Below are 56336 nucleotides of genomic sequence, written 5' to 3'. Positions count from 1 at the left end.
GGCGCGCGAAGCGGTCGAGCGCGGAGCCGGCGAACTGCTGGTCAACTCGATCGACGCCGACGGCACGAAGCACGGCTTCGACCTCGAGCTCGTGCGCCTCATGCGCCAGGTCGCCGCGGTCCCCGTGATCGCCTCGGGCGGGGCGGGCGCTCTCGAACACTTCGCCCCGGCCGTGCAGGCCGGCGCCGACGCCGTGCTCGCGGCATCCGTGTTCCACTCCGGCCAGCTCACCGTGGGACAGGTCAAAGACGCCATGGCCGCCGAAGGGATCGAGGTGCGCCGATGAGCGTCGACCGTGTGAAGTACGACGCCGACGGTCTCGTGGCCGCGGTCATCCAGCAGTTCGACTCGCGCGAGGTGCTGATGGTCGGGTGGATGGATGCCGAGGCCCTCAACCGCACGCTCACCACGGGCCGCGTGACGTTCTGGTCACGTTCGCGTCAGGAGTACTGGCGCAAGGGCGACACCTCGGGCCACATCCAGCTGGTCAAGGGCGCGCGCCTGGACTGCGACGGCGACACCCTGCTGATCGAGGTCGACCAGATCGGCGCCGCGTGCCACACGGGCGATCACACCTGCTTCGACGCCGACGACCTGCACCCGGTCGTGGGGGAGCGCTGATGCGTCGCGCGCGTTCCTCGGCGGTCCTCGCAATGCTCCTCGCCGGAGCGATCGGGGTCATCGCCTCGACGCAGACGTGGATCGACGTCACCCTCGACGACGGCGCGCAGCAGACGCTGGCCGTCCCGGGCGCCGAGGCGCTTCCGGTGCTCACTCCGCTGAGCCTTGCGGCCCTGGCCCTGGGCGCCGCCCTCTCGATCGTCGGTCCGGTGCTGCGCTACGTCTTCGGCGCGCTGGGGGTGCTCATCGCGGCGTTCGTGGGCTTTGGGACCGTTCAGATCCTGTTCTCGACTCCCGTCTCGGCGACGGCGGCGACCGTCACCGACGCGACGGGCATCTCGGGAACGGATGCCGTGGCCTCGCTCGTCTCGGGCCTGTCCCTGACCCCGTGGCCGACGGTGACGCTCATCGCTCAGGTCGTGCTGTTCGCGGCAGCCCTCTTCACTCTCGTCACCGCTCGCCGTTGGGCCTCCGGGGCGAGCCGCAAGTACCGCACGGCCGAAGAGGCGCGCACCGCCACGGGGCGCCCGCACGACGCGATCGACTCGTGGGACGACCTCTCGCGCGGCGACGACCCCACCGCCTGAGCGAACCTCGCGACATCGAGACGTCGGCGCCGGGAGCGCACCCCCGCTTCGGTAGACTGAACGGACGCTTTCCCCCGCGCTCGCGCGCGACTGTAAGGAGCCCCATGAGCAACCCCATCGGCGACCCCGGCCACGGACACTCGCCCGCCGCCTGGACGGCCGTGATCATCATGCTCGTCGCGTTCACGCTCGGCACGCTGTTCTTCTGGCTCGACATGCCCGTCATGGTGTGGGCCTCGGTGGGTCTGCTCGTCGTCGGCGCCATCGTCGGCTGGGCCATGACCAAGGCCGGCTACGGCGCGAACGGCGCGAAGTCCAACCCGAAGGCCCACTGATGGCGCTGGCCGATCTCACGGCCGGAGCGGTTGAGGACGCCGAGGAGCGCGCGCAGTCGCGACCCCTCGCCGAGGTCGAACGCGATGCTCTCGCGCAGACGCCGGCGCGCGACGCGCTGGCGATGCTCGCCCCCGGCGACCGCGTGAAGATCATCGCCGAGGTGAAGCGCGCGAGCCCGTCTCGCGGAGACCTCGCGGCGATCCCCGACCCCGCCCGTCAGGCGCGCCTGTACGAAGAGGGCGGTGCGTCCGCGATCTCCGTGCTCACCGAGCGCCGCAAGTTCAAGGGCAGCCTCGCCGATCTCGAAGCCGTTCGTTCGGCCGTGAGCGTCCCGGTGCTGCGCAAGGACTTCATCGCGACGCCCTACCAGGTGCTCGAGGCCCGCGCCTCGGGGGCAGACCTCGTGCTGCTGATCGTCGCGGCCCTCGACCAGAAGACGCTCACCGAGCTCTACGGTCTCGTCACCGACCTGGGCATGACCGCCCTCGTCGAGACGCACTCGGCCGACGAGCTCGAGCGTGCGTCGCAGCTGGGCGCGAAGCTCATCGGCGTGAACGCCCGCAACCTCTCGACCTTCGAGCTCGACCGCGACCTGTTCGGTTCGCTGGTCGAGCGTTTCCCCGCGGATGCCGTGAAGATCGCCGAATCGGCCGTCCTCGCCCCCGCCGATGTGGCGCACTACCGCGCGGCGGGTGCCGACGTCGTGCTCGTGGGCGAGGCCCTCGTCACCGGCGACCCCGTCGCCACGCTCCGCGCGTTCCTCCAGGAGACGTCATGACCACCGCTCCCACCCAGAACCTGCGCGATCAGAAGGGGCCGTTCTTCGGCGACTTCGGCGGGCGTTTCATGCCCGAATCGCTCATCGCCGCGATCGACGAGCTCACCGCGGTCTACGAGTCGGCAATGGCCGACCCCGCGTTCCACACCGAGCTGCGCGCGCTGCTGCACGACTACGCGGGCCGCCCCTCGGTGCTCACCGAGGTGCCGCGCTTCGCCGAGCACGCCGGAGGCGCGCGCGTCTTCCTCAAGCGCGAAGACCTCAACCACACCGGCTCGCACAAGATCAACAACGTGCTGGGCCAGGCGCTGCTGACCAAGCGCCTCGGCAAGACGCGCGTGATCGCCGAGACCGGTGCCGGTCAGCACGGCGTCGCCACCGCGACCGCCGCGGCCCTGTTCGGCCTCGAGTGCGTCGTCTACATGGGCGAGGTCGACACCGAGCGTCAGGCCCTCAACGTGGCCCGCATGCGCCTCCTCGGCGCCGAGGTGATCGCCGTCACGACCGGCTCGCGCACTCTGAAGGACGCGATCAACGAGGCCTACCGCGACTGGGTCGCCTCGGTCGAGACGACCAACTACATCTTCGGCACCGCCGCGGGCCCGCACCCGTTCCCGGCGATGGTGCGCGACTTCCAGAAGATCATCGGCGAAGAGACGCGCGCCGAGTTCCTCGAGCGCCTCGGCCGCCTCCCCGACGCCGTGTTCGCGTGCGTCGGCGGCGGCTCCAACGCGATCGGCATGTTCGACGCGTTCCTCGACGACGAGGGCGTGGCCCTCTACGGCGTCGAGGCGGCCGGCGACGGCGTCGACACCCCCAAGCACGCGGCCTCGATCGAGCGGGGTCGCCCCGGCGTCCTGCACGGCGCGCGCACCTACGTGCTGCAGGACGAAGACGGCCAGACCACCGAGTCGCACTCGATCTCGGCCGGCCTCGATTACCCCGGCGTCGGTCCCGAGCACGCGTGGCTCGCCGACATCGGCCGCGCGCAGTACATCCCGGCCACCGACGACGAGGCGATGCAGGCCCTGCGTCTGCTCTCGCGCACCGAGGGCATCATCCCGGCGATCGAGTCGGCCCACGCCCTCGCCGGAGCCCTGCGCATCGGTCGCGAGTTGGGTCCGGATGCCGTGATCGCCATCAACCTCTCCGGTCGCGGCGACAAGGACATGGACACCGCAGCGCGCTACTTCGACCTCTACGACGCCGAACACGCGCCGGAGGGCCCCGAGGGCGCCCCGCAGACGCGAGCGGCCGAGACCGTGGCATCCGCCCCCGGCTCGCCCGTCGACGTGACCCCGGCTCCGGACGCGGCCAGCGGCGCGGGAGTCGAGCTGTGACCTCTCGCGTCTCGGCGGCCATCGAGGCTGCCCACGCCGAGGGCCGCGGCGCCTTCGTCGGCTACCTCCCCGCCGGTTTCCCCGACGTCGCCACGAGCATCGAGGCGGCCGTCGCGCTGGCCGAGGCCGGAGCCGACGTCATCGAGCTCGGCCCGCCCTACAGCGACCCGGTGATGGACGGCCTGGTCATCCAAGAGGCGACGCAGACGGCGCTCGCGAACGGGTTCCGCATGCGCGACCTGTTCACGATCATCCGCGAGGTCACCGCGCGCACCGACGTGCCGATCCTCGTCATGACGTACTGGAACCTCGTCGAGCAGTACGGCGTCGACCGATACGCCGACGAGCTCGTCGCCGCGGGCGGTGCGGGCCTCATCACGCCCGATGTGACCCCGGATGCCGCGGCCCAGTGGATCGAGACGAGCACGCGCACCGGCCTCGACCGGGTGTTCCTCGCCGCCCCCACCTCGTCGGACGAGCGGTTGAAGATGATCGTCGAGGCCTCCACAGGCTTCGTGTACACCGTCTCGACCATGGGCATCACGGGGGAGCGCGCCTCTCTCGACGCCGCCGCGCGAAGCCTGGTCGAGCGCCTGCGCTCGTTCGGCGCCGAACACGCGTGCGTGGGCATCGGCATCTCGAACGCCGAGCAGGTGGCCGGAGTCGCGGAGTACGCCGACGGAGCGATCGTGGGGACGGCACTGGTCAAGGCGCTCCGCGACGGTGGCGTCGACGGCCTGTCGACCCTCGCGCGGGAGCTGTCTGCGGGCACCGCGCAGCGCGCCTAGACTCGAACCCATGACGTTCGCCCTCTCGAGCGCCGCCTCCGGCGTGCTCGCCAGCATCCCGAGCCCGACCATCTCGTACGTCGACCTCGGTCCGCTCCGCATCCACTTCTATGCCCTGTGCATCGTCGCGGGCATCATCGTCGCGATCTTCCTGACGAACGCCCGCCTGACACGTCGCGGCGCCGAGAAGTGGGTCGTCATCGACATCTGCCTGCTGGCCGTGCCGCTCGCGATCATCGTGGCGCGCATCTACCACGTCGCCACGCACGCGGGCTTCTATTTCGGCCCCGGCTCGAACCCCTGGAACATCACCCAGCCCGGCTCGGTCTGGGCGATCTGGGAGGGCGGCATCGCCATCTACGGTGCCCTCATCGGCGGCGCGATCGGCGCCGTCCTCGGGTGCAAGTGGACCGGCATCCGCTTCTGGACCTTCGCCGACGCGCTGGCGCCCGGCCTCATCATCGCCCAGGCCATGGGGCGCTTCGGCAACTGGTTCAACCAGGAGCTCTTCGGTCAGCCCACCGACCTGCCGTGGGGCCTCGAGATCGCTGCGGGAAACCCCGCCATTCCGGTCGGCCTGCCCGCCGGCACGCTCTTCCACCCCACCTTCGCGTACGAGGTCATCTGGAACCTCCTTGGTGCCGCTGTCATCCTGTACGTCGGCACGCGCTTCACCCTGCAGTGGGGCAAGCAGTTCGCGATCTACCTCGTCTGGTACTCCGCCGGTCGCATCGTGTGGGAGTCGATCCGCGTCGACCCGAGCGACATCATCCTGGGGCTGCGCACGAACGTGTGGGCCGCCATCTTCGGCGTGATCCTCGGCATCGTGATCTTCATCGTGCAGTCGCGCCGTCACCACGGCTACGAGCCCTCGCCGTACGTGCCGGGGCGCGAGTCGAAGGCTTCGGGGGCTGTAGACTCAGGCGACCCCTCTGACTTCGTCGACGTGAGCGAGCCGCCCGCGACGAGCGACACCGTCGGCACCAGCGCCACAAGCAGCCCCGCCACGAACTAACACTCTGGGCCGACGTCGTCCCATTCGAAGCATCAACGTGAGGACGGTTGATATGGCTTCCAGCCTGCGTTCCGACACCGTCGGAGGCGCATTCCCCGCCCGCCAGGGAATGTACGACCCGTCGTTCGAGAAAGACGCCTGTGGCCTCGCCATGGTCGCCACTCTCCGCGGCGAAGCCGGACACGACATCATCGATCTGGCGCTGACAGCGCTGCGCAACCTCGAGCACCGCGGTGCCATCGGGTCCGACGCGGGCACCGGTGACGGCGCCGGCATCCTGACCCAGATGCCCGACGCCTTCCTGCGTGCCGTCGTCGACTTCGACCTGCCGCCGGTCGGGGAGTACGCCGCGGGAATGATCTTCCTGCCGCTCGGTCACGACGAGCGTGCCGCGATGAAGGCGGGGATCGAAGAGATCGCGCGTCACGAGAACCTCGAGGTCCTCGGCTGGCGCGAGGTGCCGGTCGAGCCCGAGAACCTGGGCAAGCTGGCCTTCGAGGCGCGTCCCGCCTTCGAGCAGCTCTTCGTGTCGCGCCCGGCCACCGGCGACGAGCCGGCGCTGTCCGGCATCGCTCTCGACCGCCGCGTGTACCGCCTGCGCAAGCGTGCCCGTCACGAACTCGAGGCGTACTTCGTGTCGCTGTCGAGCCGGACGCTCGGCTACAAGGGCATGGTCACGACGCTGCAGCTCGAGCCGTTCTACCCCGACCTGCAGGACGAGCGCTTCGCCTCGGAGCTCGCGGTCGTGCACTCGCGCTACTCGACCAACACCTTCCCGTCGTGGCCGCTCGCGCAGCCGCTGCGCATGCTGGCGCACAACGGCGAGATCAACACGGTCAAGGGCAACCGCAACTGGATGCGCGCGCGACAGTCGCAGCTCGAATCCGAGCTGATCGGCGACGTCCGCCCGCTGCTTCCGATCTGCACCGAGGGCGCCAGCGACTCGGCATCCTTCGACGAGGTCCTCGAACTGCTGACCCTCACGGGCCGCAGCCTGCCTCACGCGATCATGATGATGGTCCCCGAGGCGTACGAGAAGCAGGCGACGATCGACCCCGCCCTGCGCGCCTTCTACGACTTCCACTCCATGCAGATGGAGCCGTGGGACGGCCCCGCCGCCCTGATCTTCACTGACGGCACGCTGGTCGGCGCGACCCTCGACCGCAACGGGCTCCGCCCGGGCCGCTGGACCGAAACCACCGACGGCCTCGTCGTCATCGGCTCCGAGACGGGCGTCCTCGACTTCGCGCCCGAGCGCATCAAGCGCCGCGGCCGCCTGCAGCCCGGTCGCATGTTCCTCGTCGACACGGCCCAGCGCCGCATCGTCGAGGACGAGGAGATCAAGTCCGACCTCGCCGCGCTCCACCCCTGGGGCGAGTGGGTCGACAAGGGCCGCGTCAAGCTCAGCGAGCTCCCCGAGCGCGAGCACATCGTGCACCCGATCGCCTCGATCACCCGGCGCCAGCGCACCTTCGGCTACACCGAAGAAGAGGTGCGCATGCTGCTCACGCCCATGGGCCAGGGCGGCACCGAACCGCTCGGCGCCATGGGCAGCGACGCACCCGTCGCCGTGCTCAGCGACCGTCCGCGCCTGCTCTTCGACTACTTCTCGCAGCAGTTCGCGCAGGTCACCAACCCGCCGCTCGACTCGATCCGCGAAGAGGTCGTCACCTCGCTCTCGCTGGGCCTCGGCCCCGAGCGCAACCTCCTCGATTGGGGCCCCGAGCACACCCGCACGGTGACGCTCGACTTCCCCGTCATCGACAACGACGAGCTCGCGAAGATCCAGCACATCGACACCGCCCTGCCCGGGCGCTCGTCGGTGACGATCCGCGGCCTGTACCGCGTCGAGGCCGGGCACAAGGGCCTGCAGAAGCGCCTCACGCAGATGTGCACCGAGGTCGACCAGGCCATCGAGGACGGCGCCGAGTTCATCGTGCTCAGCGACCGCGACTCGAACAAGGACCTGGCTCCCATCCCGTCGCTGCTCATGCTCGCGGCCGTGCACCACCACCTCATCCGCAAAGAGACCCGCATGAAGGTCGGTCTCGTGGTCGAGGCCGGCGATGTGCGCGAGGTGCACCACGTGGCGACCCTCATCGGTTACGGCGCCTCGGCGGTCAACCCGTACCTGGCGATGGAGACCGTCGAGTACCTCGTGCGCGCCGGCTTCATCACCAACATCACGCCCGAGAAGGCCGTCAAGAACCTGATCTACGCGCTCGGCAAGGGCGTGCTGAAGATCATGTCGAAGATGGGCATCTCGACCGTGTCGTCGTACGCCGGCGCCCAGGTGTTCGAGGCCGTGGGCCTGTCGCGCGACTTCATCGACGCGTACTTCACCGGCACCGAGACCAAGCTCGGCGGTGTGGGCCTCGACGTCATCGCGGCCGAGAACGCCGCGCGCCACGAGTACGCCTACCCGCAAGATGCAGCGGCCCGTGCGCACGAGCGCCTGTGGACCGGCGGCGAGTACCAGTGGCGCCGCGACGGTGCCCCGCACCTGTTCAACCCCGACACGGTGTTCCGCCTCCAGCACGCCACGCGCGAGCGTCGGTACGACATCTTCCGCGAGTACACGCAGCTGATCGACGACCAGGCGCATGAGCTGAAGACCCTCCGCGGTCTCTTCGGACTGCGCACGGGAACGCGACCCGCCGTCCCGATCGATGAGGTCGAGCCCGTCTCGGCGATCGTCAAGCGCTTCTCCACCGGTGCGATGAGCTACGGCTCGATCTCGAAAGAGGCGCACGAGGTGCTCGCCGTCGCGATGAACCGCATCGGCGGCAAGTCCAACACCGGTGAGGGCGGAGAAGACGTCGACCGTCTGCTCGACCCCGAGCGTCGCAGTGCCATCAAGCAGGTGGCATCCGGTCGCTTCGGGGTGACGAGCCTGTACCTGACCAAGGCCGACGACATCCAGATCAAGCTCGCGCAGGGCGCCAAGCCCGGCGAAGGCGGTCAGCTGCCGCCGACCAAGGTGTACCCGTGGGTGGCGCGCACGCGGCACGCGACCGCGGGTGTCGGGCTCATCTCGCCGCCGCCGCACCACGACATCTACTCGATCGAAGACCTCAAGCAGCTCATCTTCGACCTCAAGCGCGCCAACCCCTCGGCCCGCATCCACACCAAGCTGGTCAGCCAGTCGGGTATCGGTGCGGTCGCCGCGGGTGTCGCCAAGGCGCTCAGCGACGTCATCCTGGTCTCGGGCCAGGACGGCGGCACGGGTGCGAGCCCGATGAACTCGCTCAAGCACGCCGGCACCCCGTGGGAGCTGGGCCTGGCCGAGACGCAGCAGACGCTCATGCTCAACGGCATGCGCGACCGCGTGGTCGTGCAGGTCGACGGTCAGATGAAGACCGGTCGCGACGTCATCATCGGCGCACTCCTGGGTGCCGAGGAGTTCGGCTTCGCCACCGCTCCGCTCGTGGTCTCGGGCTGCATCATGATGCGCGTGTGCCACCTCGACACCTGCCCCGTGGGCGTCGCGACGCAGAACCCCGTGCTGCGTGAGCGCTTCACCGGCAAGGCCGAGTACGTCATCAACTTCATGGAGTTCATCGCGCAAGAGGTGCGCGAGTACCTCGCCGCCCTCGGCTACCGCTCGATCGACGAGATCGTCGGACGCGCGGAGCTGCTCGATGCCAACGAGGCGATCCAGCACTGGAAGGCCCGGGGCCTCAACCTCGCGCCCATCCTCGAAGGACCCCGCTTCGCCGAGGACGAGCCGCGCCGCCACGGGCGCAACCAGGATCACGAGCTCGAGGACCACTTCGACGTGCAGCTCATCGAGCGCGCGCAGGACGTCATCGCGCACGGGGGTCAGCTCACGATCGAGCTCCCGATCCGCAACACCGCGCGCGCCGTGGGGACCATGCTCGGCCACCACGTCACCAAGGCGCGGGGCGAGCACGGTCTGCCCGAGAACTCGATCGACGTGCGTCTGACCGGCTCGGCCGGGCAGTCGTTCGGCGCGTTCATGCCGGCCGGCATCACGCTGCGCCTCGAGGGCGACTCCAACGACTACGTCGGCAAGGGCCTATCGGGCGGCACGATCATCGTGCGTCCGCCGCGCGGCTCGAGCTTCGCGGCGTCCGAGAACGTCATCGCCGGAAACGTCATCGGCTACGGCGCCACGCAGGGGCAGATGTTCCTCAACGGCGTCGTGGGCGAGCGCTTCCTGGTGCGCAACTCCGGAGCGACGGCGGTCGTCGAGGGCGTGGGAGACCACGCGCTCGAGTACATGACCGGTGGTCTCGCCGTGATCCTCGGCGCCACGGGCCGCAACCTCGGCGCCGGCATGTCGGGCGGCCAGGCCTACGTCTACAAGCTCGACCGCGATCTCGTGAACCGCGAGGCCATGGCATCCGGTGAGCTCGAACTCGGTGCCCTCGGATCGGGGGATGCCGAGATCCTCCGCGACCTGCTCGAAAAGCACGTCGCAGAGACCGATTCCACCCTCGCCCGTCGTCTGCTGGACGACTTCGAGACCGAGGTGGACAACTTCGTCCGGGTGCTGCCGCGCGACTACGCCGCCGTGCTGCAGACCCGCCAGGAGGCGGTCACCGAGGGGCTCGACCCCGACGGCGACGTCGTCTGGAAGCGCATTCTGGAGGTGACGGGTGGCTGACCCGAAGGGCTTTCTCAAGGTCACGGAGCGCGAGCTCCCCAAGCGCCGGCCGGTGCCGGTGCGGATCATGGACTGGAAAGAGGTGTACGAGCCGGGTGATTCGGCCGTCATCAAGCGCCAGGCCGGTCGCTGCATGGACTGCGGCATCCCGTTCTGCCACAAGGGCTGCCCGCTCGGGAACCTGATCCCCGAGTGGAACGACCTCACGTGGCGCGGCGAGGGCCGCGCGGCCATCGAGCGCCTGCACGCGACGAACAACTTCCCGGAGTTCACCGGTCGTCTGTGCCCCGCGCCCTGCGAGAGCTCGTGCGTGCTCGGCATCAACCAGCCGGCCGTCACGATCAAGCAGGTCGAGGTCTCGATCATCGACGAGGCGTTCGGCAACGGTTGGGTCGAGCCCGAGCCGCCCGAGCGCCTGACCGGCAAGACCGTCGCCGTCGTGGGCTCCGGCCCCGCCGGCCTCGCCGCCGCCCAGCAGCTCACGCGCGCCGGCCACACGGTCGCGGTCTTCGAGCGCGACGACCGCATCGGCGGGCTGCTGCGCTACGGCATCCCCGACTTCAAGATGGAGAAGCGCCACCTCGAGCTGCGCCTGCGGCAGATGCAGGCCGAGGGCACGCGCTTCCGCGCCGGCGTCGAGATCGGCAAGGACGTCTCGTGGGGCGACCTCCGGGCGCGCTACGACGCCGTCGTGGTGGCCACCGGTTCGACGGTGCCGCGCGACCTCGCCATCCCCGGCCGCGACCTCGACGGCGTGCACTACGCCATGGAGTACCTCATCGAGGGCAACAAGGCCGTGGCCGGCGACCAGGTGCCGCACCAGATCACCGCCGAGGGCAAGCACGTCGTCGTCATCGGTGGTGGCGACACCGGAGCCGACTGCATCGGCACCGCCCACCGCCAGGGTGCGCTGAGCGTCACCAACCTCGCGATCGGCAAGCAGCCCCCGTCGGAGCGTCCGGCCGAGCAGCCGTGGCCGATGATGCCGAACCTGTTCGAGATGGCATCCGCTCACGAGGAGGGCGGGGAGCGCACGTTCCTCGCCTCGACCGTGGAGTTCCTCGGCAACGCCGCGGGAGAGGTGCGAGCGCTGCGCGTCGCCGAGACCGAGTACGTCGACGGCCGCCGCGTCCCCAAGAGCGGCACCGAGCGCGAGATCCCGGCCGACCTGGTCCTCATCGCGATGGGCTTCACCGGCCCTGAGCGCGAGCACCTCGAGAGCCAGCTCGGCACGCAGTTCACGAACCGCGGAAACGTGGAGCGCGACGCGACCTACGCCACCACCACCCCGGGGGTGTTCGTCGCCGGAGATGCCGGTCGCGGACAGTCCCTCATCGTGTGGGCCATCGCCGAAGGCCGCGCGGCCGCCGCCGAGGTCGACACGTTCCTCATGGGCGAGACGGTGCTGCCCGCGCCGGTGCGCCCGACCGATGTCGCCATCGGCCTCCTGCCCGCCTAAGCTGGCAAGGGCCGATCGGCCACTTCCCGAAAATTTCACGGAGCTTGAAACCGGATGAGACGCGCCAAGATCGTCGCAACACTCGGGCCCGCCACGTCGTCGTATGAGATGGTTCGCGCCATCATCGACGCCGGTGTGGATGTCGCCCGCCTCAACCTGAGCCACGGAGATTACTCCGTGCACGACGCCAACTTCGCCAACGTGCGCAAGGCGGCAGAAGACGCCGGACGCCCGGTCGCGGCCCTCGTCGACCTGCAGGGCCCGAAGATCCGCCTCGGCAAGTTCGAGAACGGTCCCCACGACCTGCTGCCCGGTGACATCTTCAAGATCACCATCGAGGACATCCTCGGCACCAAAGAGATCGTCGGCACGACCTTCAAGGGCCTGCCCCAGGACGTGCGCCCCGGCGACTTCCTGCTCATCGACGACGGCAAGGTCCGTGTCGAGGTCGTCGAGACCGACGGCACCGTCGTGACCACCAAGGTCATCGTCGGCGGCCCGGTCTCGAACAACAAGGGCATCAACCTGCCCGGCGTGGCCGTGAACGTCCCCGCACTGAGCGAGAAGGACGAGGCGGACCTCCGCTGGGGCCTGAACGCCGGCGCCGACCTCATCGCCCTGTCGTTCGTCCGCGATGCCAAGGACATCGAGCGCGTGCACGAGATCATGGCTGAAGAGGGGCGCTACGTGCCCGTCATCGCGAAGATCGAGAAGCCGCAGGCGGTCGACAATCTCGAGGAGATCATCGACGCCTTCGACGGCATCATGGTCGCCCGCGGTGACCTCGGTGTCGAGCTGCCCCTCGAGGCCGTCCCGATCGTGCAGAAGCGCGCGGTCGAGCTCGCCCGCCGCATGGCCAAGCCCGTCATCGTCGCGACGCAGATGCTCGAGTCGATGATCAACAGCCCGGTCCCCACGCGCGCCGAGACCAGCGACGTCGCCAACGCCGTCCTCGACGGTGCGGACGCGGTTATGCTCTCGGGCGAGACCAGCGTCGGCGACTACCCGGTCGTGGTCGTCGAGACCATGGCGCGCATCGTCGCGTCCACCGAGGAGCACGGTCTCGAGCGCATCGCGCCGCTGACCAACAAGCCCCGCACGCAGGGTGGCGCCATCACGCTCGCCGCTGTCGAGGTGGCCGACTTCGTCGAGGCGAAGTTCCTCTGCGTGTTCACCGAGTCGGGTGACTCGGCGCGCCGCATGTCGCGTCTGCGTTCGACCATCCCGATGATCGCCTTCACGCCCGAGCCCGGCATCCGCCGTCGCCTCGCGCTGACGTGGGGCGTGCGCTCCACGCTGGTGGAGCACGTGTCGCACACCGACAAGATGTTCCTGCAGGTCGACGACTACCTGCTCTCGCACAAGCTGGCCGAGGTGGGGGACAAGGTCGTCGTGATCTCCGGTTCCCCTCCCGGAATCGCGGGCTCGACGAACGACCTGCGCGTCCACCGCGTGGGCGACGCCGTGCACGGCGCAGCGCCCGTCTACAAAGAGGTCTGAGCCTCGATGACGCGCGCCGGGTCCGCCCGGCGCGCGTCTTCGTGTTCCCACCCCGGTCTCGCCGCCGGTAAGTTGGGAGGGCAACACCTGCCGGTGTGGCGGAATGGCAGACGCGGGGCACTCAAAATGCTCTGTCGAAAGACGTGTGGGTTCGAGTCCCACCACCGGTACCCGTGACAGCACCCGAGTGATGGGGGCTGCGATCCGGGGCTTCTGGCCCCCGCAGACTTAGGATGGTTCCGTGACTGATCAAGAAGCCGTTCCGGCCAGCGCTCCGGCCGCTCCCCGACGCGTCGTCGTCGCGGAAGACGAGTCGCTCATCCGCCTCGACATCGTCGAGATCCTCCGCGACAACGGCTTCGACGTCGTCGGCGAGGCCGGCGACGGAGAGACCGCCGTCCAGCTCGCGACAGAGCTGCGCCCCGATCTGGTGATCATGGACGTCAAGATGCCGCAGCTCGACGGTATCAGCGCCGCCGAGAAGCTCAGCAAGAACCACATCGCCCCGGTCGTGCTGCTCACCGCCTTCAGCCAGAAGGAGCTCGTCGAGCGGGCCAGCGAGGCCGGCGCTCTGGCGTACGTGGTCAAGCCCTTCACCCCGAACGACCTGCTCCCCGCGATCGAGATCGCCCTCGCCCGCTACGAGCAGATCATCACGCTCGAGGCCGAGGTCGCCGACATGGTCGAGCGCTTCGAGACCCGCAAGCTCGTCGACCGGGCCAAGGGCCTTCTCAACGAGAAGATGGGTCTGAGCGAGCCCGAGGCCTTCCGCTGGATCCAGAAGGCGTCGATGGACCGCCGCCTCACCATGCAGGACGTCGCCAAGGCGATCATCGAGCAGCTGGCCCCCAAGAAGGGCTGAGCGAGACCTCTTCGAGAATGGATGCCACTGAGGTGGCATCCATTTCTCGTTTCCGCCGTGAGATTCGGGGCGGTCAGCGTCCGGGGACGTCCTTGATCATGTTCGTGATCCGGATGGTCGAGCACCGACGACCCTGTTCGTCGGACACCGCGATCTCGTGCACCGTGAGCGAACGGCCCAGGTGGATCGGGGTGCACACACCCGTAACGATGCCCGACGTGGCCGAGCGGGTGTGCGTGGCGTTGATGTCGATGCCGACCGCGAGCTTGCCCGACCCCGCGTAAAGGTTCGCCGCCATCGAGCCCAGCGACTCGCCGAGGACGACGTACGCACCGCCGTGAAGCAGGCCGACCGGCTGCGTGTTGCCCTCGACCGGCATGGTCGCGACGCTGCGCTCCACCGAGAACTCGACCCACTCGATGCCCATCTTCTCGGCGAGGGCGCCCATGCCGCGCTCCTTCGCCCAGTCGAGGCCGGGGGACGTGTCGGGAGTCGTGGAGGTCATCATCGCCTTCGTCGATCGGGCCGGGGCCGGGGGAGTGTCCGTGGTTCTCGTTACGCTGGAGGGGTGACGGATGCCGAAAAGCCTACTCTCCTCGTCGTCGACGGCCATTCGCTGGCGTATCGGGCGTTCTACGCCCTGCCGGTCGACAACTTCTCGACCAAGGACGGCCAGCACACCAACGGCATCTACGGGTTCCTGTCGATGTTCGTGAACCTCGTGAAGGCCGAGAAACCCACGCATCTCGCCGTGGCGTTCGACACCTCGCGGCAGTCGTTCCGGACCCGCGAGTACGCCGAGTACAAGGCCAACCGCAGCGAGTCGCCCGCCGAGTTCAAGGGGCAGATTCCGCTGCTGCAGGACTGCCTGCGCGCGATGGGCGTACCGGTGCTGGCGAAAGAGGACTTCGAGGCCGACGACATCCTCGCCACGCTCGCGACGCAGGGCGAGCAGCAGGGCTTCGAGGTGCTCGTCTGCTCGGGAGATCGCGACACCATCCAGCTCGTCACCGATGACGTCACGCTGCTCTACCCGAACGTCCAGGGCGTCTCGCAGCTCAAGCGCTACGACACCGCAGCCGTGATCGAGAAGTACGGCCTGCCGCCCGCGCAGTATCCCGAGATCGCCGCTCTCGTGGGCGAGACCAGCGACAACCTGCCCGGCGTGCCGAAGGTGGGAGAGAAGACCGCGGTCAAGTGGCTCACCCAGTGGGGCTCCCTCGATGCGCTGCTCGACAACGCCGACAAGATCACCGGCGTGGTGGGCGGCAACCTCCGCGAGCACATCGACGGCGTGCGCCGCAACCGCGCACTCAACCGCCTGCTGCGCGACGTCAAACTGCCCGTCGGCCCCGGCGACCTCAAGATGCACCCGCTCGATGCGCAAGCGGTTCGCGACATCTTCGCGCGCCTGGAGTTCCGCACCCTGCTGCCGCGCGTTTTCGACGCCCTCGGCGGTGACGCGGGCATCGTCGAAGAGCAGCGCCCCACCGCGACCGCTCCGACACCCTCGCGGCTCGACGCCACGGCCCTCGCCGCATGGACGGCCGCAGCAACCGGCGAGGTCGGGGTCACCGTCACACTGGCCGGCGGCGCGCCCACCGCGATCGGACTCGCCTCGGGCGACGCCGCGGTCGAGGCCGAGTGGTCGTCGGCGGTGCGCGACGCGCTGGCCGAGTGGCTGGCATCCGACGCTCCCAAGGTCTTCGCCGATGCGAAGCCGCAGATCAAGGCGCTCGCTCGCGAGGGTGTGGCCGTCGGCGGCGTGGCGTTCGACGTGATCCTCGCCGGGTGGCTCGTGCGCCCGAGCTTCCCCGACAAGACGCTCGGCGATCTCGTGGAGCGCATGCTCGACGAGAAGCTGCCGGTCGCCGATCCGACCCAGTTGGTTCCCGAGACCGAGGGCGCGACCCCGAGCCAGCTGTCGTGGTTCACGCGCCGCGTCGCCGAGGCGCAGCGCGCCGATATGCCCGAGTCGGTCGCGAGCGTGCTCGACGACATCGAGCTGCCGACCCTCACCGCCCTGGCCGACATGGAGCTCGCGGGTGTCGCGGTGTCGCACGAGAAGCTCTCGAGCTTCTCGGCCGAGCTCGGGGCCCGCGCCGACGCCCTCGCCCGCGACGCCTACGCCGCGATCGGACACGAGGTGAATCTCGGTTCGCCCAAGCAGCTGCAGGAGGTCCTGTTCGACGAGCTGCAGCTGCCGAAGACCCGCAAGACCAAGAGCGGATACACGACGGATGCCGCGGCCCTCGCCGACCTGCAAGAGAGTGCCGATCACCCGTTCCTCGACCTGCTGCTGCGCCACCGCGAGGCCACGAAGCTGAAGCAGATCATCGACGCGCTCGACACGGCCACGGGTGCCGACGGTCGCATCCACACCACCTACGTGCAGACCGGCAGCCAGACGGGGCGTCTGTCGAGCACCGACCCGAACCTGCAGAACATCCCCATCCGCACCGAAGAGAGCCGTCGCATCCGCGCGGCGTTCGTGGTGGGCGAGGGCTACGAGACGCTCCTGACCGCCGACTACTCGCAGATCGAGATGCGCATCATGGCGCACCTGTCGGGCGACCCCGGGCTCATCGAGGCCTTCAACTCGGGTGAAGACCTGCACCGCTTCGTCGGCGCACGCGTCTTCGGCGTCGAGCCCGCCGAGGTCACCCCGGCCATGCGCACAAAGGTCAAGGCGATGTCGTACGGCCTGGTCTACGGCCTGTCGGCGTTCGGCCTGTCGAAGCAGTTGCGCATCGAGCAGTCCGAGGCCAAGAAGCTCATGCTCGAGTACTTCGCCCGCTTCGGCGCGGTGCGCGACTACCTGCGCGGCTCGGTCGAGCAGGCCCGCCAGGACGGCTACACCGAGACGATCTTCGGTCGGCGCCGGCCGTTCCCCGACCTCACGAGCATGAACCGCGTGCTGCGCGAGAACGCCGAGCGCGCCGCCCTCAACGCGCCGATTCAGGGCAGCGCCGCCGACATCATGAAGGTCGCACTGTTCCACATCCAGCGCGATCTCGCCGACGCCGAGCTGCGCTCGCGCGTGCTGCTGCAGATCCACGATGAGCTCGTCGTCGAGGTCGCGGCAGGGGAGTGGGATGACGTCGAGAAGATCGTGCGCGCGCGCATGGCCGACGCCGCCGACCTCTCGGTTCCGCTCGACGTGCAGATCGGCCGCGGCGGCGACTGGGACGAGGCCGGGCACTAGCACCCGCGTCGCCGCGCCCCGACACGAAGCCCGGGGCGCGGCATCCCGAACCGCCGATGCCGCGGGTCATGGTTGCTCACAGTCGCGCCGGGGCACGGCATCCCGAACCACCCGAAGGGGGGCGTGCGCGGGCGCCGCGCCTTCCCTAGGCTCGGAGGATGACTGAGGCACAACGCACCCCCACGCCGATCGACACGATCGCGGACGCGTGGGTCGACACCCTGGCGGAGAAGGACCCGACGCTCGCGACCTACATCGGCCGTTTCGAGCACAACGGGCGCTTCGGCGACTACGGCCCCGAGGGCGCCGACGCCCTCGTGTCGGAGGCGCGCTCGACGAAGTCCGCACTCGAGGCGGCCGAAGCGACCGACGCGATCGACACCGTCACCAAGATGGACCTGGTGCGCGAGCTCGACCTCAAGATCGAGCAGCACGAGGCGAAGACGAACCTGCGCGACCTGAACGTCATCGCGTCTCCCGCGCAGGACATCCGCTCGACGTTCGACCTCATGCCCACCGCGACGGTCGACGACTGGTCCACGATCTCCGACCGCATGAAGGCCCTACCTGCTGCCATCGACGGGTACGTCGCGACGTTGCGCCAGGGCATCGCCGAGGGGGTGGTGCCCGCGCGCCGTCAGGTGAGCGAGGTCGTGACGCAGATCGCGCGCTACACCTCCGACACGGGCTTCTTCGCCGAGTTCGTCGGAGACGCCGCCCCCGAGGAGGGGCAGCTCCCCGCCTCGCTCGCCCGGGACCTCGCCGAGAACTCCAACGCGGCACGGGTCGCCTACGACGGTCTGGCGTCGTTCCTGTCGAAGGAGCTCGCACCGGCAGCGGGCGAGGTCGACGCGGTCGGCCGCGAGGTGTACGCCCTGCAGTCGCGGCACTTCCTCGGCGCCGAGGTCGACCTCGACGAGACGTACGAGTGGGGTGTCGAAGAACTCGCCCGCATGGTCGCCGAGCAGGAGGCCATCGCGAACGAGATCCTGCCGGGCTCCACGGTCGAAGAGGCCGTGGCGTTCCTCGAGAGGGACGAGTCGCGCAAGCTCCGCGGCACCAAGGCCCTGCAGGAGTGGATGCAGCGCACGAGCGACAAGGCCGTCGAAGAGCTCGGCCGCACGCACTTCGACATCGCCGAGCCGATCCGCCACCTCGAATGCATGATCGCCCCGACGAACGAGGGCGGCATCTATTACACCGGCCCCACCGACGACTTCTCGCGCCCCGGCCGCATGTGGTGGTCGGTGCCCGAGGGCGTCGACACCTTCGACACCTGGCGCGAGCTGACCACGGTCTACCACGAGGGCGTTCCGGGCCACCACCTGCAGATCGCCCAGGCCGTGCACAACCGCGCCGAGCTCAACTCGTGGCGCCGCCTGCTGGCCGGCACGAGCGGGCACGCCGAGGGCTGGGCACTGTACGCCGAGCGCCTGATGGAGCAGCTCGGCTACCTCGACGACCCGGCCGACCGCCTGGGTATGCTCGACGGTCAGCGCATGCGCGCCGCTCGCGTGGTGCTCGACATCGGCGTGCACCTGCAGAAGCCCCGCCTCGACGGCACCGGCACGTGGGACCACGACTACGCGCTCGCGTTCATGCTGAAGAACGTCAACATGAGCGAGGAGTTCGTGCGCTTCGAGGTCAACCGCTACCTCGGCTGGCCGGGACAGGCCCCGTCGTACAAGGTGGGCCAGCGCATCTGGGAGCAGGTGCGCGACGAGGAGCAGCAGCGCCGCGGCCCCGACTTCTCGATGAAGCAGTTCCACACGCGGGCGCTCGACATCGGCGGCGTGGGTCTCGACACGCTGCGCGCGGCTCTGGCCTCCGCCTGATCTCCCCGAGGGGCGTCGCTTCGGCGGCGCCCCTCGGCGATGCGGGGGAATACTCCGCCGTCGCGTAAAGTTCATTCATCCGAATGCAAGGAGATCCCATGGACGCCCGCCCCCTCGAGCTCGGACTCGACACCTTCGGAGACATCTCGCGCGGCCCCGACGGGTCGCTGCTGTCGGACGCGCAGACCATCCGCAACGTCGTCGACCAGGCGGTGCTCGCCGACCAGGTGGGCCTGTCGTTCTTCGGAGTGGGGGAGCACCACCGCAAGGACTTCGCCGTCACCAGCCCCGAGATCGTGCTGGCCGCCGCGGCCGCCCGCACGAACAACATCCACCTCGGAACCGCGGTGACCGTCCTGTCGAGCGACGACCCGGTGCGCGTGTACGAGCGTTTCGCGACGCTGGATGCCGTCTCGAACGGCCGCGCCGAGGTCATCCTCGGGCGCGGGTCGTTCATCGAGTCGTTCCCGCTGTTCGGCTACGACCTCGCCGACTACGAGCAGCTGTTCGAGGAGAAGCTCGAGCTGTTCTCGCACCTGCTCACCGAGAAGCCCGTCACCTGGTCGGGCCGCACGCGCGCCGCGCTGCAAAATGCCAATGTGTACCCCAAGACCGAGACAGGCCTGACCGCCTGGGTCGGGGTCGGCGGTTCTCCCGAGTCGGTGGTGCGCACGGCCCGCTACGGCTACGGTCTGGTCCTCGCGATCATCGGCGGGTCCGCCGCTCGGTTCCGCCCGCACGCCGACCTCTACCGTCGGTCGCTGCAGGAACTCGGCAAGCCGCAGATGCCCATCTCGGTGCACTCGCCCGGCCACGTCGCCGAGACCGACGAGCAGGCCTGGGACGAGGCGTTCGAGGGCGTCGCCGAGCTGAACAACACGATCGGACGCGAGCGCGGCTGGCCCGAGTACAACCGCATGCGGTTCCAGCACGATGTCGGACCCGAGGGCTCGATGTACGTCGGCTCGCCCGAGACGGTCGCCCGGAAGATCGCCGCGACCGTGCGGGCGCTGGGCAACTCCCGCTTCCAGATGAAGATCGCGAGCGGGTCGATCTCGCACGACCGCTTGATGTCGAGCATCGAGCTGTACGGCACGCGCGTGTGCCCCCTCGTCGAGGAGATGCTCGCCGAAACCTCCACGCCGGTCGACGCTCCCGGCATCCGGTGACCACGACCACCGACACCATCCGGGTGTCCGAACGCCTCGACGCTCTGCCGTTCACCCGCCGCCACGGGCGGATCCTCGGCGGATCGGGCCTGGGGTGGGCTCTGGATGCCATGGACGTCGGCCTCATCTCGTTCGTCATCGCCGCTCTCAGCGTGCAGTGGCAGCTGGCGCCGACCGAGGCGTCGTGGATCGCGTCGGCGGGCTTCGCCGGTATGGCGATCGGAGCGAGCGTGGGCGGGCTGCTGGCCGACCGGTTCGGGCGCCGTCACGTCTTCGCGCTGACGCTGCTGGTGTACGGCGTGGCCACCGGGGCGAGCGCGCTGGTGGGTGGTCTCGCAGCCCTGCTCGTCCTGCGCTTCGTCGTGGGTCTCGGGCTCGGGGCGGAGTTGCCGGTGGCATCGACCTACGTCAGCGAGTTCGCGCCCGCCCGCATGCGGGGTCGACTCATCGTGTTCCTCGAGGCGTTCTGGGCCGTCGGATGGACGGCCGCGGCGCTCATCGGCTACCTCGTGGTGCCGTCGTCCGCCGATGGCTGGCGATGGGCCTTCGCCCTCGGCGCCATTCCCGCCGTCTACGCGCTCATCGTGCGGTGGGGTCTTCCCGAGTCGCCGCGGTGGCTGGCGTCTCGCGGCCGCAACGCCGAGGCGATCGTCATCGTGCGCGATCTCGAGGCCGCAGCCGGTCGGATCGCGCTCGAAGCGTCGACGGAGGGAGTCTCGGCATCCGCTCCCGCCGACCGTCCCCGGGTCCGGGCCCTGTGGGCACCGGCACTGCGGGCGCGCACGGCGAGCCTGTGGGTGCTGTGGTTCTGCCTGAACTTCTCGTACTACGGGGCGTTCATCTGGATTCCGACCATCCTCGTCGCGCAGGGCTACGACCTCGTGCGCTCGTTCGGTTTCACGCTCATCATCACGCTCGCGCAACTGCCCGGGTACGCCGTCGCCGCGTGGCTCATCGAGGCCTGGGGCCGGCGCGCGACCCTCGCGACCTTCCTCGCCGGTTCCGCCGTCGCCGCGGTGCTGTTCGGTACGGCGACCGGAGAGGTGGCGGTCATCGCCGCCGGCATGGCCCTGTCGTTCTTCAATCTCGGCGCGTGGGGCGCCCTGTACGCCGCGACCCCCGAGACCTACCCGACCGCGCTGCGCGCGACGGGGTCGGGCTGGGCCGCGGGCGTCGGACGCATCGCCTCGATCCTGGCGCCCCTCGCCGTGCCGCCGCTGCTCGGCGTCGGGGGAGCGCCGCTGCTGTTCGTGGTGTTCGCGGCGTTCTTCGCCGTGGCCGTGGTCGCGGCACTGTTCCTGCGCGAGCAGCGCGGGAGATCCCTGACCTAGCCCCTCTGCGCGCCCGCGTAGGCTCGTGTCATGGCATCCGTCCGCTACGTCGCGATCGGCGACTCGTTCACCGAAGGCGTCGGCGATGAGTTGCCCGACGGCACCGTCCGAGGGTGGGCCGACCTGGCCGCACAGGGATGGGCGGATGCCGCGGGGGAGCCCATCGAATACGCGAACCTCGCGATCCGCGGCAAGCTCATCGAGCCCATCGTCGCTCAACAACTCGAGCCGGCGCTGGCGCTCAAGCCGACGCACCTGTCGTTCAACGGCGGCGGCAACGACATGCTGCGTCCGCGCACGGGCATCGACCGCATCGTCGACCTGTTCGACCACGTCGTGCGCCGGTGCGACGAAGAGGGGGTGCGTCTGATCGTGCTCTCGGGGGCGAACCCGTCGGCGGGGCTCCCGCTCGGCAAGCTCATCGAGGCGCGCGGCGACCGCCTGTCGCACGCCGTCGAGAAGCGTCTCGAAGCGCGCCCCGACGTGCTCACCGCCTACAACTGGTTCGACCGCGAGCTGGCGGGCGGGGAGTTCTGGTCCGTCGACCGGCTGCACATGAACGCGCGCGGCCACCACCGCGTCGCCGCCCGGGTGATCGAGTCGGTCGGGCTCACACCGCCCGCCGAGTGGTGGCATCTGCGCGAGATCCCCGAGACCGAGCGGCTGAAGGGCACCGCCTACTACCGCGAGCACGTGGCACCGTGGGTGCGTCGCCGGCTCACCGGCACCTCGTCGGGCGACAACCGTCAGGCGAAGTTCGGCGGCGGCTGGGTGGAACTCACGCCGGGAGGCTGAGGGCGGTCGGAGCGACGCGGGTCGGGGACGTACCCGGCCGCGTGGACCATGGCCGATCTCTCGGCTTTCCCTTCTGGTCTCGGATTCCCCCCGACGGACACAGCTCTGTGAGACTGCTCGTTCTGATCAGGGCGCGCGACAGTCCGCCGTCAGCGAGAAGTGCATCAGCCCGTCAATGCTCGAGCGATCGCGGGCCGACAGACGTATCACCCCGTTGTACCGCAGGTCTTCCTGCATGGCGCGGTCCTTCGAGTAGCCCTCGGCGCTCCACGCATCGAGAATCGCGGCGTAGGAGGCAGCGTTGTCCGCGGTGCGGACGGTCATATCGTGGCTGGTCGTTCCGTCACACGGCAGGTCGGATGCCGCGGGCGCGGTCACCGGTACTCCCTCGGCATCCGTCATCGGCGTCGCTGCCGCTTCGATGGTCAGCTTCGCCATGCGCGCAATCTCATCGCGGGAGTCGGACACCGGAGCCGGCGCGGGGCCCTCGTCGACCGTGGTGACCGGGGAAGGGGATGCGGAAGGGCGAGCGGCCACCACTCCGCCTGCAAGGCCGCACTCGGTCTCATCGACCAGCCGTGGGAGGACGAAGGCCGGTTCGGTCGAGGTGCTGAGGCGCTCCCACGCGTTGTCGAACGTGTTCCAGATTCGCAGCGTGTCGCCGCTGGTCACGGCGATGTAGGACTGCTGCTGGAACGGCTTATGCCCGTCGTCGACGGACGTGCTGCCGACGGAGGTGCCGATCACCCCCTCCACGCGGCGCACCTCGCCCGCGGCGAGGAAGAGGAAGCTGCGCTCGCTCACGACGTAACCGGTTTCGCATCCGTTCGCCACGATGGGGGTCACCGACTCGTCCGTGAGGGTGAAGCCGAAAGCGGCCACCACTGCCGCCGCCGCGACGATCGCCCGGAGCGGACCAAGCAGCACCCACCACCACCTGCGCGCGCGGACGGCGAAGACGATCACGCTCAGCGTCACCGTGGATGCCATGAGGCACGCAGCGACAAGCACGCCGCCCGTCCAAGGCCCGACGACCACCTCGCGCCCGCCCGCACTGTCCGCCGAAATGGGCATGACCACGAGGATCACCCCCGCGAACACCAGGTACGCGAGGCTCGCCACGACCGCTGTCCGGCGGCGCCCCGCGCTCACACCCCGCTCGGCGACCGGCGCCCCCACGTCCACTGTCACATCGCCACTCTGGCAGCGATCCCTGGACGACCCCCGCACACCGCGCCCATGGGTTCGAGGAGCAGACTGAGCACATGACTCTCGCACTCGTCACCGGAACCACCAGCGGCATCGGCCTGCATACCGCCATCCAGCTTGCGCAGCAGGGAGTGACGGTCATCGCCACGGTCCGCGACACCGCGCGCGCCGATGCCCTGCGCTCGGCGGCATCCGAGGCGGGTCTCGAGCTCGACATCCGGGCCTTGGACGTGACGGATGCCGCGGCCTCCCGTGCGCTGATCGAGGCGGCGGGTCCGATCGACATCCTCGTGAACAACGCCGGACGGGGCGCTGTGGGCACCCTCGAGCAGATGAGCGACGAGGACCTGCAGGAGCAGTTGGAGACCAACTACCTCTCGGTCGCGCGCCTGACCCGTCTCGTCCTGCCCGGCATGCGCGAGCGGGGGAGCGGACGCATCGTCACGGTCACCAGCGTCGGGGGAGCGGTGGGCCAACCGTTCTCGGACGCGTACTGCGCCGCCAAGTTCGCCGTCGAGGGGCTCATGCAGTCGCTCGCCCCGGTCGTCGCCCCCTTCGGCATCGACGTGTCGATCGTCGAGCCCGCCGCCGTCGCGTCGTCGTTCGTCGACTCCGTCCACCGCGCCGCCCCCGGGCCCTACGCCGAGCAGCAGCAGGCGTACCTCGACCGCGCGGCGACCTCGTTCGCGTCCGCGCAATCTGCGGAGGATGCCGCGAAGACGGTCGTCGAGGCCTCGACGACGTCCGCGCCGCGCTTCCGCTGGCAGACCTCCGATGCGGCGACCCAGTTCGCCGGCCTGTCTCTGGCGGACCTCGACGGATCGCGAGTGCTGGGCATGACCTCCGGCTGGGTGCGGCGCGACTGAACCACGCCCGCGCCCCGGTTACCGTGGGATCCATGACGCGCGTGTGGCTGGATGCGATGGAGTGGGCGTGTTGCGGTGATCCGTTCAGCGTCGGCGACGACGTGGACTTCGTGATCGAACACCGGACGCCCTTCGACGGTTTCGTCCGTCAGTTGGGTGCCGAGCTGGCCGCGACGGTGGACGCCTTCGAGGCACGGCATCCCGAGGGCTCCACCGACGATCGAGTGCTCGGACGGGTTACGCGCGTACAGATCGTCGTGCAGGAGTCGATCGAGAGCTTCGCCCTCCGTCGACCCGGACACGGTGCCCCTCCGGATGCCGAGATGCCCGCCGAAGGGGAACTTTGGCCGCTTCCGGGCCGGGACCTCGGGAACGGGTTCTTCATCGGCAACCGCCCCTCGCGGTGGATGCGGGTGTCCGCGCCCGTGCCGGAGGCGGTCGAGCTCGTGCCCAGCCACAGCGTCCCGGGGGAGCGGCCGGAATCGGACGATCGGGTCACGGAAGACGAGCTCAACGGACCCGAGCCCTCCGAACGCCGTCTGCGGATCCGCAGAGGGTGGCTCGTCGACGTCGAAGAGACGCACCTCTAGGACGGCGTCACCGCGGGCTCCCAGGAGCACACGGCATCGACCAGCTCCCTCACCGTCGACCGACTGTCGAGGCGCAGGACGGGCTTGCCGATCGTCGCCAACCACCCGTCGTGTTCGGCCCGACTGCGGCCGTCGAAGGCCGGGTCGTCGTACCCCTCGGCCCAGGTCTTGAACTCGTGCCAGGCGTCGTCGTCATGCGGCAGGCCCCCGCGTCGGACGACCTCGCGGGCTTCGAGGCGGCGGAGCCTCTCCGCGGGGTCGAGCGCGACGAAGACGATCGCGTCGCACTCCGCGACGACCGACTCTCCCCACCCGAGCATCGAGCCCGAGAGCACCCACGCGGGGCGGCCGACGAAGATCTCGCGCATCAACGCCACCCGTTCCGCGTCGCCTCTCTTCCGCGTGAACGGGGGAGTGGTCGGCATCCAGAAATAGTCGTCGGCGTCGGCATGCGGCACCGCCCAGTGCGCGGCCAACGCGTCGCCCAGCGTCGTCGTTCCGCTGCCGCTGCCACCGAGAATGTGGACGCGTGATGGACGCATCGTGCCCCTTTTCGTTCGAGCCGGCGTGACGATCATCCATCAGAATCGTGTGCCCACCGAGTCGTCTCGGTGCGGAGAGCCGAGCGCTTCTCCGCACAGGCGGGGGAGCGGATGCCAGGTGGTTTCGGCAGCGCGAACCAGCGACGTCGTTACTTCTCGGTGGGCGACGTTCCCGAATGCCCCGACCAAACGGCGCGCGCACCGCTGTCTCCAACCAGAAGAGGGTGGGCGGGAAGCCCGAACGCGGCCCCGCGGCTCTCACTCCAGTCAGGGCGTGGCGTACACCAGCGGAAGCCGGTCAACGACCCGCCGTCCGCGTTGGTGGGACGGAGAGGGGAGTGGCCCGACAGCCCGACCGGCGCGATGGATGCCGCGGCCGAATGGAACGCGGCCAAGCGCAACCAGCGGCCCGTTGCGCCGGGACGCGAGACGGCCGAGCCCGATCCCGAGCTGTGGGGTCGGTACACCGCCGAGCTGGGCGAGCTGCGGGAAACGCTGCGCTCGGTTCCGCTCGACGACCGCGACACGTGGGCGCGCGTCGCGCGGCAGACGTCGGGAGCGTTTGCGGCGTGGTCGAACGCCGTCGAGGAAGTACCCGGCGACCTCGCCGCGGCATCGGACGAGCTGGCGAAGTCGGCGCAGACCTACCGCGGCCACACGAAGCCCCAGAAGGCGGGGCGGGTGTCGGCCGGCGGCGCGGCGATGCTCCTTGCCAGCGCCGTCCGAGGTGGTCAGGGAACCGCAGCGCAAGCCGCGATGCTGCGCCAGCTCATGAACCTCACCCAGGCCGTCTATGACGCCGCCAAGGCCGCGCAGCAAGCACGGCACGCGGAAGCGATCGCCACCGACGTTCGGACACGGCTGGCCCGCGTTCGTGCCGCCCTGCCGGCGACGTCGGCCACCGCGGCCACGGTCGCGGCCACGAGGACCGAGCCGCGACGCATCGACATGTCTTCGGTGGTCGACGAGGTCACGCGCGAGGCGCTGGACAAGATGAACCGGGCCGAGGAGAACCGACGGAAGGGAACGACCTCGCCGCTCCCCTCGACGATCGAACCGACCCGACCCCGCACGACAACAACCCCGCGGCCCGACCGAGGCCCAGAACGATGAGAGGAGCACGCCATGGCCGATGAGAGCGACGGCATTTCCGAAGCGTTCGAGGGGCAGCTCCGCGTCGCGGTGACCGCCGCCGGCCGCGTGGGCGAAATCGTCGCCCGACAGCGCGAGGAAGCAGCTCGACGAGCCCAGGCCGAGAGCCAGCAACAAGCCCGCGAGCTGGCATCCCGGCTCGCCGCCGAACGGCAGTCGGCACGCGTTGAGCTCAGCGGCGTCTACCGGAACGACTGGTGGGAGCGAGCGACCCCCGAGCAGATCGGCACGACGCTCGCCACGGCGCGCGCGTGGGGCAACGAAGACCCCGAGGCCGTGCGCGCAGAGGCGCACATGCGCGATGAGCTGCGCACCCGCTACGGCGTCGACGTCGCCCAAGCCGGCGGCGACCCCCAGGCGGTGCAAGCAGCGGTCGACGCCGAGCTGCTGCGCCGGCAGTCCGAGACGGAGCGGCAGCGTGGCACCGGCGATGAGGCCGAGGCGGCGCTACTGATGCGCGAAGCCGACCGCGCCGACCGCCAGGCCGAGGCCGCGGACGAGCGCGCGGAGAACGCCCCTGAGGGCTCCGAGGAGCGCATCCAGGCACAGTTGCACGAGCGCGCGGCCGGGTCCGCACGAGCCGAGGCCGGCCCCAAGTACGACTCCGCACAGCGGCGCGAGAGTGACGCGAACCAGCTCAAAGCCAAGGGCATCGACAAGGAGGCCGTGGCCGCCAAGATGCACGCCGACGTCGGCAACGCCAAGCCGGCCACCGAGGCCGTAAAGGGCTCGCCCGCGACCGCGACGAAGGCGAAGCCGGCAAGGTCGGCCGCGGCGCGCGTGCAGCGTTCCGAGCTAGGGCGCTGAGCGCCCGTCTGTGCCTCTCCTGATAAGTCATGCTCGCGAAGACCCGTCGTCGCAAGCGGAGGAGTAAAGCTGATCAGCTGGTCGCGGCCGTATATGCGTCGATGATGGTGGCAGGAACACGGCCCCGGTCGCTGACCGTGTGCCCATTCGCGCGCGCCCATTCGCGGACCGCTCCCAAGTCGACACTGCCTTTCCGAGGAGGGTTACGCCGGGAGCCCCGTGCATCAGACGAGCCAACGGACCGGGCCGCGGCGACGTAGGGAGCGAACACCTCGAATAACTTGTCCGCATTAGCGTCTGAAAGGTCGATCTCGTACGCACGCCCTTCAACCGAGAAGGTGACCTGCTTACCCTCCCCGTTCTCGAGGACAGAACCATCTAGATCGTCGACAAGGTGGGTCACGTGCTTAGTTGCCATGTCGGCATCCTCCCACTTACCGGGCACACAGAATGGGAAGCTGGGCCAGTGACAGAGCTAGCTCCGAATGAGTACTCCACCACCCTCAATGAGCTGAAAGCCCAGGTGCACCGCGCACGACTGCAGGTCCAGCGCGCAGCCAACAACGAACTCCTGCAGCTCTGGTGGCGTATCGGCGACACCATCCTTCGTCGCCAAACGGAGCAGGGATGGGGCGCCCAGGTGCTCACCCGGCTCGCCGAAGACCTGCGCGCGGAATTTTCCACCATGAAGGGCTTTTCTCGCGCGAACCTGTTCTACATGCGGCGGTTCGCTTAAGCGTGGCCCGACCTCAACGCAGTTGTCCAACGGCCCGTTGGACGATTGCCCTGGGGGCACGTCATCCGCCTGACGAACGCGGCGGCGACGGGCGGTCGGTGGATGTCGGCCTCGGGCTGGATCAGGCGTCGCGGCGCAGCCCTTGCCGTCGCGACACGGCGTCCGCGACGGCGACGCACACCGTCGTCAGCACCAGAGCGACGGCCCCGGGAATGACGAGGTCCACAGCTCCGAGCCGCGATGCGTTCAGCAGGGCCGTCGGCACCCACCCGGTTGCGCCGACGCTGTTGAGCAGGGGCGCTGACAGCATCAGGATCGTCGCTATCGCCAACGCCGTCGCCGTGCGTCTCGCGAATGCCATCACCAGGTGGCCCACGCTCAACGCCATGACGAGGTAGAGCGCGGAGGCCGCTCCGACCCGCACGACGGCGCTCGGGGGAAGGGGCCCGATGGTCGCGGTCGTCATCACGGCCGCGAGCATCAGTCCGAGCAGATAGCTCCCGGCGACGCTCAGGCACACCACCACGAACCGGGGGAGTGTGATCGCTGCCAGCGCACGCACGCGCGTGCGGTAGAACGCCGACGAACCGGGCCGGGCGTCCCAGCCGAGGGCGGTGACAGCGGTGGCGACGGCGAGTACCAGCCCCAGCTGCATCGCACTCTGTCCGAACAGGGCGATGCCGTCCTCGGGTGTCGCCCGACTCGCCGACACCGTCAGCTGATCGGTGCCGGCCGCAGCGCGGAGGATCTCCGGCATGTGGGCGGCGAGCACCGGCGCGGAGAGGCCGAAGAACGCGAAGACGACGATCAGCCCGAGGAGCAGCCCCGACCGCGTCAGACGTCGCAGCTCGACGCGGGCGGATGCGAAGACGACGATCACGCGCTGACCTCCCCGACGAGACGGGCGAAGGTCGAATCGAGGTCGTCGTCGCGCAGTGTGATCTCGAGTACCGGCAGGCCGAGGGCCTGAACGCAGGGGAGCAGACGGTCGGCCGCCTCGGCGAAGCTCGGGAACGTGAGGGTCACCGTGTCGGCCGCCTCCCGCGCCAGACCCACGTGCGAATCCTCCAGGCGCGGGAGCGTGCGCCCCGCGGGAACCGGTGCGTTGAAACGGACGGTCCAGACGGGTCGTCGTCCGGCTCGCAAGAGCTCGGCCGGCGTTCCGTTCGCGACGACGGCGCCCTTGTCGAGGACGACCACGTGGTCCGCGAGAAGCTCGACTTCGCTGAGCAGGTGGCTGGAGAGCAAGACGCACCGGTTCTTCCCCTCGGCGAGGATGAGGGCGCGCATATCCGCACGTCCGACGGGATCGAGCGCACTCTGGGGCTCATCGAGGATGAGCACCTCCGGATCGCTAACGAGCGCCGCGGCGATGCCGAGGCGTTGCAGCATCCCGCGGGAGAAGTCCGCAATGCGCCGCCGCGCCACCGCACCCAGACCGCATGCGTCCAGCGCCGCTGCCGCGCGTCGCGTCGCATCGACGCCACTCGTCCGGGTCGCCCTCTGCGCGAGCGCCAGGGAGGTCTGCACGACCTCGGACGCGGTGAGCCAGGGCTCGAACTGAGGGATGTCGGGGCAGTAGGCGACTCGGGCGTCCTCTATTGCGAAGGCGACCGCACCCGCCTGGGGAGTGCACAGACCCGCGACGACGCTGAACAGCACCGTCTTGCCGGCACCGTTCGCGCCGATGACGGCGGTCACGGCTCGGTCGGCGGCGGTGAAGGTGACCCCGTGGATACCGCCGCCGCGGGGGTACGCGAGCGTGAGGTCATCGACGATCAGCGCGACACTCATCGCAGGTCCGCGTCGCGAAGTCGGGGGCCCCGACTCCGCCCCATCACGAGGTACAGGATCGCCCCACCGGGGACGAGCAGCAGCACGATGAGAGCCCACATGGGCTTGGGGAGGTGCTGGACCGGGCGCCGGGTGATGTCGACAAGTGCCCATCCGACCAACGCGGCGAGAAGAGCGAAGACGGGCAGGAGGGGGAGGAGCATGTCGGCGGGCAGGAGGTTCACGATGCTTCCCCGGGGACGGTGCCGGCCTCCTGTTGCGGCAGCAGCACCGTTGTCAGGGTCCGTCGACGACGCTTTGGGCTCGGCTCGTTGCCCAACAACGGCGTCAACGCCTCCATGAGCGATCGCGCGAAGGCGTCGACCTCGGCATCGCTGGCCCAGAACGGCGCTTGCGCGAAACTCACCCGGTCAGCGTGCAGATCGCCATCCCCGGTTGCCAGATACGCGGCGAAGTCGCGGATCACGCCCGAGGTGAAGACGGTGAAGGCGGTCAGCATCTCGTCGGCGCTGAGGGCGCGCAGATCGTCGGCCGACGGATTCTCCAGACCGGCGGTGAGGCGGTACGCCTTCTCGCTCGCGCCGCGGACCTGTCGCTCGTCGACCACCTCGATCACGTCATGCGTTACGAGATGACCGACGTGGCGGTACAGCGTCGCGATCGGCACATCGGGGAGCAGTTCGTGAAGCTGCCCGGTCGTTCGACTCTCGGCGCCGAGGAGGGCCTGCACCACGCGCAAGCGTACGGGATGAAGAAGGGAGGAGGGATCGCTCATGACCAAATAGTATCATTATCAATACTGATAGCGTGCGAATCGCTCATTAGGAGCGGAGAGACGAAGGAACCCGCGAGAACCTAGGAGGACGTCGTGACGCACGAGGGTGGCGGTCACGGCACGGCGTTCCCGCGACGACCTTCGCGGATCCGCTGATACCGAGGGCCACTGAAGTCGATCGCCCAGCGGAGCAGTTCCGATCCAAATCAGGGGAACGGAACAATGCGACCATTTCAGTGCGCGAAGGGGTCGCAGGGCACGGAACCCGGGTCGTCTCCCTTCACTCTGACATAATGTGCATTATCGGCGCTTCCAGACGATGGCGAGCGACTCTCGGAGTCGGCTCCATCTCAGGCGACCAAACTTTATTCAGATGCATATTCCAACGGTGCACGCAAGTGCTCTCTCACCGCCCGGATCATCTGTCAGCATCACCCCATGGCCGCTCGCGCTCCGCACACCGATAATGTCGACGATCACGCCGTCGACACCCTGAGCGCTCTGGCGGCCGCCGTCGCGAAGGGCGATCGCACAGCGTTCGCTCAGCTGTACGACCTCACCTCCGCCCGGGTGTTCGGGGTGGTGCTGAGGGTGGTCGTGAATCGCGCTCTGGCCGAAGAGGTGCTCCAGGAGGTGTACGTCTACGTCTGGCAGAACGCGTCGAAGTTCGTCGCCTCGAAGGGCAGCCTGCAGGCGTGGATCAGCACGATCGCGTATCGCCGAGCCGTCGACTGCGTCAGGGCGACGCAGGCGTCTCACGATCGGGACCGGCACGTGGGATCGAGATCTCTGGTCAAGGACGCTGACGTGGCCTCGGATGCCGTCGACCACTACCTCGAACGCGCGCACCTTCACGCCGCTCTGTCGCAGCTCTCCCCCGACCAACGACTCTGCGTGGAGCTCGCCTACACCGCCGGCCTCACGCAGTCGCAGATCGCGGCCCGCCTGGGCCAGCCCCTCGGGACGATCAAATCCCGCACGCGAACCGCAATGAGAGAGCTGCGTCGCACCCTTCAGGGACACGCCGGCTTGGGCGTGGGCGCGGTGGCGTGACGCCGCCGGTCGGCCTTCCTCGTCAGCGCCGCGTCAGGTTACCTTCGGCCCACTCGCCGAGCTGACCCAGGATCGGAACCAGTCGGCATCCGGCGTCCGTCAGCGCGTACGTGACGGCGACCGGCGGCCCGGCGTCGACGCGGCGGTCGACCAGGCCGGTGTCGGCGAGTTCGGTGAGGCGGTCCGACAGCACGGCGTCGCTGATGCCGCCGACCGCTCGCCGTAGGCCTGAGAACGACAACTCCCCCTGGCCGAGCACGTCGAGGATCATGCCGTTCCACCGCTTGCCGAGGACCGAGAACGCGTGCGAGACAGCGGCGTCGCACCGTCGCACGTCATGTTCTTCGGTCATGACTCCATTCTACGTGTGCTAGCTTTCCCGAAGCCACTTTGTTTTTCATAGCCACTCTGATCGGAGAAGCGCATGACCCTGTTCCGCCTGGATGCCAGCATCCTGCCCGCCACCTCTACGAGCCGCGAACTCGGCGACCTCGTCGAGGCCGAGTGGCTCGCCGCGCACCCGTCGTCGACGGTCGTCCGCCGTGACGTCGCCGCCGACCCAATGCCCGCCACCGCCTGGCGCGACGCCGTGACCTCGGGCTTCACCCCCGCCGACCAGCACACCGACGGCCAGCGCGAGGCCGTCGCTCTGCGCACGCGCCTCGCCGACGAGCTGATCGACGCCGACGCTCTGCTCTTCACCGTCCCGCTGTACAACTACGGCGTCTCGCAGCACGTGAAGACCTGGTTCGACCTCGCCTACACCGATCCGCGCATCGATCCGCAGGGCACGGCGCTGCGCGGTAAGCCCGCCACCCTCGTCACGGTCCTCGGCGGCAACTACGAGCCCGGGAGCCCCAAGGAGGGCTGGGACCACTCGACAGGCTGGCTGCGCCGCGTCTTCGCGGACGTGTGGGGACTCGACCTCACTGTCGTGCACCGCCCCTTCACGCTCGTCGGTGTGAATCCCGCGCTCGACGCCTTCGCCGACGTGGCGGCAGGACTGAAGACGGATGCCGAGCAGGCCGCCGTCACCGCCGGACGCACCCTCGCCGCGTCGCGGGACGCCTGACGCCCGCAACACCCGACTCGCCCGCCACGGACCGCAATGCGAACCCGTGGCGGGCGAATCCTGTCACGCCCGCGCTTCGAACACTTCCGCGAGGAACGCCTTCATCGCGGCCCAGCTGCGCCGCTCGGCGGTCGCCTGGAATTGCGCGCCCTGCTCGGGGGCATCGGCATCCGGAAGCGTGAAGGCGTGCATCGCGTTCGCGTACGACACCAGCTGCCAGTCGACCGACGGCGCCGTGCGCAGGTCGTTCTCGAAGGCGAGCATCGCGTCATCGGGTGCGACGGGATCGGCGGCGCCGTGCAACACGAGCAGCTTCGCGGTCATCTGCTCCGCCTCGCCCTCGGGCCCGGTGAGCAGTCCGCCGTGAAAGCTGACGACCGCGTCGACGTCGGCGCCCGTGCGCGCGAGCTCGAGCACCGACGACCCGCCGAAGCAGTAGCCGATCGCCGCGGTGCGGTCGGCGTCGACCGACGGCTGCTCGCGCAGGTAGGCAAAGGCCTCGGTCAGGCGCTTCCTCCACAGCGGGCGATCCTGGTAGAAGCCGCCGGCGACACCGGCCGCGTCCTCGGGCGCCGGTCGCACGTCGGCGCCGTAGACGTCCGCCGCGAAGGCCGTGTAGCCGAGGCGGGCGAGCATGTCGCAGCGCATGCGCACGTAGTCGGTCACGCCGAGCCAGTCGTGCACGACCATGATCCCCGGGTGGCGCCCCTCCCCTGCCGGGTGCGCCAGGTATCCGCGGTAGGCGACGCCGTCGGCGGTGTAGTCGACGTCGCCCGATTCGATTCCGGATGCCGGGAGGGGTTCGCGATCGAGGATCTCGGTGAGGTTCGGGGCATAGGTGTTCATTTCCGCGACGGTAGACCTCGCGCATAAGGACCAGCCGGGTCTTGTGGACGAGGTGCCGATGCCTCACGGCCTACACTCGGCCCTGACGACGACCGCCGTCGACGTCGGCCGGAGAGGAGCGCCAGGTGCGCGAACGGGTGATGGATCTCGTGTTCCTCATCGGCGTCGCCCTGAAGGGCCTCGACGGCCTGGTCGAACTCGTCGGTGCGATCGTGCTGCTCGTCACAACCCCCGGCCAGCTCCTGCACGTCGCCCAGCGGCTCACCGCTCATGAGCTGGCGCGGGAGCCGAACGACTTCCTCGCGAACGCGCTGCTGCACAGCATCACGCAGCTCGGGTCGGGCACGGTCGTCTTCCTCGCCGTGTACCTCCTGCTGCACGGCGTCGTGAAGCTTGCGATCGTCATCGCCCTAATGCTCGGCACCCGACGGGTGTACCCGTGGGCGATCGCCGCGATCGGCGCCTTCCTCATGTACCAGGTGTACGAACTGTTCGTCTCGCCGAGCATCGGCCTCGTGCTGCTCACGGTCTTCGACCTGATCATCCTGCTGCTCACCTGGCGCGAGTGGCGGCGCGGTCGCCCCCTGCGCCAGACCTGGCATTCGACGCTGGATTGGATCCTGCGCCGGCCGCAGCCGCAGCACTGACCGCTTCCCCGAAGCCCGCGTCAGCGGCGGCACGCGAAGAACAGTCGCGGTGCCTCGTCGTCGACGGGACGATCGCGGCCGCCGCTCACCTCGACCCGGGTGAATCCCGCCTCCGTCAGCATGCGGCGGACGTCGGTCAACGAAGCACCGTACTCGGCGATCGTCTCGTCGATCGGATCGTGGTCGCCCTCGATGCGCACGTGCCAGTCGTAGCGGTCGTCGCGCTCGTCGCTGATCGAAATCGTGACCGTCGATCCCCCGGCGACCGTCGTCTCGGACCGCCCCGCGCCGCCGCGGAGGCGCCCGAGCGTGTTCATGTCGAAGAGGAACATCCCGTCGGTTTCGAGATGACCGGATGCCACGGCGAACACCCGCGGCCAGTCCGAGACGGGCACATGGTTGACGGTGTCGTAGACGCACGCGACGACATCGAACCGACGATCCAGGGCGATGTCGCGGATGTCCGCCTCGATCAGGTCGGCATCCACCCCCTTGATTCGGGCGATCTCGAGCATGTCGGGTGACACGTCGATGCCGACCTTGGCCCACGCGGCGGGCAGGAGGTCGAGCACGGCCCCGGTGCCGCACCCGAGCTCGAGGATCGACTCCACCTCGCGCCCGAGCTCGGCGGCGCGTCTCTCGATCCAGGCGGCGAACGGCTCGGGGGTCCCGCCCTGCAGGACGTCGTAGAAGCGCGCGAATCCGGAGTACATGCGGCTCATCCCATCACGGCGTCACGGAGCGAGCCAAGCGTCCCGCTACGCTCGAACCGATGACTTCTCCGTGCGCCCCTCTCCCCCGGTCCGGCGCGTGAGCGGCGTCTTCACCGGCTTCGCGGTCGTCGGTCTCGCGGTCGTGGTGGGCTACATCATCGCCCGCATCGATCTGCTCGGGCCGCACGCGCGCCCCGTGCTGAGCCGCCTGACGTTCTTCGTGCTGTCGCCGTTCCTGCTGTTCACGGTGCTCGCGAAGGCCGACGTCGCCACGCTGTTCTCGGCGCTGCTGCCCGTGTCGATGATCACGGCGGCGGTCGTGATCGGTGTCTACACCCTGATTTCGGCGCTGGTCCTGCGGCGCCGCGTGGGTGAGACGGTGATCGGCGCGCTGTCGGCGGGCCAGGTGAACAGCAATAACATCGGCATCCCGATCTCGCTCTACATGCTCGGGAACGCGGCGTACTCGGCTCCGGTGATCCTGTTCCAGTTGCTGGTCCTCATGCCGATCGCCCTCTCGATCCTGGATGCCGCCACCTCGGGCTCCCGCAACGTGGGGCGCATCCTGTTGCAGACGGCGAAGAACCCGATGCTCATCGGTTCCGCCCTGGGCGTGCTGGTGGCGCTCCTCGACATCGATCTGCCGCCGGTCGTCTTCGACCCCCTGCAGCTGATCGCCGGGGCGTGCGTTCCCGTGCTGCTGATGTCGTACGGGATGTCGCTGTACGGCCAGCGCGTGCTGACCGAGCCGGGTCGCCGCGTCGACGTGGTGATCGCCTCGGCCCTGAAGCTCGTGGCGATGCCCGCGCTGGCGTGGCTCGTGGCGACGCTCTTCGCGCTGCCCGCCGACCAGGTGTTCGTCGTCGTGGTGCTCGCGGCGCTCCCGACGGCGCAGAACGTCTTCAATTTCGCGCAGCGGTACGGAGTGGGCGAGATCCTGTCGCGCGACGTGGTCTTCATCTCGACGCTCGGGTGCCTGCCGGTGCTGTTCACGGTGGCGCTGTTGCTGGAGCACTCCCCCGCGTGAGGGTCCTCGCGCGCGGTGAACCTTCGGGTCTAGGGTGAGAGTCGTTCCCAGCTTTCACTCAGAAAGGCTCGCCATGCCGACCTCCACGACCAACCCCGCCGTCGGAGCCGTGCGCACCGCGCTCGGCGTCAGCGGAGCCCTCTCCCTCGTCATCGGTCTGCTCATCCTCATCTGGCCGGGACGCACCGCCGAGGTCGCCGTCGGCATCATCTCGATCTACGTGATCATCGCCGGTCTTGTGAACATCGCCATCGGCCTGTTCTGGCGCTCGGGATGGGCGCGCATCGGCTACCTCGTACTCGGCGTGCTGTTCATCGTCGCGGGCATCTTCTCGTTCGCCAACCTGTCGGCCACGACCGCGTGGTTCGGGGTGTTCATCGGCACCCTGGTCGGCATCCTCTGGATCATCGAGGGCGTCGTCTCGCTCACGACGGCCGGTCATCAGTCGAAGGCGCGGGCCTGGACGATCTTCTTCGCGATCGTCAGCATCCTCGCCGGCATCGTGCTGCTGTTCTCGCCGTTGCTCGGCGCGGTGACCCTGTTCCTGCTCATCGGCATCTCGCTCGTGATCCTGGGCGTGTTCCAGATCGTGCGGGCGATCCAGTTCGGCAAAGCCGTCTGATCTCGAACGAACAGGGCCCGGATGCCATGGCATCCGGGCCCTTCGTGTCTCACCCCACCGGCAGGTGGCGATTCCACCACTCGAGGACGGCGTCGAAACGCTGCACCCGGTGCTGCGGGCGCCCGGCGCGCGTGAGCTCGTGATCCTCGCCCGGGAAGACGAGCATCTCGGCCTCGACGCCGTTGCGCTTGAGCGCCGCGTAGTACCGCGTCGCCTGATCGAGCGGGCAGCGGTAGTCGAGTTCGGAGTGCAGCACGAGCGTGGGCGTGGCGACCTGGTCGACGACGGCCATGGGGCTCTGCGCGGCCACGAGCGCCGGGTCGGTGCCGACGTACTCCTCGCCGAAGAACGAGCCGATGTCGCTCGAGCCCGGGAAGGCGGCGGGGTCGAGAAATCCGCGCTCGACGATCGCTGCGGCGAAGCGGTGCTCGTGCGCGATGATCCAAGCGGTCATGTACCCGCCGTACGAGCCGCCCATGACACCCACGCGGTCCGCGTCGAGCCGCGGGTCGGCACCGACGACGCCGTCGAAGAAGTCCATGACGTCGAAGAAGTCGAGGGTGCCCATGCGGCGGCGGATCGAGCGACCGTGTGAGCGGCCGTAACCGGCACTCCCCCGCGGGTTGCTGTAGACGACCGCGTATCCGGCGTCGACGAGCACCTGCGTCTCGTCGAACAGGTGCACGCCGTACGACGCGTAGGGGCCGCCGTGGATCTGCAGGATGACCGGGAACGGTCCCTCGCCCTCGGGCACGGCCACCCAGCCGTGCACGGGATAACCCTCTCGACCGACGATCTCGTGCTCGACCGGGACCACGATCCCCGCCGCGCGAGCGGCCTGGCCGAACGCGGTGAGCGCCCGCACCTCGGACCCCTCGCTCACGACGAGCTCTCCGGAGGACTCGGGAGAGGCGACGGATGCCACGACCCGGCCCCGCGCGACGGCATGGCCGTTCACCTCGAGGTCGCCGCCGAGCACCTGCTCCACCCGCCCGTCGCGCGTCACACGCAAGAGCCGCAGGCGACCGCGCGTGCGGTCCTGCACGAGCACGTCGTCGCCGTCGAACGAGAGGTGACTGCCGACCTCGCCGAGGTCGACCGTCTCGGGGTCGGTGAGCGGACGCGGTCCGTCGGCCTCGATGATGAAGAGCGCGACGCCGGGCGCGACGAAGTCGATCCCCTCATCGCCCACGTCGTTCGCGAGAACGAAGACCGCGCCGTCGGGCGCGACGTCGACCGTCGCCACCGAGAGGTTCTCCGACGAGCTCAGCATCTCGCGCTGCTCGCCGCTGTCGACCGCGACCGCGACGACCCGGTCGCGCAGGTCGCGGCGCGCGGTCTCGATCACGTCGGGGACGCTGAGCACCTCCGAACCGTCGGCGGTCCAGACGACGCCGCTCCAGCTCGTCTCCCCGTGGGTGAGTTGCGTCGCGGGCTCAGCCACGACGCGCTTCTCGGGCGTCTCGAGGGACGGCGCCGGCGCGTAGAACGGCTCGGCGTCGGTCGAAGGGACGTCGACGACGAACAGCTGCGCCGGACGATCGAGGTAGCCGAGCCCGTTGGCGTGCCAGCGGATGCCGGTGATCCGGCGCGGCGGCTCGGCCGCGGCATCCCGTCCCTCGACCGTGCCGTAGCGGCCGGGTTCGGGCACGCGAGCCGTGAAGGCGAGGCGGGCGCCGTCGGGCGAGAACGCCAGGGCGGTCACTCCCCCGGGCTGGTCGGTGACCTGCACGGGCTCGCCCCCGGACGAGGCCACGACGAAGACCTGCGTGCGTCCCTTGTCGTCGGCGCGGAGGAACGCGATCGTCGCGTCGTCGGGAGACAGGTGGGGCGCCCGATCGGCGACCCCCCGCGTGAGGCGCCGGGGCGAGCCGACGGGCAACTCGACCCGCCAGAGCTGCCCGACCGCGCGGTCGGCGGCGAGGTCGGGGCGAGAGGTCGCGAAGACGGCGAACGCCCCCGAAGCGGCGATCGCGGGCCGACCGACCCCGATCAGTGTCTTGATGTCGGTCGGCCGCATGCTCACTCGCCTCCGAACGAACCCGTGTCTCCGACGAGGCGGGTGTTGTCGGCGGGCACCGGGTCGACCGCGGCGCGGGCCACCTCGGCGGCGAACTCCGAGACGTTGTAGAGCTTGCCGGCGTCTTCGCGGCGCGCCGAGATGGCGCCGGGGTTCGCGCGCTCGAGCAGGGTCGCCGTGATGGTGCCCTCGATCATGTCGCCCGAGATGACGGTGAAGCCGATGCCGCGCTCTTCGAGAGCCGGGATCTTCTCGCGCAGGGCGTCTTCGCCGGCGCGCTTCGACAGGGCGACCGGCTCGTACTCGGGCATGGTCGGGGTAGTGCGGATGAAGTGCGCCTGGTGGCTGGTCACGAAGACGACGCGCGCGTCGTCCGTGAGCAGCGGCAGAGCCGTCTCGAGCACGTTGACCTGCGCGTCGCGGTTGAGCAGCAGCGCGTAGTCCTCGGCCATGCCCGACTCCATGCCGCCCGAGGCGTTGAGCACGAGGATGTCCAGACCGCCGAAGGTGCGCTCGACCTCGTCGAACATCGCCTTGACCGATTCGGGGTCGGTGAGGTCGGCGCCGACGACGAGGGCCTCGACGCCGAGCTCGCGCAGCTGCGTGGCGAGCTTCTCGGCGCGGGGCGCCTTGTTGCGGAAGTTGATGACGACGTTCGCGCCGGCCTCGGCGAAGTAGCGGACGGTGTCGGCGCCGATGCCGCGCGACGAGCCGGTGACGAGGGCGGTCTTGCCGCTCAGCGAGCCGGACGGGAGGGTCTGGGACACGGGAGTTCTCCTGACGATTCGGAATCAGCCCCCAGCCTATCGAGCGGGATGCCGACGCCCCGGGGCGACGGCGCCTGTGCGGAGGATGAGAACCGGCCCCGGTGTCGGTGCCCAGTGCTACGTTCGGGCCAGGAGGCACGAAATGGACGTTCTCTCCATCGTCGAGATGTGGGCCTGGATCGGCTGGATCCTGCTCATCCTCGTCTTCCTCGTGTGCGAGATGCTCACCGGCGAGTTGACGTTCCTGATGGTCGCGGTGGGGAGCCTCGTCGGCCTCGTCTCCGACCTGGTGGGCGCACCCCTCTGGCTGCAAATCATCGTCGCGGCCGTCGCTTCGGTCGCGCTCCTGCTGTTCGTGCGTCCGCCCCTGCTGCAACGACTGCACCGCGACGCCGATCCGCGGCCCTCCAACGTCGAGGCGCTGCTGGGTCTCGAGGGCCTCGTCCTGTCGCGGATGTCGGCGTCGGTCCCCGGGCAGGTCAAGCTCTCGAACGGTGACGTGTGGACCGCGCGCGCCGAGACCGACACCCGGATCGACCCCGCCACGCGCATCGAGGTCGTCCGTATCGACGGCGCCACCGCCGTCGTCCGCGCGCGAAGCCAGGAGGCGACATCATGAACGATCTGATCCCCGTCACGATCGGGTGGGTCCTCGCGGCCGTGGTGGTGATCTTCGTCGTCGTGGTACTGTTCCGCGCGATCCGGATCATCCCGCAGGCCCGCGCCGGAGTGGTCGAGCGACTCGGCCGTTACCACAAGACGCTCAGCCCGGGCCTGAACCTCGTCGTCCCCCTCGTCGACCGCGTGCGGCCCCTGATCGACATGCGCGAGCAGGTCGTCTCGTTCCCCCCGCAGCCGGTCATCACCGAGGACAACCTGGTCGTCTCGATCGACACGGTCGTGTACTTTCAGGTCACCGACGCCCGGGCCGCGACCTACGAGATCGCCAACTACCTCGGCGCCGTCGAGCAACTGACGACCACGACCCTGCGCAACGTCGTGGGCGGCCTCAACCTCGAGCAGGCGCTCACCAGCCGCGACAACATCAACGGTCAGTTGCGCGTCGTCCTCGACGAGGCCACGGGAAAATGGGGCATTCGGGTGGGACGCGTCGAGCTCAAGGCGATCGATCCGCCCCTCTCGATCCAGGACTCGATGGAGAAGCAGATGAGAGCCGAACGCGATCGCCGCGCCGCGATCCTGACCGCCGAGGGGTCCAAGCAGTCGCAGATCCTCGAGGCCGAGGGGCGCCGTCAGGCGGCGATCCTCGAGGCCGAGGGCGACAAGCAGGCGGCAGTCCTGCGCGCGCAGGGTGAGGCCGAGGCGATCCACTCGGTGTTCACGGCGATCCACGAGGGCCGGCCCGACGACAAGCTCCTCGCGTACCAGTATCTTCAGACGCTGCCGAAGATCAGCGACAGCTCGTCGAGCAAGCTGTGGATCATCCCGAGCGAGTTCACCGAGGCGCTGAAGGGCATCTCCGGCGCGTTCGTCTCGCGCTCGGGCGACGACTCCCCCGCCGCGGCGTCCCCGCCGAGCTCGGCTCCGTGATGACGCGGCATCCCTACCTCTCCCCGGACGCCCCGCGTGTGCTCGCCCACCGCGGTCTGGTGACGGCGGATGCCGCCGCGCACGGGGTGGCCGAGAACTCCTTCGCCGCGGTGGCCGAGGCGCACGCCGCCGGAGCCGACTACGTCGAGTCGGACTGCCACCTCACCGCCGACGGCGAGGTCGTGCTGTTCCACGACGACGATCTGCGGCGGGTCGCCGATGATCCGCGGGCCATCGCCGACGTCCGCCTGCACGAGATCGAAGAGCTGATGTCGGAGCGCGGGGGGCTCATCACGCTGGTCCAGGCCCTCGAGTCCTTCCCCGACGTGCGCTTCAACCTCGATGTGAAGGCCGCGGCCGCAGCGGGCGAGGTCGGCCGCCTCGTCGCCCCGCACGCCGAGCGCGTCCTGGTCACGAGCTTCTCCGACGAGCGTCGACGCGATGCCCTCGCCGCCGCGCGGGCCGCGGGGGCGCGGATGCGTCCGGCCACCTCGCCCGGGTCGGCGACGATCGCCCGCCTTCTCGCCGCTCGCGCGCTGCACCGGACCCGCCTGGTCCGTTCTCTCCTGAGCGAGGTCGACGCCCTGCAGATCCCCGAGCGTCAGGGGCCGATCCCCGTGGTCACGCGCGGGTTGCTGCGAGACGCGCACGCCGCCGGTGTCGAGGTGCACGTGTGGACCGTGAACGACGAAGACGACATGTCCCGGCTGCTCGACCTCGGCGTGGACGGCCTCGTCACCGACCGCGCCGACGCGGCCATCGCGCTGGTGAACACACGGGGAACAGCGGCTGTCTGAGCATCCACTGTGAAACTCGTCAGGACGCGCGGAGTTCGAATAAAGCGCACAGGTGCGAACGTTATACATGGGGACCGACGAGAGGACCACAAAATGGCAGACCGCAGTCTCCGCGGCATCCGACTCGGCGCCCAAAGCCTCCAGAGCGAAGACGGCGTCGTGTTCCACGACCGTGCACAACACACCTACTCCTGCAGCACCTGCGGACGCGACACCGTCCTGACCTTCGCTGCCGACGCCGAGGTTCCCGACGCGTGGGAGTGCCGCACCTGCGGTGCCGAGGCGCTTCTTCGCATCGGCGACGGCACGGCGACGGTCGACCACAGCGCCGACAAGGCCGCCCGTACGCACTGGGACATGCTCCTGGAGCGTCGCACCATCCCCGAGCTCGAGGAACTCCTCGAGGAGCGCCTCGCGTTCGTCCGCGCTCGTCGCGGCGCGGGGAACGAGAAGCTCAGCGCCTGACGCTGACCCGCTGATTCAGACGCCGGCCCCTTCGGGGGTCGGCGTCTTCTTCGTGCGTCGCACCCGGATCCCGGCGATCAGGCCGGCGGCGAGGAGAGCGGCGATGCCGCCCCACCCGAGCACGATCTTCACGGCCGGCCCGATCACGACCGCGGGGGTGAGCCCGGTGCGCAGCGGCACGTCGGTGAGCATGTGCCCGGCGGTGTCGGGCGGCAGGGAGTCGAGCGTCGACCCGTCCGGAGCGATCACCTGACTCGTGCCGACGGTCGACAGGTTGACCACCGCGCGGCCCGTCTCGATCGCGCGCATCTGCGCGAACGCGAGCTGCTGAAGGTTCTCGTCGGTGCCCCGGAAGTCCGCGTTGTTCGTCTGGAACATGTAAACCTCGGCGCCTTCGTCGGCGCCGTCCCATACGACGTCGTCGTAGATGACGTCGAAGCAGATCGCCAGGCCCACGCCGATCCCGTTGAGGTCGATCAGCGGAGGGGCGGTTCCGGGGGTGTACTCGCGGCCGATGAGACCGATGAGGTCGGGGGCGAACGGCTCCCAGAAGGACCGGTCGGGAACGTACTCGCCGAAGGGCACGGGATGCCGCTTGTCGTACGTCGTCCCCTCTTGCCCGGCCGCCGTCCACAGCAGCGACGAGTTGAACAGCTCGGAGCCGCGCTCGGTGACGGCCGAGATCAGCAGCGGGGCGTCCATCCGCCGGGAGAGTTCGCCGAGCGCCGCCGCTGTCGCGGGGTTCGAGGTGGGGTCGGAGTCGACGCCGCCCTCGGGCCAGAGCAGCACGTCCATCTTCTGGCCGAACAGCGGGGCGGATGCCGTGAGCTGCGCGTTCAACACCGCGTTGCGCGTGCGCTGGTCGAAGTACCCCGCCGGACCGTTGCCCTGCACCGCGCCCACGCGGATCGAACCCGCGTCGGTGGTGGGGAACGCGGGCAACGCCACCAGCACGACGAGCACCGCCGCCGCGGGGACCGCGCCGGTCACACGACGAAGGCTGCCACCGCGCACGAACTCGACGGCCATCGCGCAGAACAGCACGACGAGGAACGACAGCCCCGACATGCCCACCCACGACGCCACCTCGGCGAAGGGGCCGTTCACCTGCGAGACGCCGATGCGCCCCCACGGGAAGCCGCCGTAGGGCCACGAGCCGACGATCTGCTCGCGCAGGGTCCACAGCGCCGCGACGAGGGCGGGGAGCAGCAGGAGCCGTCCCACGTGCCTCGGCGCGACGCGTGGCATCCATCGATAGGCCAGGGCGATCGGTGCCGCCAGAACGGCTGTCAGCAACGCCTCGAGGACGAACAGGGCCGCCCACGGGATGGGTCCAAGGTAGCGAGCGGTGAAGAGCAGATTGACCGAGAAGAACGCCACCCCGAAGAGGAACCCGATCAGCACGGCCGACCAGAACCGGCGGCCGATGAGGGTCACCAGGGCCAGGGCGACGGCGGGGAACGCCATCGGCCACCAGGCGAACGCGGGGAACGCGGTGACGAGCAGCAGCCCCGCCACTACGGCGAGGGGCGCCGCGAAAGCGAGGCGCAACGGAGGAGTCACCGACCCCCGGGGCGTCGTCATCGCGCTCATGCCGACGTGTAGGCCACGATGCCGCGGCGCACCGAGTCGAGCGCCGTCCGCGCGGTCTTGGCGAGCGGCGGTTCGGCGACCAGCGAGATCTGATCGAGCAGGTCGATCGTCTGCTTCGCCCAGCGCACAAAGTCACCCGCGGCCATGTCGGCGAGGGTCAGCACGCTGTCGAGCGGCAGGCCCTTCGCCCACGCGTGCATCGCCGGCGCGAGGCCCGAGGCGGGCGACTCCGAGCCCGGCAGCCGGTGGTCGCGTTCGAGGTCGTCGAGCTCCTGCCACAGAGTCTGCGTGGCGTCGAGGGCCCCGCGGAAGGCACCGCGGGGCAGACCGCGCTCCCCCGGGCCCGCTTCGTCGCGACGCGGTTCGTACACGAGGCAGCAGGCGAGGGCCGCGAGCGAGGGGGCGTCCAGCCCCTCCCACAGACCCTGCCGCAGCGACTCGGCCACGAGCAGGTCGCGTTCGCCGTAGATGCGGCGCATCGTGCGCCCGGCACGCGTCAGCACCGTCGCACCGTCGTCTTCGATGGCGACGTACTCCAGCGCGGCGAGCACCTCGACCACGCGGTCGAACACGCGCGCGACGGTGCCGGTGCGCTGGTCGATCTGGTGGCGGGTCTTGTCGGTGCTGCGCTTGAGCTTCCAGTAGCGCTCCGCCCAGCGGGCGTGGGCCTCGCGATCGGGGCACGACTGGCACGGGTGCCGCTGCATGCGCTTGCGCAACGACTGGATCTGCTGCTGCCGCTCATCGCGCAGACGGCGGGGGGCCGTGGCATCCCGTCGATTGATCTTCTCGAGATCGCTCAGCTCGCGGCGGATCGTGGAGTACTCGCGGAAGTCGCCGCGGTCGCACGTCATCGCCTTCTCGTAGCCGGCGAGCGACTCCTCGGCCTCTTTCACCTGCCGCGCGAGTCCGACGACGGAGCGGTCGGCCTGGAACTGCGCGAACGACGACTCGAGGATCTCGCGGGCGCGTGCCCGACCGAACTGGTCGATGAGGTTCACGGCCATGTTGTACGTGGGCCGGAAGCTCGAGTTCAGCGGATAGGTGCGGCGCGAGGCGAGGGCTGCGACCGACTGCGGGTCGAGGCCCTCGGTGAACTGTACGACCGCGTGGCCTTCGACGTCGATGCCGCGACGGCCGGCGCGACCGGTCAGCTGCGTGTACTCCCCCGACGTGATCGCGACGCGGGCCTCGCCGTTGAACTTCTCGAGCTTTTCGAGCACGACGGTGCGCGCCGGCATGTTGATGCCGAGGGCGAGCGTCTCGGTCGCGAAGACGACCTTGACGAGCTTGCGGCGGAACAGCTCTTCGACGACCTCTTTGAACGCCGGGAGGAGACCCGCGTGGTGCGAAGCCATTCCGCGTTCGAGGTTGTCGCGCCACTCCCAGAAGTGGAGGACGGCGAGGTCTTCGTCCTTGAGGGTGAAGGTCAGCTCGTCAACGATCTGACGGATCTCGACGCGCTCCTCGGCGGAGGTCAGCCGCACGTTCGCGCGGCGCAGCTGCTGCACCGCGGCATCGCACCCGGCCCGGCTGAAGATGAAGAAGATCGCGGGCAGCAGGTGGTTGCGCTGCAGCAGCTCGACGACCTCGGGCCGGTCGATGCGCTCGATGCGCGGGCCCTGCTGGGCGCGCAACGGCTTGTGACCGCCGCGTCGCTGGTGGGCGTGGCGGGGGCCGCCCGCGTGACGCTGGGAGCGGTACTCCTGCGCGCGCCGGTTGTTCTCGTATCCCCCGGCGTTGCCGCCGCGGATGCGCAGCAGCTCCTGATTGACCTGCGCGGTGGCAACTCCGGCCCGGTCGTCGAACAACGGCAACAGGTCCCCGCGCACGAGCACGTGCTGCTCGAGGGGAACCGGGCGGGTCTCCGACACGATCACCTCGGTGTCGCCGCGCACGGTGTCGAGCCAGTCGCCGAACTCCTCGGCGTTCGACACGGTCGCCGACAGCGAGACGAGCTTCACCGACGGCGGAAGGTGGATGATCACTTCTTCCCACACCGCGCCGCGGAAGCGGTCGGCGAGGTAATGCACCTCGTCCATCACGACGAATCGCAGACCGCGCAGGGCCGGCGAGTCGGCGTACAGCATGTTGCGCAGCACCTCGGTGGTCATCACGACGATGCGCGCCGAGGCGTTGATGTTCGTGTCGCCCGTCAGCAGGCCGACCTCGTCGTCGCCGTACACCTCTTGCAGCTCGTGGAACTTCTGATTCGACAGCGCCTTGATGGGCGTGGTGTAGAACGCCTTGTCGCCGGGCTCGAGCATGGCGAGGTGGATCGCGAACTCGCCGACGATCGTCTTTCCGGCACCGGTGGGCGCGGCCACCAGCACGCTGCGGCCGTCCTCGAGGGCGTGGCATCCCGCGATCTGAAAGTCGTCGAGCTCGAAACGCTGCATCTCGGCGAAGTCCGCCGTGTGCGGGTGCGTGGAGCGGGCGGCGGCGCGAGCGAAGCGCTCGGCCGGACTCGGTGAACTCACGCGGTGGGCCCCGACGGCATCTCGGCCGCGGCGAGGCGACGGGCCTTTCGCCGGTCGAACAGCATCGAGACCCCGGCCGCCGCGAAGAACAGCACGGTGAGGATGCCGGCGAGCATCAGCATGCTGATGATGTCGGCCGCGGGGGTGGCCAGGGCCGAGAACAGGGTGGCGATGAGGATCGCCACGCGCCAGCCCTTGAGGATCGCCTTGCCGCTCATGATGCCGGCCACGTTGAGCGCGACGAGGAACACCGGCAGCACGAACGCGACGCCGACCACGATCATCAGCTTGAAGACGAAGTCGTAGTAGTCGACCGCGTTGTAGAAGTTGACGCCACCCTCGGGCGTGAAGCCCCACATCAGCTCGATCACGTGCGGGACGATCAGCAGGCCCACCCAGCAGCCCACGAAGAAGAGCGGGACGGCGGATGCCACGAACCCGACCGTGTAACGGATCTCTTTGCGCGTGAGCCCGGGCATGATGAACGCCCAGATTTGCCACAGCCACACCGGTGCCGAGAGGAAGATGCCGATCGAGAACGCGATGCGCATGCGCAGGTCGAACGCCGAGGTCACCGAGGTGAAGTTCAGCGCCGAGAAGTCGTCTCCGCGCCGCTCCGCGATGACGCGGATGGGCTCGGTGATGAGGTGGATGATCGGGTCGGTGATGATGAACGCGATCACCATGCCCACCACGAGGGCGAGCGCCGCGATCATGAGCCGCTTGCGCAGCTCGACCAGGTGCGCCCCGATCGACATGCGCTTGTCGCGCCGCGGCCCCTCGGGCACGTCGATACGCGGCGGTCCTGCCGTCGCCACGGGTTAGACGGTGGGGTCGGTCGACCTGCGCGGCTCGGGAGCGACGGTCGGCGTGGTGCCGATGTCGGTGGCGCGCGGGGCTTCGGATGCGGCAGCGACCTCGTCGTCGCGCTTCATCTCCTTCATCTCACTCTTGAAGACTCGTGCCGACTGTCCCATGCTCTTGGCGAGCGCGGGGAGCTTGGCGGCACCGAAAAGAAGAAGGATGACAGCCAGAACGATGAGCAGGTGCCATCCGGTCAAACCCTGGAACATGAGGACTCCTCGTCTCGTTCGTGCGGTGTCTCAGTCTAACCCGGGCGCTCGTCGTGCGCTCCGACGCGCGGGAACCCGGCGGGAACGGTCAGGATTCGTGCGCGTACTGCGCGAGACCCGCGGCCGCCCACGCGGCGGCGGCCCGGCGGGCTCCCGCGGGTTCCACGAGCTCGACCTCTCCCCCGCGGCGCGCCGCCAGGCGCTTGAGACTCTGCTCGTCGGCGAGCCGGAGGGATGCCACGGCCCGGCCGTCGTCGGCGTCGTCGATCTCGGCGCGCTCGAGGTAATCGGCCAGCAGGGGCGCCACCTCTCTGGGGAAGCGGAAGCGCGCGACGACCTCGTCGTCCGCCGGGGCGAACAGCTCGGGCACGGGGTCGGCGCCGTGCGCGGCCGGGATGTCGGTGACGCGGGCGTCGCCGACGCGGTCGAGGTGGAAGGTGCGCACGGCCTGGCGCAGGTGATCCCAGCCCTGCAGGTACCACTGCCCGTTCGCGATGTGGACCTTGATGGGGTCGACCGTCCGGCTGATCGGCTCGGCCCCGGGGGCGCGGTAGGTGAACGTGACCGCGACGCGCGAGCGCAGGGCCTCGTCGACCACGTCCCGGACGCCGTCGACCGGCCCGGGGGCGACGATCACCGCGGCGGGCGCGGTCGATGCGCCCCGCGCGAGCTTCGAAAGGAGCCCGGTGACGAGCTCGCTGTCGCCGAAGCCGGGAAGGCTGCGGGCCAACTGCAGCCCGGCCAGAAGAGCGGCCGCCTCCCGCGCGGTCAGGCGCGGGGAGCGCTCGAGCCCCACGGTGTTCGTGATGGCGATGACGTCGTCGCGGTCGAGCAGGTCCCAGTCGATGTCGAAGAGGTCGTGCGGGAGCTGCCAGTAGCCCTGCTCGCCGGGAAGGCCGATCACCGTGAGACGCTCGACCATCGCGCGCATCTGATCGGGGGCGACCTCGAACTCCGCGGCGGCCTCGGCCACCGACACCTCGCCCTTGCCGAGCAGGTACGGCACGAGTTGGAGCAGGAGCGCGGCGCGATCCAGTGCGGCGACGGGGCGATCGGTGCTCACTCGGCACCCCCGTGCAGGGCGAGGGTGGCCTCGAGCCGTCGGATGACCTCGGCGCGCAGGTCGGCGGGTTCGACCACCCGCACCTCGGGGCCGTACGAGGCGAGCTCGTCGGCGAAGACGTGGAGGTCGACGTAGGGCACGCGGATTCCCTGGGGCGCCTGTTCGGCGCGGCGGTCCAGGCGCAGGGCCGCCTCGGTGCCGGGGTGCACCTCGAGGAGGGCGCGCTGGCGTTCGGCGACGGCGCGCAGGCCCTCGAGGGCCCGTTCCCCGGCGCCTTCCCGCAGTTCTGCGGGAAAACCCTTGCGCGTGAGCGTCACCTCGCCGACGATCCGCGAGAGCAGGAACGTGCGGTCGGCGTCGACGTTCAGGTCGTAGCCGTAGACGTGCCACCGCGCCTCGTACTCGACGAGCGCGAGGGGCTGCACGCGGCGTTCGCGCGGTCGCGCTTCGCCGGGGCGCAGGTAGGTGAAGGTCACGACGCGGCACTGCTCGATCGCCCTCTGGAGCGCGGCGAACGACGCATCGCGGACGCGGATGCGCGGGGCGTAGCCGATGATCGGCTCGTCGACGGCGATGCCGAGTGCGCGGATCTTGCGCAGACCGCTGCGCGCGTCGGCGGAGAGGGACTCGCTCCCCCACACGCCGCCCGCGATGTTCAGCAGCGCCACCTCGGCGGGGCTGAAGGTGATGTCCTCGGGCAGCGCGTACTCGGCGGTCGGCACGCGATAGCGCGCCTCGCGGAGGTCGTCGGGGTCCGCGCGATTGCCGATCGTCTCGATCGGGACACCGAGGCCGCGCAGGCTCTCTTTGTCGCGCTCGAACATCTTCTCGAGCGCGTCCTTCGACGCACCCGCCTCGAGCTGCTCCCGGTAGCCCGCGACGGACGACAGGATCGTGTCCTTCGTCAGCCCCTGCTCGGTCGCCATGAGGGCGACGACGAGGTTCACCAGACGCTCCTCGGGAGCGCTGCGGGACACGGTGGCGGGCACCCGCCCATCCTAGGCGCCGAGCGACCGGCCGGAACGGCACCGGGCGCCACGCGACCCCCGCGAGCCCGCTCCGCGCGGACCGATCGGGGATGCCGATCAGCCGACGGTGCCGAGGACGTCGATGACGTAGACCAGTGCGGAGTTCGCGGGAGCCTTGAGCACCTGCTGATCCTGGGCGGTCTGGTCGGCGGGGACGACGATCAGCAACTGCGATCCGACCGTCGCGCCCTCGAGGGCCGAGGCGATCGCCGGCGGGAGCTGCGACACGGTCGCCTGGCCGGGCGCGCCGTTCTTCCAGGTCGAGGCGAAGGTGGTCGTGGCACCCCACGCGACGCCCTGGACGTGGATGACGACCGAGGAGTCGCCGGTCAGCACCTCGCCGTCGCCCTTCTTGATGGTCTGCGAACGCTGCTGCGTGGGAGCGTCGCCGGCGGGCATGACCACACCGGGCGTGCCGTCCGGGGCGCGGACGACCGAGGGCATGCCCGAGTCCGCGTTGTACTGGTCGGCACCGTCGGCCGCGGGGAGGAAGACCTTGCGCACGTCGAAGACGAAGACCGCTCCGTCGCCCTCGTTCACGCCGAGCGCCTGAGCGCCCTGGGCGCCGAGGTCGGAACCGGGGATGGCGACCGCGACACGCGAGCCCTCGGCCACGCAGTGCAGCAGCGGCGCGACGGCGGGAATGGCCTGCGTCAGGCGGGGCAGCGGCGTCGCCGACTTCACGTCGGACCCGTACGTGGTCGCCACGAGCTGCGAGCCGGTGGCGGCGTCGAGCACCGTCACGTCGACGAGCGAGAGCTGATCTTCGCTCGTGATGCGCTGCCCGTCGCCCTCGATGAGGGTCTGGGTCCCGGCCGCCTCGGGCACGAAAGGAGAACGCACCGAGACCGTGGGGGCGGTACCGAAATCACCGCTGGCGTCGACCACCGAGGCGATCGCACTGTCGGTGGGCGTCGGGCACGACGAGGCGGCGGATGCCGAGCACCCGACGAGGCCGAATCCGGCCAGGGCGGTCACGGCAACGAGAGCGGGGAGTCTACGCACCGGATCAGTTTAGGCTGTCGAACCGGGCTCTTCCGACGAGGCGCCCGCGACGGACTGACGGACCCCCTCGGCGGACTTCTGCGCCTCGCGCACGCGCTTGCGCAGGTTCTTGTCGGTGATCTGGCGGTCGCCGACGGCACCGGGAGTCCACAGTTCGACGTCCTCGTCGCCGTAACTCGACTTCGAGGCGCGGCGCTTGACCTCGGGCGGGACGGCCCCCGGGGCGAGGCGGCGCGCGGTGATGAGGAAGCCCGTGTGAGCGACCATGCGGTGATCGGGGCGGACCGCGAGCCCTTCGACGTGCCACCCGCGGACCATGGTCTCGCTGGCATCCGGCTCGGTGAACAGTCCGGTGGCGCGGATGTACTCGGCGACACGGCTGAGCTGGGTGGCGGTGGCGATGTAGCAGAGCACCACGCCGCCGGGGGTCAGCGCGTCGGCCGCGGCGTCGATGCACTCCCAGGGCGCGAGCATGTCGAGCACGATGCGGTCGACCGAGGCCGGGGCCACGGCTTCCGGGAGGCTCTCGACCAGATCGCCGACGACGACCTCCCACGTCGCGGGCATCTCGCCGTGGAACGTCTCGACGTTGGCGCGGGCGACGTCGGCGAACTCCTCGCGGCGCTCGAACGACAGCAGGCGACCGGCCGGACCGATCGCGCGCAGCAGCCACAGCGACAGCGCTCCGGAGCCGACACCGGCCTCCACGACCGTGGCGCCCGGGAAGATGTCGGCCTGCGCGAGGATCTGCGCGGCGTCCTTGGGGTAGACGATCGCGGCGCCGCGCGGCATCGACATGACGAAGTCGCGCAGCAGCGGGCGCACGGCCAGGTAGTCGTGACCGGAGCTGTTGGTCACCACGCTGCCGTCGGGCTGGCCGACCAGCAGCTCGTGCTTCAGCACGCCGTTGTGGGTGTGCAGTTCGCCCCCCTCGCGCAAGGTGATGGTGTGCATGCGGCCCTTGGGGCCGGTCAGCTGCACCCGGTCGCCGACCCGGAAGGGGCCGCTCAGGTGGGGGGTCTCGCTCATCGGGTGACTCGTGTCTCTTCGGGGTGGATCGGGGTGTGGGCGGCGTGGAGCGCCCGCAGGTCGGAGGTCGTGCGGCCCTCGAGGCTCGGCCACAGCGCGTGCGCCCCGAGCCCCTCGAGGGGCACCATGAGGGGCACGCCCAGCGACACGGCACCGCTCGCGAGGGCGGAGCGCAGACCGTTCGGCGAGTCCTCGATCGCCACGGTGTCGCGGATGTCGACGCCGAGCGCCGCGGCCGCCTGCAGGTACGGGTCGGGGTACGGCTTCGGGCGTTCGACGTCGTCGCCGGCGACCACGAGGTCGAAGGCCGGGAAGTCGACGAGCTCCACCACCGACAGCGCCATACGGCGCATCGACATCGTGACGAGGGCGGTCTTGACGCCCGAGGCGCGCAGATCGGCGAGGAGCTCGCGGGCACCGGGGCGGAACGGCACACCCGTCACGGCGAGCTGGCGCTGCACCTCGTCGGTCAGGTACGAGATGATCTCGTCGACGCCCCAGGGCACGCCCGCGTTCTGCAGCAGCCGGGCGGAGTCCTCGAGGGCCAGGCCGACCATCCCGAGCGCCTGCTCGTGCGACCAGGTCCCCCCGAAGCGCTCCACGAGCGGGGTCTCCGCGGCCATCCAGTACGGCTCGGTGTCGACGAGCGTGCCGTCCATGTCCCAGAGGACGGCGGCGGGAGCGGGGGAAGTCATCGCTCCATCCTATTGAGGGCCCGGTGCGCACCCGTCCGGCCCCCGTGCCGTTCGCCGGGCGGGACCGGCTCGCTCTCCGCGGGTGCGCCTATTCTGGAAGCCAGCCCCGACGGGGCAGAGGAGGTTGCGTGGACGCACTGGGTCGCCGGATCATCGTCGCCGCGTTCGACGGGTGGAACGATGCCGGAGAAGCCGCATCGGCGGCGGCATCGATGCTGCGCGCCGATGTGGAGTACGAGGTCGTCCACTCGGTGGACCCCGAGCTGTACTTCGATTACCAGTACACCCGCCCCCAGGTCGGATTGGATGCCGAGGGCCGCCGCACCCTCACCTGGCCCGAGGCCACGCTCCTGCGTCCCGTGAAGCGCTCCGACGACGCCGAGATCTGGCTGCTGGTCGGGGTGGAGCCCGCGCGAGCCTGGCAGGCGTTCGCCGCCGAGTTCATCGACGTCGCCCTGCGCGAGGACGTCACGGGCTTCGTCGCCCTCGGATCGATGATGTCCGACGTTCCGCACACGCGCCCCATCTCGGTCTTCGCGGGCAGCGACAACGAGGGCGTGCGCCAGAGCCTGGGCCTCGAGCGGAGCCTGTACGAGGGGCCGGTCGGCATCCTGAGCGCCATCGGCCATGTCTCGGAGACCGTGGGCATCCCGACCGCGAGCCTCTGGGCGAGCGTTCCCCACTACGTCGCCGGGCACACCCCCTCACCCAAGGCCACGCTCGCCCTGCTCGAGAAGCTCGAGTCGATCACCGGCATCGCGGTCCCGCGCGGAGACCTCGAGAACGAGTCGCGCCTGTGGGAAGCCTCGATCGACGCGGCCGCGGCCGACGACGACGAGATGAGCGAGTACATCCGCCAGCTCGAGCAGACCCGTGACACGTGGGACTCGCCCGAAGCCTCGGGGGACGCGATCGCCCAGGAGTTCGAGCGCTACCTGCGCCGCGGCGGCGACGGCCCCACCAAACCCGGACGCGACGACCCGCCCCGACGCTGAGCGGGCGGGTCGGCGACGACTCCCCCGGTCCCTCGACAGGCTCAGGGACCTTCTGCGGTGCGCTCGAGTGGCCGTGCCGTTCGACGCCACCGCAAGCCGCGCGCGCGAGCCGGGGCGACCGAGCCCGTCGAAGCCACCGGACCCCACGGCCCGCCCGCACACGACGAAGGCGCCGCCCCGAACGGGACGACGCCTTCGCGGCATCCGGGGTCAGCCGGTGATGGCCGAGTACGCCGGCAGCACACCGAGGGTCAACAGCACCATGATGAGCACGCCGAGAGCGACGCGGTAGATCACGAAGGGCAGGAAGCTGCCGCGCTTGAGGTACTGCATGAGGAAGGCGATGACGATGTAGCCCACGACGAACGCGATGATCGTCGCGATGGCGGTCTCGCCGAGGCTGTAGGGCCCGGTGCCCTCGTCGAAGCTTTTGTACAGCTCGAAGAAGCCGCTGGCGAAGACCGCGGGCACGGCGAGCAGGAACGAGTACTCCGCCGCAGCGGTGCGCTTGTACCCGAGCGCGCGGCCGAGGGTCGTGGTCGCCCCAGAGCGCGAGACGCCCGGCACGAGGGCCAGCGCCTGCGCGACACCGAAGGCGATGCCGTGCGGGTAGGTCAGGTCGTCGAGCTCGCGGCGACGCGCGCCGTAGTGGTCGGCGAGACCCAGCAGGATGCCGAAGACGATCAGCACGACCGCCGTGATCCACAGGCTCCGGAAGTTGTCGCGGATGAGGCTCTGCAGCAGCACGCCGAGCAGGGCGATCGGCAGCGTGCCGATGATGACCAGCCAACCCATGCGGGCGTCGGGATCGGTGCGGGGCACCTTGCCGCCGAGCGAGAGGAACCAGCGCGAGATGACCCGGCCGATCTTCTTGCGGAAGTAGATGAGCACCGCGAGCTCGGTGCCGATCTGGGTGATGGCGGTGAACGTGGCCCCGGGGTCGACCTTCGACGGGAGGAACTCGCCGACGATGCGCAGGTGGGCGCTCGAGGAGATGGGGAGGAACTCGGTGAGGCCCTGGACGAGCCCGAGGACGATGACCTCGAAGATATGCATGCGGTCCTTCAGTACGTGCGGATGAGGTCGGCGAGGACTCGCTGACCGAAGGAGAGCGCGTCGACGGGGACGCGCTCGTCGACACCGTGGAACATCCCGGTGAAGTCGAGGTCGGCGGGAAGTCGCAGCGGCGCGAATCCGTAACCGGCGATGCCGAGGGTCGACAGCGCCTTGTTGTCGGTACCTCCGCCCATCAGGTAGGGCACGACCGGCACCCCGGGGTCGTGTCGACCGAGCTGCGCGATCATCGCATCGACCAGGTCACCCGAGAAGGGCACCTCGAGGCCGATGTCCTGGTGGACGATCTCGATCTCGATCCCGGGCCCGACGATGCGGCGGATGTCGGCGAGGGCCGCCTCTTCGGTACCGGGCAGCACCCGCACGTCGATGAGCGCCTCGGCCCGGTCGGGGATGACGTTGTGCTTGTAACCGGCGGTGAGCCCGGTGGGGTTCGTCGTGGTGCGCAGCGTCGAGCGGATGAAGCTGGATGCCGCGCCCGTGCGCAGCGCGAGAGCATCGGGGTCGCCCGCGTCGTCGCCCGTGATCGCGGCGAGGCCGGCGAGCAGTTGAGCCGTGGTGTCGGTGAGACGGATCGGCCACTCGGTGCGGCCGAGGGCGGTGACGGCCTCGGCCAGCTTCGTCACGGCGTTGTCGGCGTGCAGGCCGCTGCCGTGACCGGCGCGACCGCGCGCGACGAGCTTGATCCACACCAGGGCCTTCTCGCCGACCTGCAGCAGATACGCGCGGCGGTCGCCCACCGCGATCGAGTACCCGCCGACCTCGCTGATGGCCTCGGTCGCTCCGGCGAACCACTCGGGTCGGTCCCTGACCACGCGGGCCGAACCCTCGACGCCGCCGTTCTCCTCGTCGGCGAAGAACGCCACGATGATGTCGCGCTCGGGCTGCTCCCCCGCGCGCAGCACCTCGGCCACGGCGGTGAGGATCATGGCATCCATGTCTTTCATGTCGACGGCACCGCGGCCCCACAGCACGCCGTCGCGGATCTCGCCCGCGAAGGGGTCGACGCTCCAGTCGGCGGCGACGGCGGGCACCACGTCGAGGTGACCGTGCAAGATGAGAGCGGGCTTGTCGCGGTTGCGGCCCGGGATACGGGCGCAGACGTTCGTGCGACGCTCGACCGGCTCGTAGTACTCGACCTCGAGGCCGAGGGCTTCGAGATAAGCGCCGACGTAGGCGGCCGCCTCGCGCTCTCCCTCGGCACGGCCTCCGCCGTAGTTCGACGTGTCGAACCGGATGAGGTCTCGCGCGACGCGGGCGACCTCGGGGACGTCGGTTTCGAGCTCGGGCATGCGCACTACGGTACCGGGGACGAGCGTCGCGGCCCGCCGCGCGTCGCCCCTAGACGCGCCCGGGAAGCGGCACCGATTCGAGGCGGGGTCGGGAGCGTGGTAATGTCGTTCTTCGTTGCGAAAGCAGCAAAACACCCAGATGCGCGGGTGGCGGAATAGGTAGACGCGCTAGCTTGAGGTGCTAGTGCCCTTTAACGGGCGTGGGGGTTCAAGTCCCCCCTCGCGCACAGAACGACGAAGGCCCCGGGTTCCACCCCGGGGCCTTTTTCGTTGCCGGCGGAAGGCCGGACCGAAAGGCCATCCCGAGGACGGCCGCCGCAGGCACGGATCCTGCGCGACGGAACAGCCGAGCGCATCCGCCCGGCCGCGTCGGCGATCGTCTTCCGCGGTCGCGAGGAACCGGCTCCCTCCCGCGGCCACGGCGCCCACGCCACGACGGCGATACGCGGAGCGCGGTCGACGCTAGCGACTTTCGTCTGCATTGTGGACGACGTCCGGACGTGTTCGCGTGCTCCCCCGGCTGATGGAATCGCATGAGGCACGGATGATTCCCTCCCCCGCGCCCCGAGACAGCGATACCGGAGGGCAGCAGCGAAACCGATGCGACATCGCATTTACACGCTTTCTGCACATATGAAAGACGAGGGCGACATCATTACCGCACGAGACCGGATAACGAGAACCCTGTACATCGTCGCGGGGTCCGC

At 69.8% G+C, this 56336-nt stretch carries 56 protein-coding genes and 2 tRNA genes (1 of these 58 only partly in view); 34 read left to right on the top strand and 24 right to left on the bottom strand.

The features are described 5' to 3' along the window. The 13 genes from hisF to BLS25_RS06975 form a co-directional block, all read left to right on the top strand. Positions 1-286: the 3' end of an imidazole glycerol phosphate synthase subunit HisF gene (hisF, locus tag BLS25_RS07035; RefSeq protein WP_074694925.1), read on the top strand. 479 nt of this gene lie to the left of the window's left edge; the window shows 286 of its 765 coding nt (coding positions 480-765); the start codon falls outside the window, past its left edge; the stop codon is at positions 284-286. Beyond that, positions 283-621 carry a phosphoribosyl-AMP cyclohydrolase gene (hisI, locus tag BLS25_RS07030; protein WP_056231816.1) on the top strand — a complete coding sequence of 113 codons (339 nt, stop codon included), beginning with the start codon at positions 283-285 and terminating at the stop codon, positions 619-621. Before hisF ends, hisI begins: the two co-directional genes overlap by 4 nt. Next, positions 621-1208 (top strand): Trp biosynthesis-associated membrane protein, encoded by a 588-nt coding sequence (locus tag BLS25_RS07025; protein ID WP_074694924.1) that lies wholly within the window; start codon positions 621-623, stop codon positions 1206-1208. Before hisI ends, BLS25_RS07025 begins: the two co-directional genes overlap by 1 nt. A gap of 104 nt (positions 1209-1312) precedes the next feature. Beyond that, positions 1313-1543, top strand: a complete 231-nt coding sequence (locus BLS25_RS07020; RefSeq protein ID WP_056231824.1) for a DUF6704 family protein — start codon at positions 1313-1315, stop codon at positions 1541-1543. Continuing rightward, on the top strand, positions 1543-2322 hold the full coding sequence (trpC, locus tag BLS25_RS07015) for an indole-3-glycerol phosphate synthase TrpC (RefSeq protein WP_056231827.1): 780 nt from the start codon (positions 1543-1545) through the stop codon (positions 2320-2322). Before BLS25_RS07020 ends, trpC begins: the two co-directional genes overlap by 1 nt. Beyond that, positions 2319-3662 carry a tryptophan synthase subunit beta gene (gene trpB / locus BLS25_RS07010; protein WP_074694923.1) on the top strand — a complete coding sequence of 448 codons (1344 nt, stop codon included), beginning with the start codon at positions 2319-2321 and terminating at the stop codon, positions 3660-3662. Before trpC ends, trpB begins: the two co-directional genes overlap by 4 nt. Beyond that, a complete protein-coding gene (gene trpA / locus BLS25_RS07005) occupies positions 3659-4450 on the top strand; it encodes a tryptophan synthase subunit alpha (RefSeq protein ID WP_056231833.1) in 792 nt (263 codons plus the stop codon). Before trpB ends, trpA begins: the two co-directional genes overlap by 4 nt. A 10-nt stretch (positions 4451-4460) precedes the next feature. Further along, complete coding sequence (gene lgt / locus BLS25_RS07000; RefSeq protein ID WP_056231837.1) at positions 4461-5465, top strand: prolipoprotein diacylglyceryl transferase; 1005 nt, start codon at positions 4461-4463, stop codon at positions 5463-5465. Positions 5466-5517: 52 nt separating this feature from the next. Beyond that, positions 5518-10095 (top strand): glutamate synthase large subunit, encoded by a 4578-nt coding sequence (gltB, locus tag BLS25_RS06995; RefSeq protein WP_074694922.1) that lies wholly within the window; start codon positions 5518-5520, stop codon positions 10093-10095. Continuing rightward, positions 10088-11554 (top strand): glutamate synthase subunit beta, encoded by a 1467-nt coding sequence (locus BLS25_RS06990; RefSeq protein ID WP_074694921.1) that lies wholly within the window; start codon positions 10088-10090, stop codon positions 11552-11554. Before gltB ends, BLS25_RS06990 begins: the two co-directional genes overlap by 8 nt. Positions 11555-11608: 54 nt before the next feature. Further along, positions 11609-13054 (top strand): pyruvate kinase, encoded by a 1446-nt coding sequence (gene pyk / locus BLS25_RS06985; RefSeq protein ID WP_056231846.1) that lies wholly within the window; start codon positions 11609-11611, stop codon positions 13052-13054. Positions 13055-13143: 89 nt separating this feature from the next. Beyond that, a tRNA-Leu gene (locus BLS25_RS06980) sits at positions 13144-13224 on the top strand. Positions 13225-13295: 71 nt separating this feature from the next. Further along, positions 13296-13916 (top strand): ANTAR domain-containing response regulator, encoded by a 621-nt coding sequence (locus BLS25_RS06975; RefSeq protein WP_056231849.1) that lies wholly within the window; start codon positions 13296-13298, stop codon positions 13914-13916. Positions 13917-13989: 73 nt separating this feature from the next. Here BLS25_RS06975 and BLS25_RS06970 read toward each other — a convergent pair whose 3' ends face one another. After that, entirely contained in the window at positions 13990-14421 is a 432-nt protein-coding gene (locus BLS25_RS06970) for a hotdog fold thioesterase (protein WP_074695156.1), read from the bottom strand. A gap of 63 nt (positions 14422-14484) precedes the next feature. On the opposite strand from BLS25_RS06970, the gene polA reads away from it, so the two are divergent. The 5 genes from polA (at position 14485) to BLS25_RS06945 (ending at position 22251) form a co-directional block, all read left to right on the top strand. After that, entirely contained in the window at positions 14485-17121 is a 2637-nt protein-coding gene (gene polA / locus BLS25_RS06965; protein WP_074694920.1) for a DNA polymerase I, read from the top strand. A gap of 158 nt (positions 17122-17279) precedes the next feature. Beyond that, a complete protein-coding gene (locus tag BLS25_RS06960; RefSeq protein WP_074694919.1) occupies positions 17280-18956 on the top strand; it encodes a DUF885 domain-containing protein in 1677 nt (558 codons plus the stop codon). A gap of 98 nt (positions 18957-19054) precedes the next feature. Further along, the gene (locus tag BLS25_RS06955) at positions 19055-20125 is read left to right on the top strand and encodes an LLM class flavin-dependent oxidoreductase (RefSeq protein WP_074694918.1); all 1071 of its coding nucleotides are present in this window, start codon (positions 19055-19057) and stop codon (positions 20123-20125) included. Then, a complete protein-coding gene (locus BLS25_RS06950; RefSeq protein ID WP_074694917.1) occupies positions 20122-21456 on the top strand; it encodes an MFS transporter in 1335 nt (444 codons plus the stop codon). The genes BLS25_RS06955 and BLS25_RS06950 overlap by 4 nt, the downstream gene beginning before the upstream one ends. A gap of 30 nt (positions 21457-21486) precedes the next feature. Next, on the top strand, positions 21487-22251 hold the full coding sequence (locus BLS25_RS06945; protein WP_056231864.1) for an SGNH/GDSL hydrolase family protein: 765 nt from the start codon (positions 21487-21489) through the stop codon (positions 22249-22251). 126 nt (positions 22252-22377) lie between these two features. Here BLS25_RS06945 and BLS25_RS06940 read toward each other — a convergent pair whose 3' ends face one another. Further along, positions 22378-23442, bottom strand: a complete 1065-nt coding sequence (locus tag BLS25_RS06940) for a hypothetical protein (RefSeq protein ID WP_143017849.1) — start codon at positions 23440-23442, stop codon at positions 22378-22380. 74 nt (positions 23443-23516) lie between these two features. Here BLS25_RS06940 and BLS25_RS06935 point away from each other — a divergent pair, with 74 nt between their 5' ends. Then, positions 23517-24326, top strand: a complete 810-nt coding sequence (locus BLS25_RS06935) for an SDR family oxidoreductase (RefSeq protein ID WP_074694915.1) — start codon at positions 23517-23519, stop codon at positions 24324-24326. 32 nt (positions 24327-24358) lie between these two features. Beyond that, a complete protein-coding gene (locus tag BLS25_RS06930) occupies positions 24359-24916 on the top strand; it encodes a DUF6578 domain-containing protein (RefSeq protein ID WP_074694914.1) in 558 nt (185 codons plus the stop codon). Here the strand turns inward: BLS25_RS06930 and BLS25_RS06925 are convergent. After that, positions 24913-25458 carry a P-loop NTPase family protein gene (locus tag BLS25_RS06925; protein ID WP_074694913.1) on the bottom strand — a complete coding sequence of 182 codons (546 nt, stop codon included), beginning with the start codon at positions 25456-25458 and terminating at the stop codon, positions 24913-24915. The genes BLS25_RS06930 and BLS25_RS06925 overlap by 4 nt on opposite strands. Positions 25459-25821: 363 nt before the next feature. Here BLS25_RS06925 and BLS25_RS06920 point away from each other — a divergent pair, with 363 nt between their 5' ends. Both BLS25_RS06920 and BLS25_RS06915 read left to right on the top strand, forming a co-directional pair. Next, the gene (locus tag BLS25_RS06920) at positions 25822-26571 is read left to right on the top strand and encodes a hypothetical protein (RefSeq protein ID WP_074694912.1); all 750 of its coding nucleotides are present in this window, start codon (positions 25822-25824) and stop codon (positions 26569-26571) included. 12 nt (positions 26572-26583) lie between these two features. Continuing rightward, positions 26584-27417 (top strand): hypothetical protein, encoded by an 834-nt coding sequence (locus BLS25_RS06915; protein WP_074694911.1) that lies wholly within the window; start codon positions 26584-26586, stop codon positions 27415-27417. Between the two features lie 73 nt (positions 27418-27490). Here the strand turns inward: BLS25_RS06915 and BLS25_RS06910 are convergent, their stop codons facing one another. Continuing rightward, entirely contained in the window at positions 27491-27835 is a 345-nt protein-coding gene (locus tag BLS25_RS06910) for a histone-like nucleoid-structuring protein Lsr2 (protein WP_074695155.1), read from the bottom strand. 48 nt (positions 27836-27883) lie between these two features. Here BLS25_RS06910 and BLS25_RS17150 point away from each other — a divergent pair, with 48 nt between their 5' ends. Beyond that, the gene (locus BLS25_RS17150; RefSeq protein ID WP_256335552.1) at positions 27884-28153 is read left to right on the top strand and encodes a DUF1016 N-terminal domain-containing protein; all 270 of its coding nucleotides are present in this window, start codon (positions 27884-27886) and stop codon (positions 28151-28153) included. A 121-nt stretch (positions 28154-28274) separates the two neighbouring features. On the opposite strand, the gene BLS25_RS06900 is transcribed toward BLS25_RS17150, so the two are convergent. The 4 genes from BLS25_RS06900 to BLS25_RS06885 are packed head-to-tail and all read right to left on the bottom strand — an operon-like array spanning position 28275 to position 30722. After that, positions 28275-29033, bottom strand: coding sequence for a hypothetical protein (locus BLS25_RS06900; RefSeq protein WP_074694910.1), 759 nt, complete (start codon positions 29031-29033; stop codon positions 28275-28277). Beyond that, positions 29030-29947: an ABC transporter ATP-binding protein gene (locus tag BLS25_RS06895; protein ID WP_074694909.1), complete on the bottom strand. Its 918-nt coding sequence runs from the start codon at positions 29945-29947 to the stop codon at positions 29030-29032. The genes BLS25_RS06900 and BLS25_RS06895 overlap by 4 nt, the downstream gene beginning before the upstream one ends. Next, a complete protein-coding gene (locus BLS25_RS06890; RefSeq protein WP_218128165.1) occupies positions 29944-30171 on the bottom strand; it encodes a PLD nuclease N-terminal domain-containing protein in 228 nt (75 codons plus the stop codon). The genes BLS25_RS06895 and BLS25_RS06890 overlap by 4 nt, the downstream gene beginning before the upstream one ends. After that, entirely contained in the window at positions 30168-30722 is a 555-nt protein-coding gene (locus BLS25_RS06885) for a helix-turn-helix domain-containing protein (protein WP_074694908.1), read from the bottom strand. Before BLS25_RS06885 ends, BLS25_RS06890 begins: the two co-directional genes overlap by 4 nt. A 438-nt stretch (positions 30723-31160) precedes the next feature. Between BLS25_RS06885 and BLS25_RS06880 the strand changes: the two genes are divergently transcribed. Continuing rightward, positions 31161-31775, top strand: a complete 615-nt coding sequence (locus tag BLS25_RS06880) for a sigma-70 family RNA polymerase sigma factor (RefSeq protein ID WP_081349728.1) — start codon at positions 31161-31163, stop codon at positions 31773-31775. A gap of 22 nt (positions 31776-31797) precedes the next feature. Here BLS25_RS06880 and BLS25_RS06875 read toward each other — a convergent pair whose 3' ends face one another. After that, a complete protein-coding gene (locus BLS25_RS06875) occupies positions 31798-32127 on the bottom strand; it encodes a winged helix-turn-helix transcriptional regulator (protein WP_056231884.1) in 330 nt (109 codons plus the stop codon). 72 nt (positions 32128-32199) lie between these two features. Between BLS25_RS06875 and BLS25_RS06870 the strand changes: the two genes are divergently transcribed. Next, positions 32200-32847, top strand: coding sequence for an FMN-dependent NADH-azoreductase (locus tag BLS25_RS06870; RefSeq protein WP_074694907.1), 648 nt, complete (start codon positions 32200-32202; stop codon positions 32845-32847). A gap of 63 nt (positions 32848-32910) precedes the next feature. Here BLS25_RS06870 and BLS25_RS06865 read toward each other — a convergent pair whose 3' ends face one another. Then, positions 32911-33693: a dienelactone hydrolase family protein gene (locus tag BLS25_RS06865; RefSeq protein ID WP_074694906.1), complete on the bottom strand. Its 783-nt coding sequence runs from the start codon at positions 33691-33693 to the stop codon at positions 32911-32913. A gap of 125 nt (positions 33694-33818) precedes the next feature. Between BLS25_RS06865 and BLS25_RS06860 the strand changes: the two genes are divergently transcribed. Beyond that, positions 33819-34340 carry a DUF2127 domain-containing protein gene (locus BLS25_RS06860; protein ID WP_074694905.1) on the top strand — a complete coding sequence of 174 codons (522 nt, stop codon included), beginning with the start codon at positions 33819-33821 and terminating at the stop codon, positions 34338-34340. A 20-nt stretch (positions 34341-34360) separates the two neighbouring features. Here BLS25_RS06860 and BLS25_RS06855 read toward each other — a convergent pair whose 3' ends face one another. Beyond that, positions 34361-35053 (bottom strand): class I SAM-dependent DNA methyltransferase, encoded by a 693-nt coding sequence (locus BLS25_RS06855; RefSeq protein WP_074694904.1) that lies wholly within the window; start codon positions 35051-35053, stop codon positions 34361-34363. 70 nt (positions 35054-35123) lie between these two features. On the opposite strand from BLS25_RS06855, the gene BLS25_RS06850 reads away from it, so the two are divergent. Both BLS25_RS06850 and BLS25_RS06845 read left to right on the top strand, forming a co-directional pair. Further along, positions 35124-36080: an AEC family transporter gene (locus tag BLS25_RS06850; protein ID WP_371129315.1), complete on the top strand. Its 957-nt coding sequence runs from the start codon at positions 35124-35126 to the stop codon at positions 36078-36080. Positions 36081-36153: 73 nt separating this feature from the next. Continuing rightward, positions 36154-36702, top strand: a complete 549-nt coding sequence (locus tag BLS25_RS06845) for an HdeD family acid-resistance protein (RefSeq protein ID WP_056231899.1) — start codon at positions 36154-36156, stop codon at positions 36700-36702. 49 nt (positions 36703-36751) lie between these two features. Here BLS25_RS06845 and BLS25_RS06840 read toward each other — a convergent pair whose 3' ends face one another. Both BLS25_RS06840 and BLS25_RS06835 read right to left on the bottom strand, forming a co-directional pair. After that, positions 36752-38722 (bottom strand): S9 family peptidase, encoded by a 1971-nt coding sequence (locus BLS25_RS06840; RefSeq protein WP_074694902.1) that lies wholly within the window; start codon positions 38720-38722, stop codon positions 36752-36754. A 2-nt stretch (positions 38723-38724) separates the two neighbouring features. Further along, the gene (locus tag BLS25_RS06835) at positions 38725-39489 is read right to left on the bottom strand and encodes an SDR family oxidoreductase (RefSeq protein WP_074694901.1); all 765 of its coding nucleotides are present in this window, start codon (positions 39487-39489) and stop codon (positions 38725-38727) included. 142 nt (positions 39490-39631) lie between these two features. Here BLS25_RS06835 and BLS25_RS06830 point away from each other — a divergent pair, with 142 nt between their 5' ends. The 4 genes from BLS25_RS06830 (at position 39632) to BLS25_RS06815 (ending at position 42302) form a co-directional block, all read left to right on the top strand. Beyond that, positions 39632-40108 carry an NfeD family protein gene (locus BLS25_RS06830; RefSeq protein ID WP_056231916.1) on the top strand — a complete coding sequence of 159 codons (477 nt, stop codon included), beginning with the start codon at positions 39632-39634 and terminating at the stop codon, positions 40106-40108. Then, on the top strand, positions 40105-41040 hold the full coding sequence (locus BLS25_RS06825; protein ID WP_056231919.1) for an SPFH domain-containing protein: 936 nt from the start codon (positions 40105-40107) through the stop codon (positions 41038-41040). Before BLS25_RS06830 ends, BLS25_RS06825 begins: the two co-directional genes overlap by 4 nt. Beyond that, the gene (locus BLS25_RS06820; protein WP_074694900.1) at positions 41040-41837 is read left to right on the top strand and encodes a glycerophosphodiester phosphodiesterase family protein; all 798 of its coding nucleotides are present in this window, start codon (positions 41040-41042) and stop codon (positions 41835-41837) included. Before BLS25_RS06825 ends, BLS25_RS06820 begins: the two co-directional genes overlap by 1 nt. 93 nt (positions 41838-41930) lie before the next feature. Beyond that, positions 41931-42302, top strand: coding sequence for an RNA polymerase-binding protein RbpA (locus BLS25_RS06815; protein WP_056231926.1), 372 nt, complete (start codon positions 41931-41933; stop codon positions 42300-42302). A gap of 15 nt (positions 42303-42317) precedes the next feature. Here the strand turns inward: BLS25_RS06815 and lnt are convergent, their stop codons facing one another. The 9 genes from lnt to BLS25_RS06770 all read right to left on the bottom strand — a co-directional run bounded on the left by lnt (position 42318) and on the right by BLS25_RS06770 (position 52268). Next, positions 42318-43886: an apolipoprotein N-acyltransferase gene (lnt, locus tag BLS25_RS06810; protein WP_074694899.1), complete on the bottom strand. Its 1569-nt coding sequence runs from the start codon at positions 43884-43886 to the stop codon at positions 42318-42320. Positions 43887-43891: 5 nt separating this feature from the next. Then, positions 43892-46375: a DEAD/DEAH box helicase gene (locus tag BLS25_RS06805; RefSeq protein ID WP_056231933.1), complete on the bottom strand. Its 2484-nt coding sequence runs from the start codon at positions 46373-46375 to the stop codon at positions 43892-43894. Then, positions 46372-47133 carry a twin-arginine translocase subunit TatC gene (tatC, locus tag BLS25_RS06800; protein ID WP_056231938.1) on the bottom strand — a complete coding sequence of 254 codons (762 nt, stop codon included), beginning with the start codon at positions 47131-47133 and terminating at the stop codon, positions 46372-46374. The genes BLS25_RS06805 and tatC overlap by 4 nt, the downstream gene beginning before the upstream one ends. A gap of 63 nt (positions 47134-47196) precedes the next feature. Continuing rightward, entirely contained in the window at positions 47197-47448 is a 252-nt protein-coding gene (gene tatA / locus BLS25_RS06795) for a Sec-independent protein translocase subunit TatA (RefSeq protein ID WP_056231943.1), read from the bottom strand. A gap of 88 nt (positions 47449-47536) precedes the next feature. Then, a complete protein-coding gene (locus tag BLS25_RS06790; RefSeq protein ID WP_056231947.1) occupies positions 47537-48511 on the bottom strand; it encodes a WYL domain-containing protein in 975 nt (324 codons plus the stop codon). Next, complete coding sequence (locus BLS25_RS06785; RefSeq protein ID WP_074694898.1) at positions 48508-49500, bottom strand: helix-turn-helix transcriptional regulator; 993 nt, start codon at positions 49498-49500, stop codon at positions 48508-48510. Before BLS25_RS06785 ends, BLS25_RS06790 begins: the two co-directional genes overlap by 4 nt. Positions 49501-49596: 96 nt before the next feature. Then, positions 49597-50544, bottom strand: a complete 948-nt coding sequence (locus BLS25_RS06780; protein ID WP_074694897.1) for an FKBP-type peptidyl-prolyl cis-trans isomerase — start codon at positions 50542-50544, stop codon at positions 49597-49599. A 9-nt stretch (positions 50545-50553) separates the two neighbouring features. Continuing rightward, positions 50554-51573 carry a tRNA (adenine-N1)-methyltransferase gene (locus BLS25_RS06775; RefSeq protein WP_074694896.1) on the bottom strand — a complete coding sequence of 340 codons (1020 nt, stop codon included), beginning with the start codon at positions 51571-51573 and terminating at the stop codon, positions 50554-50556. Then, a complete protein-coding gene (locus BLS25_RS06770) occupies positions 51570-52268 on the bottom strand; it encodes an HAD family hydrolase (protein ID WP_056231959.1) in 699 nt (232 codons plus the stop codon). Before BLS25_RS06770 ends, BLS25_RS06775 begins: the two co-directional genes overlap by 4 nt. A 128-nt stretch (positions 52269-52396) precedes the next feature. On the opposite strand from BLS25_RS06770, the gene BLS25_RS06765 reads away from it, so the two are divergent. Beyond that, complete coding sequence (locus tag BLS25_RS06765) at positions 52397-53263, top strand: PAC2 family protein (RefSeq protein WP_056231963.1); 867 nt, start codon at positions 52397-52399, stop codon at positions 53261-53263. Positions 53264-53473: 210 nt separating this feature from the next. Here the strand turns inward: BLS25_RS06765 and BLS25_RS06760 are convergent, their stop codons facing one another. Together BLS25_RS06760 and BLS25_RS06755 are read right to left on the bottom strand one after the other, a co-directional pair. Next, complete coding sequence (locus tag BLS25_RS06760) at positions 53474-54319, bottom strand: undecaprenyl-diphosphate phosphatase (protein WP_074694895.1); 846 nt, start codon at positions 54317-54319, stop codon at positions 53474-53476. An 8-nt stretch (positions 54320-54327) separates the two neighbouring features. Continuing rightward, the gene (locus BLS25_RS06755; protein ID WP_074694894.1) at positions 54328-55629 is read right to left on the bottom strand and encodes a M20/M25/M40 family metallo-hydrolase; all 1302 of its coding nucleotides are present in this window, start codon (positions 55627-55629) and stop codon (positions 54328-54330) included. 141 nt (positions 55630-55770) lie between these two features. On the opposite strand from BLS25_RS06755, the gene BLS25_RS06750 reads away from it, so the two are divergent. Next, a tRNA-Leu gene (locus BLS25_RS06750) sits at positions 55771-55856 on the top strand. Positions 55857-56336: the final 480 nt, after the last annotated feature.

This window comes from Microbacterium testaceum StLB037, from assembly GCF_900104345.1.
Taxonomy (GTDB): domain Bacteria; phylum Actinomycetota; class Actinomycetes; order Actinomycetales; family Microbacteriaceae; genus Microbacterium; species Microbacterium testaceum_A.
The sequence above is the reverse complement of the archived record's forward strand: the minus strand, read 5'-3'. Positions and strand labels throughout refer to the sequence as shown.

Bases quoted from the DNA above. Each gene is read 5' to 3' on its own strand.
- BLS25_RS06775 (WP_074694896.1), bottom strand. From the start codon at position 51,573: ATGAGCGAGACCCCCCACCTGAGCGGCCCCTTCCGGGTCGGCGACCGG.
- BLS25_RS06945 (WP_056231864.1), top strand. From the start codon at position 21,487: ATGGCATCCGTCCGCTACGTCGCGATCGGCGACTCGTTCACCGAAGGC.
- pyk (WP_056231846.1), top strand. From the start codon at position 11,609: ATGAGACGCGCCAAGATCGTCGCAACACTCGGGCCCGCCACGTCGTCG.
- BLS25_RS06915 (WP_074694911.1), top strand. From the start codon at position 26,584: ATGGCCGATGAGAGCGACGGCATTTCCGAAGCGTTCGAGGGGCAGCTC.
- BLS25_RS06855 (WP_074694904.1), bottom strand. From the start codon at position 35,053: ATGTACTCCGGATTCGCGCGCTTCTACGACGTCCTGCAGGGCGGGACC.
- BLS25_RS06910 (WP_074695155.1), bottom strand. From the start codon at position 27,835: ATGGCAACTAAGCACGTGACCCACCTTGTCGACGATCTAGATGGTTCT.
- trpB (WP_074694923.1), top strand. From the start codon at position 2,319: ATGACCACCGCTCCCACCCAGAACCTGCGCGATCAGAAGGGGCCGTTC.
- BLS25_RS06895 (WP_074694909.1), bottom strand. From the start codon at position 29,947: ATGAGTGTCGCGCTGATCGTCGATGACCTCACGCTCGCGTACCCCCGC.
- trpC (WP_056231827.1), top strand. From the start codon at position 1,543: ATGGCGCTGGCCGATCTCACGGCCGGAGCGGTTGAGGACGCCGAGGAG.
- BLS25_RS06760 (WP_074694895.1), bottom strand. From the start codon at position 54,319: ATGCATATCTTCGAGGTCATCGTCCTCGGGCTCGTCCAGGGCCTCACC.
- BLS25_RS06865 (WP_074694906.1), bottom strand. From the start codon at position 33,693: ATGAACACCTATGCCCCGAACCTCACCGAGATCCTCGATCGCGAACCC.
- BLS25_RS06970 (WP_074695156.1), bottom strand. From the start codon at position 14,421: ATGACCTCCACGACTCCCGACACGTCCCCCGGCCTCGACTGGGCGAAG.
- BLS25_RS06955 (WP_074694918.1), top strand. From the start codon at position 19,055: ATGGACGCCCGCCCCCTCGAGCTCGGACTCGACACCTTCGGAGACATC.
- BLS25_RS06845 (WP_056231899.1), top strand. From the start codon at position 36,154: ATGCCGACCTCCACGACCAACCCCGCCGTCGGAGCCGTGCGCACCGCG.
- BLS25_RS07020 (WP_056231824.1), top strand. From the start codon at position 1,313: ATGAGCAACCCCATCGGCGACCCCGGCCACGGACACTCGCCCGCCGCC.
- BLS25_RS06935 (WP_074694915.1), top strand. From the start codon at position 23,517: ATGACTCTCGCACTCGTCACCGGAACCACCAGCGGCATCGGCCTGCAT.
- BLS25_RS06840 (WP_074694902.1), bottom strand. From the start codon at position 38,722: ATGCGGCCGACCGACATCAAGACACTGATCGGGGTCGGTCGGCCCGCG.
- gltB (WP_074694922.1), top strand. From the start codon at position 5,518: ATGGCTTCCAGCCTGCGTTCCGACACCGTCGGAGGCGCATTCCCCGCC.
- BLS25_RS06920 (WP_074694912.1), top strand. From the start codon at position 25,822: ATGGATGCCGCGGCCGAATGGAACGCGGCCAAGCGCAACCAGCGGCCC.
- BLS25_RS06815 (WP_056231926.1), top strand. From the start codon at position 41,931: ATGGCAGACCGCAGTCTCCGCGGCATCCGACTCGGCGCCCAAAGCCTC.
- BLS25_RS06930 (WP_074694914.1), top strand. From the start codon at position 24,359: ATGACGCGCGTGTGGCTGGATGCGATGGAGTGGGCGTGTTGCGGTGAT.
- BLS25_RS06875 (WP_056231884.1), bottom strand. From the start codon at position 32,127: ATGACCGAAGAACATGACGTGCGACGGTGCGACGCCGCTGTCTCGCAC.
- BLS25_RS06885 (WP_074694908.1), bottom strand. From the start codon at position 30,722: ATGAGCGATCCCTCCTCCCTTCTTCATCCCGTACGCTTGCGCGTGGTG.
- BLS25_RS06870 (WP_074694907.1), top strand. From the start codon at position 32,200: ATGACCCTGTTCCGCCTGGATGCCAGCATCCTGCCCGCCACCTCTACG.
- BLS25_RS06825 (WP_056231919.1), top strand. From the start codon at position 40,105: ATGAACGATCTGATCCCCGTCACGATCGGGTGGGTCCTCGCGGCCGTG.
- lgt (WP_056231837.1), top strand. From the start codon at position 4,461: ATGACGTTCGCCCTCTCGAGCGCCGCCTCCGGCGTGCTCGCCAGCATC.
- lnt (WP_074694899.1), bottom strand. From the start codon at position 43,886: ATGACGACGCCCCGGGGGTCGGTGACTCCTCCGTTGCGCCTCGCTTTC.
- BLS25_RS06960 (WP_074694919.1), top strand. From the start codon at position 17,280: ATGACTGAGGCACAACGCACCCCCACGCCGATCGACACGATCGCGGAC.
- hisI (WP_056231816.1), top strand. From the start codon at position 283: ATGAGCGTCGACCGTGTGAAGTACGACGCCGACGGTCTCGTGGCCGCG.
- BLS25_RS06925 (WP_074694913.1), bottom strand. From the start codon at position 25,458: ATGCGTCCATCACGCGTCCACATTCTCGGTGGCAGCGGCAGCGGAACG.
- BLS25_RS06880 (WP_081349728.1), top strand. From the start codon at position 31,161: ATGGCCGCTCGCGCTCCGCACACCGATAATGTCGACGATCACGCCGTC.
- BLS25_RS06830 (WP_056231916.1), top strand. From the start codon at position 39,632: ATGGACGTTCTCTCCATCGTCGAGATGTGGGCCTGGATCGGCTGGATC.
- tatA (WP_056231943.1), bottom strand. From the start codon at position 47,448: ATGTTCCAGGGTTTGACCGGATGGCACCTGCTCATCGTTCTGGCTGTC.
- BLS25_RS07025 (WP_074694924.1), top strand. From the start codon at position 621: ATGCGTCGCGCGCGTTCCTCGGCGGTCCTCGCAATGCTCCTCGCCGGA.
- BLS25_RS06820 (WP_074694900.1), top strand. From the start codon at position 41,040: ATGACGCGGCATCCCTACCTCTCCCCGGACGCCCCGCGTGTGCTCGCC.
- BLS25_RS06770 (WP_056231959.1), bottom strand. From the start codon at position 52,268: ATGACTTCCCCCGCTCCCGCCGCCGTCCTCTGGGACATGGACGGCACG.
- tatC (WP_056231938.1), bottom strand. From the start codon at position 47,133: ATGTCGATCGGGGCGCACCTGGTCGAGCTGCGCAAGCGGCTCATGATC.
- BLS25_RS06755 (WP_074694894.1), bottom strand. From the start codon at position 55,629: ATGCCCGAGCTCGAAACCGACGTCCCCGAGGTCGCCCGCGTCGCGCGA.